Annotated in this window: 59 protein-coding genes, 1 tRNA gene and 3 pseudogenes (1 of these 63 only partly in view); 44 read left to right on the forward strand and 19 right to left on the reverse strand. The window is 48.3% G+C overall.

The window, feature by feature from the left end:
- Both GGR41_RS07120 and GGR41_RS07125 read left to right on the forward strand, forming a co-directional pair.
- The coding region (locus tag GGR41_RS07120) for an RNA-guided endonuclease InsQ/TnpB family protein (protein WP_167661285.1) at nt 1-384 on the forward strand (384 nt) is incomplete at its 5' end.
- Between the two features lie 146 nt (nt 385-530).
- Nucleotides 531-3,815 carry a DEAD/DEAH box helicase gene (locus tag GGR41_RS07125; RefSeq protein WP_167661286.1) on the forward strand — a complete coding sequence of 1,095 codons (3,285 nt, stop codon included), beginning with the start codon at nt 531-533 and terminating at the stop codon, nt 3,813-3,815.
- 132 nt (nt 3,816-3,947) lie between these two features.
- Here the strand turns inward: GGR41_RS07125 and GGR41_RS07130 are convergent, their stop codons facing one another.
- Entirely contained in the window at nt 3,948-4,889 is a 942-nt protein-coding gene (locus tag GGR41_RS07130; RefSeq protein ID WP_167661287.1) for an AraC family transcriptional regulator, read from the reverse strand.
- A gap of 265 nt (nt 4,890-5,154) precedes the next feature.
- Here GGR41_RS07130 and GGR41_RS07135 point away from each other — a divergent pair, with 265 nt between their 5' ends.
- The 4 genes from GGR41_RS07135 to GGR41_RS07150 are packed head-to-tail and all read left to right on the forward strand — an operon-like array spanning nt 5,155 to nt 8,858.
- On the forward strand, nt 5,155-6,417 hold the full coding sequence (locus tag GGR41_RS07135; RefSeq protein ID WP_167661288.1) for an MFS transporter: 1,263 nt from the start codon (nt 5,155-5,157) through the stop codon (nt 6,415-6,417).
- A 49-nt stretch (nt 6,418-6,466) separates the two neighbouring features.
- On the forward strand, nt 6,467-7,015 hold the full coding sequence (locus GGR41_RS07140) for a 2,4'-dihydroxyacetophenone dioxygenase family protein (RefSeq protein WP_167661289.1): 549 nt from the start codon (nt 6,467-6,469) through the stop codon (nt 7,013-7,015).
- 23 nt (nt 7,016-7,038) lie between these two features.
- On the forward strand, nt 7,039-7,848 hold the full coding sequence (locus tag GGR41_RS07145) for an SDR family NAD(P)-dependent oxidoreductase (RefSeq protein ID WP_244951451.1): 810 nt from the start codon (nt 7,039-7,041) through the stop codon (nt 7,846-7,848).
- Nucleotides 7,845-8,858, forward strand: a complete 1,014-nt coding sequence (locus GGR41_RS07150) for a zinc-dependent alcohol dehydrogenase (RefSeq protein ID WP_209279779.1) — start codon at nt 7,845-7,847, stop codon at nt 8,856-8,858. The genes GGR41_RS07145 and GGR41_RS07150 overlap by 4 nt, the downstream gene beginning before the upstream one ends.
- 163 nt (nt 8,859-9,021) lie before the next feature.
- Here GGR41_RS07150 and GGR41_RS07155 read toward each other — a convergent pair whose 3' ends face one another.
- Together GGR41_RS07155 and GGR41_RS07160 are read right to left on the reverse strand one after the other, a co-directional pair.
- Complete coding sequence (locus GGR41_RS07155; RefSeq protein WP_167661291.1) at nt 9,022-11,460, reverse strand: restriction endonuclease-like protein; 2,439 nt, start codon at nt 11,458-11,460, stop codon at nt 9,022-9,024.
- A gap of 45 nt (nt 11,461-11,505) precedes the next feature.
- The gene (locus tag GGR41_RS07160) at nt 11,506-13,407 is read right to left on the reverse strand and encodes an MrcB family domain-containing protein (protein WP_167661292.1); all 1,902 of its coding nucleotides are present in this window, start codon (nt 13,405-13,407) and stop codon (nt 11,506-11,508) included.
- Nucleotides 13,408-13,523: 116 nt separating this feature from the next.
- Here GGR41_RS07160 and GGR41_RS13260 point away from each other — a divergent pair, with 116 nt between their 5' ends.
- Both GGR41_RS13260 and GGR41_RS13180 read left to right on the forward strand, forming a co-directional pair.
- Nucleotides 13,524-13,646, forward strand: a complete 123-nt coding sequence (locus tag GGR41_RS13260) for a YdhR family protein (RefSeq protein WP_268235111.1) — start codon at nt 13,524-13,526, stop codon at nt 13,644-13,646.
- Between the two features lie 43 nt (nt 13,647-13,689).
- Nucleotides 13,690-13,797, forward strand: a complete 108-nt coding sequence (locus tag GGR41_RS13180) for a hypothetical protein (protein WP_268235112.1) — start codon at nt 13,690-13,692, stop codon at nt 13,795-13,797.
- Between the two features lie 356 nt (nt 13,798-14,153).
- Here the strand turns inward: GGR41_RS13180 and GGR41_RS07170 are convergent, their stop codons facing one another.
- The 6 genes from GGR41_RS07170 to GGR41_RS07195 form a co-directional block, all read right to left on the reverse strand.
- Nucleotides 14,154-14,465, reverse strand: coding sequence for an ArsR/SmtB family transcription factor (locus tag GGR41_RS07170; RefSeq protein ID WP_167661293.1), 312 nt, complete (start codon nt 14,463-14,465; stop codon nt 14,154-14,156).
- A gap of 52 nt (nt 14,466-14,517) precedes the next feature.
- Entirely contained in the window at nt 14,518-15,252 is a 735-nt protein-coding gene (arsH, locus tag GGR41_RS07175; protein ID WP_167661294.1) for an arsenical resistance protein ArsH, read from the reverse strand.
- Between the two features lie 23 nt (nt 15,253-15,275).
- The gene (locus tag GGR41_RS07180; RefSeq protein ID WP_167661295.1) at nt 15,276-16,565 is read right to left on the reverse strand and encodes an arsenic transporter; all 1,290 of its coding nucleotides are present in this window, start codon (nt 16,563-16,565) and stop codon (nt 15,276-15,278) included.
- A gap of 62 nt (nt 16,566-16,627) precedes the next feature.
- Nucleotides 16,628-17,137: an arsenate reductase ArsC gene (locus tag GGR41_RS07185; RefSeq protein WP_167661296.1), complete on the reverse strand. Its 510-nt coding sequence runs from the start codon at nt 17,135-17,137 to the stop codon at nt 16,628-16,630.
- A 127-nt stretch (nt 17,138-17,264) separates the two neighbouring features.
- On the reverse strand, nt 17,265-18,731 hold the full coding sequence (locus GGR41_RS07190; RefSeq protein WP_167661297.1) for a SulP family inorganic anion transporter: 1,467 nt from the start codon (nt 18,729-18,731) through the stop codon (nt 17,265-17,267).
- Nucleotides 18,732-18,886: 155 nt separating this feature from the next.
- Nucleotides 18,887-19,924 carry an RNA-guided endonuclease InsQ/TnpB family protein gene (locus GGR41_RS07195; protein WP_167661298.1) on the reverse strand — a complete coding sequence of 346 codons (1,038 nt, stop codon included), beginning with the start codon at nt 19,922-19,924 and terminating at the stop codon, nt 18,887-18,889.
- 69 nt (nt 19,925-19,993) lie between these two features.
- Here GGR41_RS07195 and GGR41_RS13340 point away from each other — a divergent pair.
- Together GGR41_RS13340 and GGR41_RS13345 are read left to right on the forward strand one after the other, a co-directional pair.
- Nucleotides 19,994-20,054 (forward strand): annotated as a pseudogene (locus GGR41_RS13340) (IS200/IS605 family transposase); the annotation flags it as partial.
- A 57-nt stretch (nt 20,055-20,111) separates the two neighbouring features.
- Nucleotides 20,112-20,246, forward strand: a pseudogene (locus GGR41_RS13345) (transposase); the annotation flags it as partial.
- Nucleotides 20,247-20,686: 440 nt separating this feature from the next.
- Here GGR41_RS13345 and glmS read toward each other — a convergent pair.
- The 6 genes from glmS to GGR41_RS07230 form a co-directional block, all read right to left on the reverse strand.
- On the reverse strand, nt 20,687-22,510 hold the full coding sequence (glmS, locus tag GGR41_RS07205) for a glutamine--fructose-6-phosphate transaminase (isomerizing) (protein ID WP_167661299.1): 1,824 nt from the start codon (nt 22,508-22,510) through the stop codon (nt 20,687-20,689).
- A gap of 218 nt (nt 22,511-22,728) precedes the next feature.
- Complete coding sequence (locus GGR41_RS07210; RefSeq protein ID WP_167661300.1) at nt 22,729-23,949, reverse strand: glycosyltransferase family 4 protein; 1,221 nt, start codon at nt 23,947-23,949, stop codon at nt 22,729-22,731.
- 8 nt (nt 23,950-23,957) lie between these two features.
- Nucleotides 23,958-25,349 carry an MFS transporter gene (locus GGR41_RS07215; protein WP_308633748.1) on the reverse strand — a complete coding sequence of 464 codons (1,392 nt, stop codon included), beginning with the start codon at nt 25,347-25,349 and terminating at the stop codon, nt 23,958-23,960.
- Nucleotides 25,350-25,351: 2 nt separating this feature from the next.
- Complete coding sequence (glmU, locus tag GGR41_RS07220; RefSeq protein WP_167661301.1) at nt 25,352-26,725, reverse strand: bifunctional UDP-N-acetylglucosamine diphosphorylase/glucosamine-1-phosphate N-acetyltransferase GlmU; 1,374 nt, start codon at nt 26,723-26,725, stop codon at nt 25,352-25,354.
- A 24-nt stretch (nt 26,726-26,749) separates the two neighbouring features.
- On the reverse strand, nt 26,750-27,445 hold the full coding sequence (locus GGR41_RS07225) for a PhaM family polyhydroxyalkanoate granule multifunctional regulatory protein (protein ID WP_167661302.1): 696 nt from the start codon (nt 27,443-27,445) through the stop codon (nt 26,750-26,752).
- A gap of 44 nt (nt 27,446-27,489) precedes the next feature.
- Nucleotides 27,490-28,314, reverse strand: coding sequence for an NUDIX hydrolase (locus GGR41_RS07230; protein WP_167661303.1), 825 nt, complete (start codon nt 28,312-28,314; stop codon nt 27,490-27,492).
- Nucleotides 28,315-28,497: 183 nt separating this feature from the next.
- On the opposite strand from GGR41_RS07230, the gene GGR41_RS07235 reads away from it, so the two are divergent.
- The 23 genes from GGR41_RS07235 to sorU all read left to right on the forward strand — a co-directional run bounded on the left by GGR41_RS07235 (nt 28,498) and on the right by sorU (nt 44,787).
- Complete coding sequence (locus GGR41_RS07235) at nt 28,498-29,379, forward strand: DMT family transporter (protein ID WP_167661304.1); 882 nt, start codon at nt 28,498-28,500, stop codon at nt 29,377-29,379.
- 32 nt (nt 29,380-29,411) lie between these two features.
- Nucleotides 29,412-30,236, forward strand: a complete 825-nt coding sequence (locus GGR41_RS07240) for an ABC transporter ATP-binding protein (RefSeq protein WP_077734229.1) — start codon at nt 29,412-29,414, stop codon at nt 30,234-30,236.
- The gene (gene mlaE / locus GGR41_RS07245; RefSeq protein WP_077734228.1) at nt 30,233-31,021 is read left to right on the forward strand and encodes a lipid asymmetry maintenance ABC transporter permease subunit MlaE; all 789 of its coding nucleotides are present in this window, start codon (nt 30,233-30,235) and stop codon (nt 31,019-31,021) included. Before GGR41_RS07240 ends, mlaE begins: the two co-directional genes overlap by 4 nt.
- 15 nt (nt 31,022-31,036) lie before the next feature.
- Nucleotides 31,037-31,492, forward strand: coding sequence for an outer membrane lipid asymmetry maintenance protein MlaD (mlaD, locus tag GGR41_RS07250; protein ID WP_077734227.1), 456 nt, complete (start codon nt 31,037-31,039; stop codon nt 31,490-31,492).
- A gap of 45 nt (nt 31,493-31,537) precedes the next feature.
- A complete protein-coding gene (locus tag GGR41_RS07255) occupies nt 31,538-32,356 on the forward strand; it encodes an MlaA family lipoprotein (RefSeq protein WP_167661305.1) in 819 nt (272 codons plus the stop codon).
- A 21-nt stretch (nt 32,357-32,377) separates the two neighbouring features.
- The gene (locus tag GGR41_RS07260) at nt 32,378-33,019 is read left to right on the forward strand and encodes an MlaC/ttg2D family ABC transporter substrate-binding protein (protein ID WP_167661306.1); all 642 of its coding nucleotides are present in this window, start codon (nt 32,378-32,380) and stop codon (nt 33,017-33,019) included.
- An 87-nt stretch (nt 33,020-33,106) separates the two neighbouring features.
- The gene (locus tag GGR41_RS07265) at nt 33,107-33,874 is read left to right on the forward strand and encodes an ABC transporter ATP-binding protein (protein WP_167661307.1); all 768 of its coding nucleotides are present in this window, start codon (nt 33,107-33,109) and stop codon (nt 33,872-33,874) included.
- 89 nt (nt 33,875-33,963) lie between these two features.
- Entirely contained in the window at nt 33,964-34,722 is a 759-nt protein-coding gene (locus GGR41_RS07270; RefSeq protein ID WP_229711233.1) for an ABC transporter permease, read from the forward strand.
- Between the two features lie 4 nt (nt 34,723-34,726).
- Nucleotides 34,727-34,963 (forward strand): BolA family protein, encoded by a 237-nt coding sequence (locus GGR41_RS07275; protein WP_077734224.1) that lies wholly within the window; start codon nt 34,727-34,729, stop codon nt 34,961-34,963.
- Between the two features lie 3 nt (nt 34,964-34,966).
- Nucleotides 34,967-36,223 (forward strand): UDP-N-acetylglucosamine 1-carboxyvinyltransferase, encoded by a 1,257-nt coding sequence (murA, locus tag GGR41_RS07280; RefSeq protein ID WP_167661308.1) that lies wholly within the window; start codon nt 34,967-34,969, stop codon nt 36,221-36,223.
- Nucleotides 36,224-36,227: 4 nt separating this feature from the next.
- Nucleotides 36,228-36,914 carry an ATP phosphoribosyltransferase gene (gene hisG / locus GGR41_RS07285; RefSeq protein ID WP_167661309.1) on the forward strand — a complete coding sequence of 229 codons (687 nt, stop codon included), beginning with the start codon at nt 36,228-36,230 and terminating at the stop codon, nt 36,912-36,914.
- A gap of 53 nt (nt 36,915-36,967) precedes the next feature.
- Nucleotides 36,968-38,272: a histidinol dehydrogenase gene (hisD, locus tag GGR41_RS07290; protein ID WP_167661310.1), complete on the forward strand. Its 1,305-nt coding sequence runs from the start codon at nt 36,968-36,970 to the stop codon at nt 38,270-38,272.
- A 14-nt stretch (nt 38,273-38,286) separates the two neighbouring features.
- Nucleotides 38,287-38,874, forward strand: coding sequence for an imidazoleglycerol-phosphate dehydratase HisB (gene hisB, locus GGR41_RS07295; RefSeq protein WP_077734221.1), 588 nt, complete (start codon nt 38,287-38,289; stop codon nt 38,872-38,874).
- 42 nt (nt 38,875-38,916) lie between these two features.
- Entirely contained in the window at nt 38,917-39,657 is a 741-nt protein-coding gene (gene hisA / locus GGR41_RS07300) for a 1-(5-phosphoribosyl)-5-[(5-phosphoribosylamino)methylideneamino]imidazole-4-carboxamide isomerase (RefSeq protein ID WP_167661311.1), read from the forward strand.
- The gene (gene hisF, locus GGR41_RS07305; RefSeq protein WP_167661312.1) at nt 39,654-40,430 is read left to right on the forward strand and encodes an imidazole glycerol phosphate synthase subunit HisF; all 777 of its coding nucleotides are present in this window, start codon (nt 39,654-39,656) and stop codon (nt 40,428-40,430) included. Before hisA ends, hisF begins: the two co-directional genes overlap by 4 nt.
- The gene (gene hisI, locus GGR41_RS07310; protein WP_167661313.1) at nt 40,427-40,825 is read left to right on the forward strand and encodes a phosphoribosyl-AMP cyclohydrolase; all 399 of its coding nucleotides are present in this window, start codon (nt 40,427-40,429) and stop codon (nt 40,823-40,825) included. Before hisF ends, hisI begins: the two co-directional genes overlap by 4 nt.
- Entirely contained in the window at nt 40,822-41,151 is a 330-nt protein-coding gene (locus GGR41_RS07315; protein ID WP_167661314.1) for a phosphoribosyl-ATP diphosphatase, read from the forward strand. Before hisI ends, GGR41_RS07315 begins: the two co-directional genes overlap by 4 nt.
- Before the next feature lie 81 nt (nt 41,152-41,232).
- Entirely contained in the window at nt 41,233-41,601 is a 369-nt protein-coding gene (locus GGR41_RS07320; protein ID WP_167661315.1) for a histidine triad nucleotide-binding protein, read from the forward strand.
- Between the two features lie 13 nt (nt 41,602-41,614).
- A complete protein-coding gene (gene tatA, locus GGR41_RS07325; protein ID WP_077734215.1) occupies nt 41,615-41,845 on the forward strand; it encodes a Sec-independent protein translocase subunit TatA in 231 nt (76 codons plus the stop codon).
- Between the two features lie 18 nt (nt 41,846-41,863).
- Nucleotides 41,864-42,259, forward strand: a complete 396-nt coding sequence (gene tatB, locus GGR41_RS07330) for a Sec-independent protein translocase protein TatB (RefSeq protein WP_167661316.1) — start codon at nt 41,864-41,866, stop codon at nt 42,257-42,259.
- On the forward strand, nt 42,256-43,014 hold the full coding sequence (gene tatC, locus GGR41_RS07335; protein ID WP_167661317.1) for a twin-arginine translocase subunit TatC: 759 nt from the start codon (nt 42,256-42,258) through the stop codon (nt 43,012-43,014). Before tatB ends, tatC begins: the two co-directional genes overlap by 4 nt.
- 148 nt (nt 43,015-43,162) lie before the next feature.
- The gene (gene sorT, locus GGR41_RS07340) at nt 43,163-44,389 is read left to right on the forward strand and encodes a SorT family sulfite dehydrogenase catalytic subunit (protein ID WP_167661318.1); all 1,227 of its coding nucleotides are present in this window, start codon (nt 43,163-43,165) and stop codon (nt 44,387-44,389) included.
- 71 nt (nt 44,390-44,460) lie between these two features.
- Complete coding sequence (gene sorU / locus GGR41_RS07345; RefSeq protein ID WP_077734211.1) at nt 44,461-44,787, forward strand: SorU family sulfite dehydrogenase c-type cytochrome subunit; 327 nt, start codon at nt 44,461-44,463, stop codon at nt 44,785-44,787.
- A gap of 77 nt (nt 44,788-44,864) precedes the next feature.
- Here the strand turns inward: sorU and GGR41_RS07350 are convergent, their stop codons facing one another.
- The gene (locus GGR41_RS07350) at nt 44,865-45,581 is read right to left on the reverse strand and encodes an alpha/beta hydrolase family protein (RefSeq protein ID WP_167661319.1); all 717 of its coding nucleotides are present in this window, start codon (nt 45,579-45,581) and stop codon (nt 44,865-44,867) included.
- An 88-nt stretch (nt 45,582-45,669) separates the two neighbouring features.
- Here GGR41_RS07350 and GGR41_RS07355 point away from each other — a divergent pair, with 88 nt between their 5' ends.
- On the forward strand, nt 45,670-46,449 hold the full coding sequence (locus tag GGR41_RS07355) for a Nif3-like dinuclear metal center hexameric protein (RefSeq protein ID WP_276509343.1): 780 nt from the start codon (nt 45,670-45,672) through the stop codon (nt 46,447-46,449).
- A 56-nt stretch (nt 46,450-46,505) separates the two neighbouring features.
- Here the strand turns inward: GGR41_RS07355 and mscL are convergent, their stop codons facing one another.
- On the reverse strand, nt 46,506-46,973 hold the full coding sequence (gene mscL / locus GGR41_RS07360) for a large conductance mechanosensitive channel protein MscL (RefSeq protein WP_167661320.1): 468 nt from the start codon (nt 46,971-46,973) through the stop codon (nt 46,506-46,508).
- Between the two features lie 124 nt (nt 46,974-47,097).
- On the opposite strand from mscL, the gene petA reads away from it, so the two are divergent.
- From petA to GGR41_RS07400, 8 genes are all read left to right on the forward strand, one after another.
- Complete coding sequence (petA, locus tag GGR41_RS07365) at nt 47,098-47,745, forward strand: ubiquinol-cytochrome c reductase iron-sulfur subunit (protein ID WP_167661321.1); 648 nt, start codon at nt 47,098-47,100, stop codon at nt 47,743-47,745.
- A gap of 44 nt (nt 47,746-47,789) precedes the next feature.
- The gene (locus GGR41_RS07370; protein ID WP_167661322.1) at nt 47,790-49,175 is read left to right on the forward strand and encodes a cytochrome b; all 1,386 of its coding nucleotides are present in this window, start codon (nt 47,790-47,792) and stop codon (nt 49,173-49,175) included.
- 20 nt (nt 49,176-49,195) lie between these two features.
- On the forward strand, nt 49,196-50,044 hold the full coding sequence (locus tag GGR41_RS07375) for a cytochrome c1 (RefSeq protein WP_167661323.1): 849 nt from the start codon (nt 49,196-49,198) through the stop codon (nt 50,042-50,044).
- A gap of 110 nt (nt 50,045-50,154) precedes the next feature.
- A complete protein-coding gene (locus GGR41_RS07380) occupies nt 50,155-50,763 on the forward strand; it encodes a glutathione S-transferase N-terminal domain-containing protein (protein WP_077734205.1) in 609 nt (202 codons plus the stop codon).
- Nucleotide 50,764: 1 nt separating this feature from the next.
- The gene (locus tag GGR41_RS07385; protein WP_167661324.1) at nt 50,765-51,187 is read left to right on the forward strand and encodes a ClpXP protease specificity-enhancing factor; all 423 of its coding nucleotides are present in this window, start codon (nt 50,765-50,767) and stop codon (nt 51,185-51,187) included.
- 187 nt (nt 51,188-51,374) lie between these two features.
- Nucleotides 51,375-53,378 carry a BCCT family transporter gene (locus GGR41_RS07390; protein WP_167661684.1) on the forward strand — a complete coding sequence of 668 codons (2,004 nt, stop codon included), beginning with the start codon at nt 51,375-51,377 and terminating at the stop codon, nt 53,376-53,378.
- A 127-nt stretch (nt 53,379-53,505) separates the two neighbouring features.
- Nucleotides 53,506-53,581, forward strand: a tRNA-Thr gene (locus GGR41_RS07395).
- An 80-nt stretch (nt 53,582-53,661) separates the two neighbouring features.
- Nucleotides 53,662-54,414, forward strand: a complete 753-nt coding sequence (locus tag GGR41_RS07400) for a sulfite exporter TauE/SafE family protein (protein WP_167661325.1) — start codon at nt 53,662-53,664, stop codon at nt 54,412-54,414.
- 39 nt (nt 54,415-54,453) lie between these two features.
- On the opposite strand, the gene GGR41_RS13315 is transcribed toward GGR41_RS07400, so the two are convergent.
- Both GGR41_RS13315 and GGR41_RS13320 read right to left on the reverse strand, forming a co-directional pair.
- Nucleotides 54,454-54,852, reverse strand: coding sequence for an RNA-guided endonuclease InsQ/TnpB family protein (locus GGR41_RS13315; RefSeq protein WP_373868048.1), 399 nt, complete (start codon nt 54,850-54,852; stop codon nt 54,454-54,456).
- A complete protein-coding gene (locus GGR41_RS13320; RefSeq protein WP_373868049.1) occupies nt 54,782-55,228 on the reverse strand; it encodes a helix-turn-helix domain-containing protein in 447 nt (148 codons plus the stop codon). The genes GGR41_RS13315 and GGR41_RS13320 overlap by 71 nt, the downstream gene beginning before the upstream one ends.
- A gap of 25 nt (nt 55,229-55,253) precedes the next feature.
- On the opposite strand from GGR41_RS13320, the pseudogene tnpA reads away from it, so the two are divergent.
- Both tnpA and GGR41_RS07415 read left to right on the forward strand, forming a co-directional pair.
- Nucleotides 55,254-55,700, forward strand: a pseudogene (tnpA, locus tag GGR41_RS07410) (IS200/IS605 family transposase); the annotation flags it as partial.
- 158 nt (nt 55,701-55,858) lie between these two features.
- Nucleotides 55,859-56,235, forward strand: partial view of a TetR/AcrR family transcriptional regulator gene (locus GGR41_RS07415; protein ID WP_167661326.1) — the 5' portion only. The gene runs 211 nt beyond the window's last position; the window shows 377 of its 588 coding nt (coding positions 1-377); the start codon lies at nt 55,859-55,861; its stop codon lies off the right edge, out of view.

Below are 56,235 nucleotides of genomic sequence, written 5' to 3' on the forward strand. Positions count from 1 at the left end.
GCAGGCACAACCGAGCAACCGGGGCGAAACGTTCGGGCCAAGTCCGGTCTGAATAAAGCCATCTTGGATCAAGGCTGGTTCGAGTTCCGCCGTCAACTAGAGTACAAACTGGCGTGGACAGGGGGTTGGCTTGTCGCTGTACCCCCGCACTACACCAGCCAGACCTGCCCTGAATGTGGGCATTGCAGTCAAGAAAATCGCCCTACGCAAGCGCAATTTGTGTGCGTAGCATGTGGCGTTAAGGAAAACGCCGATGTGGTCGGTGCGATCAATGTATTAAGGGCGGGGCACGCCCGGTTCGCCTGTGAAGTGAGTGGTGCAGTCATGCCGCCAGCAGCAGGAACCCACCGAAGCGACTCTGGGACGGCTCAATGCCTCCCTTGAGCGCTGTAGGAATCCCCGGCCTTTAGGCGGGGGAGGATGTCAACACAACGATTGGCGTAGCAGTGCCACGGCAACTGTCTTAATTAGGTAAAGCCTTAGCACTCACCGACTGCATACAAAGTGAAAATAAAAACGAAAAAGGCCCCATGAAAGGACTAGTTAAATCCCTATTACATCGGCTATTTGATCGCCAATCGGCCATTAGCACAGTCGAACCCAAGCCAACCTCTCCAACAAATGCTACGGTTACTCTGCCACACGCGTCGAATAATGTTGCGCCGCTAAGCGCAGCTGACTGTGAGCGCGTTCTCAATTACTGGCTTGATACCGAACTGTTCGACTTACCCGAATGCCCATTTGATACCCGAAAAGGCATTATTAGTCAGCCTGCGGACGAGTTTAAGGCAACCTGGGGCCAAACCGCCATTGAACAAATAGCAGCACAACAGATACCCATCACGGATAAAAGCCGTTTGCTCATCATGTTTCAGTGTCATCGAGCCGGTTATTTAGCGCGTGATCACGAAAAGCATCCTAACTATATCGTGCCTCGTACCTATTTGGTTGCACAAGCCATGATTCCCCAATGGGACCCGGCAGAAAAAACGTTAACGTGGTTGCGTTCCGATGAGGATGAAGACATTACCCTTAATCTGGCTACCATGCGTACCCTCTACCGACGTTGTCGTAGCTCGGTACCCGCCCATATGAGCCTTCCTCAGTGGGTTGAGGCCAGAATCGCTAGTATTGAAACCAAGCTCCATAGCCACTTAGGCGGCCCAGATAGCCCACCACTAAGCAGCGAAGAGCTACAAACTCGTATTATCGAGATTAACCGAGAGCTAGCCGACGAATTTTGGCCCGACGAGCAAGCGCGCGACTATATGCTCCAACATTGCCAGCCACTTGAAAGCGGCTACATGGCCGAGCAAGATAAACCCCATCAACTATCGAGTGGTGCGATCACTTTCCGTTGGCGCTTTTGTTATTACCCTGATGAAATAGAAAGCAAACAATTAGGCCCTTTCTTTGTTAAAGACCTTGAGCACGCTATCAATTTGCTTTCATCTAACGGCTTTGACGGCTTGTCTCAGCCTTTAAGCCATTACTTAGCAGGGCAGCCTGAACAAGTTAAAGTGACTGCGGCAGTCAATCAGGGCGATTTTTTTGTACCGCATACGCGGGCTTTATTGCCCGGGCGTTGGCCCGAGAACCCGCGCTATGGGCTTAGCTTATTACAGGCATTTGCCGTGAACGTGGCGCGTCATAGCGACCACCCACCCCCCATCGTTGCAGTCAATGGCCCACCGGGTACAGGTAAAACTACGCTATTAAAAGATATTATTGCCGATCATTTCGTTGCGCGCACGCATGCATTAAGCCAAGTCTGTGACCAACCGGATTGGTTCAGCAACGCGACTCATCTTAACGTCATCATGCAACACAGCCTGTTAGTCGCGTCCAGCAACAATAAAGCCGTTGAAAATATTTCTAAAGAGCTGCCCGCTTTAGGTCAACTTGACGAACTCTTTGCCCAGCAAACGACTCATTTCCGTCACTTGACGCCCGATAGTGATTGGGGTTTATTTTGCGCAGTACTAGGCAACTCTAGTAATCGCAATGCATTTAAAGCCTTACTTAAAAAAGTCAGCGACCATATCAAATTCATCAACGATAGGTACAAGCTGAATCTTTTTTATAGCGAGCTTCAAAAAGCGGGTGCACAGAAAGCCCCACAAATCGTGACGCAATTTGTTCGTCAATGGCAGGAAAGAAATCAACTGCTTGATCTGACATCAGACATTCAACTGTGCCCTGCCTATCAGAAATACAATACATTTTTTGTGGCGTTCACTGACCACTTACAACAGATCGAAGCCCATAAGTTGACCCTTGAGTCATTTGCTTCCTCTTTTACCGATCTGGATGAAACACAGTGGGAGGAATCCCTCGCCGCTTTAGATGCTTTCAAACGGCAATGGTTTGCAAAAAAACTGTACCAACCTCATAGTGATAAAAAACTAAATACAGCAAAACACGACTTTCTCTCTCGCTATCAAGTTTTTAACGATCCTCAGGCGGAATCGGCTGCTTTTTGGGAGATGCATCCAGAACAAAACCTTATCTCTGCCCGCAGTTACGCCCCAAACCCTGACGAATCACCTGAAGCCGCCGAGCAGCGTTTACAGAAGAGCTCCCCTTTTGCCAGTGAAAAACTTAACCGGCACCGCAGCGAGATGTTTGCAAGCGCTTTACGTCTCAATGAAGCATTGTTAGAGCACAGCAGCACACAATTTTCTGCGCATTGGGAAAACTTGAATCAGCTGATTGATGGTCGTCTAGAAACCAACGAGACCGTGCCCCATCATCAACAGCTATGGGCGCTGTTATTCTTATTTTTTCCTGTTATCAGCAGCTCACTGTCCTCTATTGAAAACCAATTCAAATTAATGCAAAAAACCGGCGGTTTCGGCTTAGCCATGATTGATGAGGCAGGACAAGCCGTTAACTATCACGTAGTGGGCCTACTGCAGCGCTGTCGCCAGGCCATTTTTGTAGGTGACCCTATCCAACTCGAGCCAGTGGTAACCCTGCCGCCCTCTTTAGACCGCGCCATTGCGCGCGATTTTATTGCCGTCTCGGCTCAAGACGGCGTTCAAGAATGGGGCGACCCTTATTTAGTGAGCGCAAGCTCAGCCCAAAGCTTAGCCGACCGCGCCGGACGCTTTATGGCGCAAATTGGTGAACGCAACGTTGGGATCCCTTTGCTAGTGCACAGACGTTGCACAAACCCAATGTTCTCTATTGCTAACAAAATTGCCTACGACAACACCATGGTGATGGCTAGCCAGTCATTTAGCTGGCCTGCTCTACCCAGCGGCTGGATCCATGTAGAAGAATCCCCCGCCTCCATTAGCAAACCTGGCTACTCAAACACAGCTGAAGCCACCACCGCCTTAAAAATAGTAGAGTTTTTGGTTAAATCACACCCAAACATGGTCGCAGGCGGCGTATATGTGATTACCCCTTTTTCCAAAATGCGTACCGAGCTACAGACCCATGCCGAGAAGCTTTTACGCCAGCCAGAACATCAGCTCTGGATGCAGCAAGCACTAGGAACAGAACGCGCTGCAACAGCAGAGGCCAAGCATTTTGTACACGAAAACATAGGCACTGTGCATACTTTTCAAGGCAAAGAAGCCTCCACCGTCATTTTATGTCTGGCTGCGTCCAGCGTTCGTAAAAACACAGGGGGAATCAGCTGGGTAAATAGCAAACCCAACTTATTAAATGTGGCGGTCACACGCGCCAAACATCACTTGTTTGTAGTAGGTAATTATACAGACTGGGCTCAAGGCCCTTTATCTTCAGAACTACAAAATACTGGAATGCGGTACTTTGATGGCGTAGAAAAACTTATACAGCAGTAAGCAATATCGCTTTTACAGACCAAGCGGGATGCGATTACTACAACCATTGATGGCTTTGGGTATTGGTGTGGAGAAGGGTTTAGCGTATAAAGAGGTAGCTGGCCGCGGAGCAAAAATCTGTCTAGCCAAAACTCATGCTCCCTTACGCCAATCTCGGGGCGTTAAACCAAACTGACGGCGAAAGCATCGGCTAAAATAAGCACTGTCCTGAAAACCCATTTCGTAAGCAATTTGGGTTACGCTCAATGTAGGCTCGGTTTTTAATCGATCAGCAGCGCGACTTAAACGACTTTCTAAAATATAAGCAGAGGGCGTCGTCGACTCTAAAGAAAAAAGATGTTGCACTGTTCTTACAGAAACATGTAAATACTCGGCAATGCGTTGTGTGTTCAGTGCAGGATCAGTAAAGTTATTGGCCACAAATGTTTTTGCACGACGTAAGCTTTGTCGCTGTGTGTCCTGAGATAGCGTTGCAGCAGCACCATCAGAATACCGCATGGCCATCGCTAACAGGTCAAAAAACACCTCTGTCACTTCCTCGGCCCAGCCTGGTAAGTTTTCTGCGTACTCCCCATGTCGCCACATAGACAATAAAAACTCTTGCAAGATTTTTGCGCTTATTGCACTAGGAATTGGTTTCTCTAAGACCTCTTCCAGATCGGCTAGACGATGCCGTAGTGGTTCTAAAGGCATCTCAACCACCAGTAACTCGTGATCTTGCGACAACGACAAGTCATAGCCTATGTAAGGTGAGCTTATAACAAAATTGCCTGTATTTAACATGGCCTCGCCCCCCTTATGCTTAATCCCCCCCATACCTCGATTTAAAAAATGCAAGATTAGCCGCTGTGATGATTGAGCACAATTTTGTTTACGTTGAACTCGGGACGCATCCGAACGCGGCCTAAGCAATACCAAAGGCCCCACATTCCAACGCAGCATTTCTGCCCTAAACCCTGCCGAAGCACTGTCAATTCGAGTTCCAGACAACGTGCTATCACACAGAGAATTCCAAAAAGCTAACCGTTTTTGGGGCTGGATTTGAAATGTAGAGAATTGCTCAATTTGCTGCATCAAGGTCTCCTTGTCATTCCCCTATTTTTCTAGACTGTTATAGGCAGGAATAAGGGGGGCTCTGCCTGTTTATGCTTAGGATCGCCTCCCTAACACACTCAGTCGTTGATACGTAAAACAGCTTACCGAAAGAACGCCTTCCGCACACTCCGTCAAGACCCTATATGTTTTGCGCTCCTATCCCTATAGATCTCGTTTTTATCCAAGAAACAAAATAAAACACTCAATAGAATCGGAGTAATAATCAAAAAAGTAGGAGACTTGTATGACAACCGTATCGGATACACCCTCAGCATTAGCTGAGACCGCACCCCGCTCTTTTGGGCGCTATCAGTACACACTCATTGCCTTACTTAGCTTAAATTTCGGTATTGTTTTCTTCGACCGAAATGCGGTTAGCTTTTTAATGCCATTCATCCAACCTGAATTAGGAATTAGTCATACACAGGTCGGGATTCTAGTTAGTGCACTCTCTTTTAGCTGGGCTATTTCAGCCCTAGTAATAGGCAAGCTTTCTGACAGTCTAGGCAAAAGAAAACTACTACTCGTTCTTTCGACCATTGCTTTTTCGTTATGCTCTTTTCTCAGTGGTTTAGCCAGTTCTTTTGCCTTTCTGTTAGCAACACGACTGCTCATGGGTGTCGCGGAGGGTGGCGTTCTACCAATTAGCCATGCCATGGTGGCCTCTGAAGTACCAGCAGAGCGTCGAGGCTTAGCCCAAGGCATTACGCAAAACTTTGGTTCAAACCTACTGGGGTCTTTTGTCGCTCCTGTACTACTCGTCTCTTTTGCTAGCTACTTTGGTTGGCGTGAAGCCTTTTTTCTTGCTGGTATCCCAGGCCTAGTGTGTGCCGCACTCATGTGGTTTTACTTGGACGAGCCAGCCTCTCTAGCAAAATCACAAAAAGAAACCGCTTCTGTTAGCGTATTTAGCGTTTTAAAAGACCGTAACGTACAAATATGCGTTGCTCTTAGCATCTTGCTTGTGTCCTACCTCGTCGTTTGCTGGGTGTTTATGCCTCTCTACCTAACCCAAGTAAAAGGGGTGTCTCCAACCAGCATGGGGTGGTTAATGGGCACTCTAGGGGTCTCTGCCACATTGGGTAGTTTTATCATCACGGGCCTATCAGATCGCTTTGGACGACGCCCTCTTTTAATTCTCATGCCCTTAATTGGCGTGATCTTGCCACTCGGGGCTCTCTACTTTACTGGTTCTGTTTGGGTACTAGCCATTATTTTCTTCTTTGGCTGGGGCTTTAACGGCACACTGCCACTCTTTATGGCCACCGTTCCCTCTGAAAGTGTAGACCCTCGATTAGTAGCAACCGCCTTAGGACTGAGTATGGGGGCAGGTGAGCTAATAGGTGGCGTGCTCTCACCCTTTTTAACGGGCATGTTAGCCGACCAATTTGGTTTGCAATCCGCGCTTTGGCTAATGTTTGCCTTAGCTCTTCTCGCTAGCCTCTGTGCATGTGGTCTACGGGAAACCGCACCATCTCGCCTCAAGACCCTCACGCAAACTGCTTAAACACAGACTTACTTTTAACTACACAACAATGACTAAACTGGAGCAAATCATGAGTAAAGCTGCTACTGCAACAACCAAAAAAGACAAAGATAATGACTACCGTATCGTGCAAGTCCCCGAGTCCTTACCACACCGTATCGCTGAATGGGGCGTAGAAGGCAGTTACATCAACCGATCAGAAGAAGAAAGCCCTTGGATTCCTTTTGGCGACAATGCTGCCATCCGCCACTTGGCCTTTGATGTACGCAACAACGTGTACTGTAATATCTTGTGGATTAAGTCCCCGGGCATGATTGGTACCCATAAGCACCGTGGTATGGTTTGGGCAATTGGTCTAGAGGGTAGTTTCCGCTACCTAGAATACGACTGGGTCTGTGAACCAGGCGACTTCATCACGGAATTACCGGGTACAGCTCATACTTTAGTTACTGACCACCCCGATGGCATGAAAGCCTTATTTTGGATGCAGGGTGCCAATGAATTTTATGACTCTGAAGGTAATTTTTTAGAAACACTGGATGTGTTTTGGTTCATTGATCACTACCAAAGTTATTGCGAAAAACACGGCCTTCCTATCAATAAAAAACTATGGATTTAAGCACTCCTATGTCTTTTCTAGATATGTTTTCTATTAAAGGTCGTACAGCACTTGTGACCGGTGCAGCCTCGGGGCTGGGGCTGGCCTATGCGGAAGCACTCGCTGAGGCAGGTGCTAGCGTAACCTTAACTGACATTAACGAAGCAGCGTTGGTCCAAGAAAGCCAAAGGCTCTTACAAAACGGTTGGCAAGTGCGCTGGGCAGTACTCGATATCACTGATCGCCATCAAACACAGCAAGTTTTTGATGACCATCTACACCGCTATGGCGGACTAGATATTGTGTTTGCTAATGCTGGAATTGATACCGGACAGGGTTTCTGGAACCCCGAAGGCTATAGGAACGAGCAAGGACAAGTCGACACCTACGACCCAGAAACATGGGATAAAAGCATTCAGGTCAATTTAACTGGCCCCTATAACACCATACGTCAGGCCGTGCGCTGCATGAAAAGCACGGGTAAAGGTGGCTCGATTATAGTGACCTCCTCGAACGCAGCCGTAATGTGTGGGCCCATTGTCGGTCTACCCTATATGCCAGCCAAAGCCGGCCTAGCTCATATGGTACGTCAATTGGCCCTAGAGCTTGCCGAGTTCAATATTCGGGTCAATGCTATTGCCCCTGGTCCTTTTGTCACAAACATTGGGGGCGGTTGGCTTAAGAGCAATCCCCAAGCCCGCGAAGCCTGGGACTCTAAGGTCCCCTTAGGTCGTGTGGCAGAGCCTAAGCAAATTAAACCACTTGCGCTGTATCTTGCCTCTGATGCCTCTGATTACATGACAGGGGCTCACTTGGTCATTGATGGCGGCATGTCTTTGGGGAGTATTCTATGATGCAAGCAGCTATTTTTGAAGGCTTCGGCAAGCCATTGCGGGTAGAGAAAATCCCTGCCCCCACTCCTGCTAGCGATGAAGTCATTCTAGCCGTCAAACGCTGCGGTATCTGTGGCTCGGATTTACACATGACCGAAGACCCCACCTTTAACCTGCAGCCCGGTAGCGTATTAGGCCACGAGTTTGCAGGAGAGATCATCGCTCTAGGTAAAGACGTCACCCATCTAAAAATAGGGCAACAGGTGGCGGTTATGCCTTATCACAGTTGCGGCCACTGTGCTCAATGCCTGGCCCGTAATCCCGCCTGGTGCTCGGAAATGGCGCTAATGGGCGGCGGTTATGGCGAATTTGCCGCCGTCGCAGCCCGCCTTTGCATCCCCTTGCCCGCTGAGACCGACTTTGAGACGGGAGCTTTGGTGGAACCTCTGGCTATTGCTTTGCACGGCGTTAGAAAATCAGGCCTTCAGCCGGGGCAAGACATTATTGTCTACGGTGCTGGGCCAATCGGTTTAGCCGTCGTATTTTGGGCTCGCCGCTTTGGTGCCAGAAAAATCATCGTAGAAGACATCAAACCAGAGCGCGCAAACCAAGCGTTGGAACTAGGCGCCAACCATTTCGTTTGTGCCCCGCAATTGCCTACAGAAACCACTGCTGCCAAGCTTGGCAACCAAGGGGCTGATATTGTGTTTGACTGCGCTGGCGTCCCCGGCCTCATTGCACAAGCCATCCCCCTATTACGCCCCCAAGGCACCTTGCTTATTCTAGGCCTATGCACAAAACCTGACAGCTTTATCCCTTTTGAGGCCCTATCCAAAGAACTGCGCATTCAAACCGCCGTCTTTTTTAACCAGCAAGAATATGAATCAACATTAGATATGCTAACCGCTATGCCCGTTTTAATAGACATTTTTATTAATAAACGCACCTCTTTACACACCTTGCCCGCATTATTTGAAACACTTAAATCGAACTCCCCCTACTGCAAAGTCATGATTTGTCATGAGCATTAAATGGGGTGGGAGCGCCCCATAGGGGTGCTCCTACATCAGGAGCCCTTTTTCTGATCTTAATTACAAAATAATTCTTAAAGATGGTGACTACACACCGGTCTAGATTTATTTGTAGAAGAAGACCAAGCCTTCGACAATCCTTTGCCGCGAGCATCGCTCAACCCTACAAGGAAGCATAATCTGCTCCTATATATACCGTCTCTACCTTGCTAAAGCAGCTCACATTTTCTATCCTAGACAATGTCGTTAGAATCATAGAGCTCGTCATTGGGCTCACAGTAACATTACAAATAGGCTGTGATAAAGCTAGCGGCTTACCTAATTTAAACAGATAATAAAGCTCATCGTGAGTAGACTCTTTTCCTGACTGCAGTACGCTAATTTCATGACGAGCGACCAACTTAACCTGTTTAACAGGCCAAACTTTTGTGATTTGCTTATCATCTGAATTTTTATTCTCTGCAAATGCCAAGCCTAAATAACGAATCTCAGTCACTACGCCATGCTTGAATCTGTCATTAAACGTCTTCTTGGGCATGTGATACCATTGTGCTAGCCCTTGTCTAAACTTATCGAAATAAGCGGGATCACGATCCTCTTCTTTCCCTAAAGCTGCCATCATAAGCAAATCAGGATATAAACTTTGCTTCATGCCATAGGCAGGAATACGAGCGGCTTCCTGCACGTAAATGCGCTCAGCAATTTCCGGTGACTCATACAACCCCCCATCCTTCTTCCTGCCCATCTGCTCATCTAAAAACCGTGCTAGCCATAATCGACCCGTGTGTTTATCGCTTCCCGCTTCATTTTTTTGCAAACTGGGCAATAACGCAAAAGCACCTATACCTACCTCGGCAATATCAGCTTGATAAGGATTCTCACTAGCCTCTTGATCAAAAAATCCTGGGTACAAAACAAAAGCTCCAAAGATAGGACGGCTTTTTTGCTTGCTCTTCTCGGTTTCCAAGTGTATTAAAGCATCTCGATAGCGATGCATTTGATTCAAAGCATCTTCGGGAGCCAAATCTACTTTTGAGCTATTAGGGCTCTTTCGTCCTTCCTCCATCCTATATTTGGCATCAAACAACCAAATAAACTGTTTGGCCTCCTGTAAACCAGTAGGTGGCAAAGTGACCTCTAAAACAATATCAGGTTTTTGATTCACCAAATAACTGCGAATCGGCTTACTCTGTTTACTAAAAACTGGCTCATGCACTAGCCTAGCCTTCACGCCATCAGCGCGCTCAAACTCAAAGGCACCCGCAAACCCATCTTCAAGCTGATACTCAAACAAACTATTTAACGACAGCTTCGCCATTTGACTGAGAATTATGCTAAAGCCTAGCTCGTATTCTAAAAGCTGCTTAATTTCTAAAAAACACCAAATTTCATAAATTTCGGCTACCGATTTCATCGAAATAGTCGACAGACCACCTAACGCATCCAAATAAAACTTCAGCTCCTGCCAAACTCTATAGACCGCGCTATAACCTGTTTTTTGCTGCAGCACCAAGGACTCTCGATTTGACCCTGTATAGGACCCTACCTCTGTTAAAAAGCTTTGACGTAGTAATTTTTGCAAAGGTTGCTGCCAAGCATGCAGCTCACTCAAAAATGCTTGTGAAAAACGTTGATTTTGGGGTGCCTCGTTATGACTGCGCAATTTTGCTTCAAATTTAGCAAGTTGATTTTTACTTTGTGTCACCACCATCTTAATAAAACGGTTTTCTGGTGTATTCACACTTAGACGTTTTTGCTCTACCGCATAGTGGCGTTCATGTAGCCCATTGGCCAAGTCCAATAAAACCCGCTCACTGAGCTTAGGCGATAAACGTCCTTTAAGCCTTGCCGCCTTAGTAGAAGTTGTAAAAGACACTAAGCGATTGTGTGGCGCAACACAAATCACCTTTAAGCCCTGCTCAAAACGTTGACGTAATGCAGTGAAATTAGCTAGCCACATTAAGGGAAAAGAGCCTTGCAGTCGACCTCGCTGTGCCTCTTGCGCTGTTTTTTGTATGAGACTAAAACGCCACAAAGGAAAGCTCTGATCAATAGTTTCATACATCGCCGGTAAATCTTGATGCAGTGCCATCTTAATAGGCAAAACCTCAAAAGCTAAGCTCTGGGTTTGAGCTTGACCCTTCAGCTCATAACATAAAGGTAAACTGAGCCAACCTACGTCATTTGCTGTCTGAATGGTCCCCATTAAACGTGCCGGTGTGTCACCACGTTTAGGAACAAACCTAAACGCCTCGTTAATCGCCCGGCTACGATGCGTTAAATAGGCATGGCTAACTGGTTGCAAAAACACCCATTCAAACTGATATAAGGTATTTTCAAAAAAAAGAGGCTGTGTCAGTAAAACATGAGAAGCCTCCTTCAAAGTCACCTTTTCCGCATCTCCCTTTTCTAGTGATAAAGGAGGAGTGCTTACCCAAAAAACCCCCTCCGCCAAAGGTGGATTAAATCGCAATACATGCTGGGGCGCCTCTATACCTCGCTTATTTAGTGTGGATTGATAACCTTCTGTTTGTTTAGTAATGTCATTAGCCCACACCGACAACTCAAAATCAGGTGTGTGTAACCGCAACAGCTCTGGCATCGTACCTCCTTGTTTGCTTTAAGCTCTCACAATTAATGGGCAAAGCTAGGGCCAAAAACTCGTAAATCCAGAGCTCTCTAGGCGCTTGCGCATCCACCCTAGCTTAGCTCGAGTACGACATGCTATGAGCACTTCAGACGAGGTCATCACAGAATCAGAGTCTGTGACTTTATATTCACGATATAAATCAGGACGTGTTGCTGACTCAGTAGAAGGACTCCATATGGAGTCTAGCTCTACAGGGAGCACCTCTTCTAGTTGTTCTAATAAGGAATGAGCGCCACCGAGCTTATCTATATCCCCTTCCAGACGAGGCAAGACTTTGCACATTAAAAAATCATCCCACACTGCTTGCAATGTGGCCTCATCCTTGGGTTGAGCACTCATCACAGCCAAAAGCAATTCATTGAGGGCTCTATATGCCAACTCAAATGGCGTCCCTTTTAGTACCTCATTCACTTTGCCTAAAAACTGAATACTAAGAGCGCCATCACTGTCTATGGTTGTACTTAAAGTAGAACGGTCGGCGTGCGATTGAGTCGGATACGTTAAAATTTTATTGAAAACAGCAGGTTCAAAAAACTGCTCAAAATTATTAGGAAAAAAATCGCCAAAATCAAAACTTAATGCTCGATCAATGACCTTACGGGAGAACCCATGCGTGGTCTCATCCATATTCACCGTACCTGCTACGATAAGATTAAATGGAATACCAATGCCCTCTTGCAAGAACAAATCCCATATATCCTTATCCAAAGGCAGCTCAAGATTTAAGCCTAAATCTTGAGCCAACAAATCAGAAGGCTTCAAGTCGTCATCAGTCATACCTACATCCAATGAACTGAAGACCGAACCTTTAATTAAAGGATCACAACTATAGCTATACGATGTGGCCTCAGACGGCTCAGCATAGGTCCAACTCCGTGTTTCCAATACAGATAAATAATCAGCAAAATACTGCTCTACCGGAGCCAGGTTCATTTCGTCTAAACACAACCAAAAAGGCCGAATCTGATCTAGATCTCGGCCTAGCCAACGCACTGGCCGTCCTTGATCATCTCGCTTCACAGACTCAATCACCTCTTGCCAAGCCCGCACCATAAAACGCAACACATCGGTAGCCACATACTGCGGTCGTTGGCCTAACCTAGACACGTACCCCATTAAATCGCTAGGTTCATGCCAATCAGGTCTCACTGACACCAGACAATAAGTTTCTAAACTAGCGTCCCATGCTTTAGCTTGTTCCCGGACAAAACGACTTTTACCTGTGCCAGAGATACCGGCTAGGAGGAGGAAGGGTTTAGGTAAAGTTATCTTATTGCTCACTATGTTCTTTTTCCTAACCAATTTTTCTGGATTTTTATTAAGAATAGATTCTTTGACCTTTTTATATAAATCTACCATTTCAACTAAATCGTAGATTAGTTCCTCATTAGAAGGAATAGAGTGTAAGCTATAAAACTTAGCAGCAATATTAAATTTCTCGTAAGATCTACTTAAATCTGTATTAGGTTTTAAATCTATTATTCTTTCAGGCCAAAAATTAATCTCAGGAATATCCCGTAAAATACGATCTTGAATAGCTTGTGCTCGTTTTTCAGCTTGCTGCTTTCCATAGGTTTTAGTAGGAATTGTAGTCCCTTGATTTAATGACAAATAAAATCCAGAGCCATCCGAGCAAAATAAGTAAACGGGATAGAGACCATCTTGAGTTGTTTCAGTAACAGCTGGGTCTAAAATCGAAATCCAAGCCACATCTGCCCATAGCCCAGCACCAACGCTTGCTTTTACCTGTAAAGCAGAGTTTTTCTCATGAACAAAATTTTCCAGATCATTCTTTAAATTATTTCTAAAAAAAATTGCAATTTTATTTTCTTTATATGACTTTTTTTTAGCGTCTACCCAGTTATTTAAAAAGTAAACAAACTTTGCTCTCAGATCCATATCATTTTCAAATTATTAATATAAAATATAATCTTAACAGAAATTGAAATCGGTCCATCCCTCCTCCTTCTACTGCTCTTATAATAAAACCCTCTATACACCGTAAAGAGTGTGCTGTGAGCTATATTCTTTACGTCGATTTTCCCTACTCAGACCATTGGGGCGATGCAATGACGCCTGCTATGCAAGAACTCGCTCAGTCTATTAGCCACGAACCATGTCTAATTTGGAAGATTTGAACAGAAAATTCAGAGGTAAATGAAGCGGGAAGCGTACTTGTTCATGCATAGTGCTCGTCTTAAACAATTTGGCCTCCCCCATGTCAACGTCAAACTCTTAGCTACTCAGGCACCACTCTCTCGTATTAACCACGGGCCTGTAGACAACTAAAACCCTAAAGCATTTTCCCTCTAGAAAGGTTGGGTGAATCCGCCACACCTTCTTTTGTCACTGGAGGGCTCAATTAACGGTGTAATTTATGCGACATGGATACAATATATGACTCCGCATGTACACAAATGACTAGCTGTGCACCTGCGGCAAGATCAGCCAGGGACGGAGGCATTCTTGGGTGAGCGGCTCAGCACGCAGCGTAACGAAGTGAAGCGAGCACTGCCTAGCGAGCCCATGAATGGTGCCGCCTCTAAAAGCAGACTGCGAACCATCCCTTGTAGACGGACAAAATAGTTCGGAACTCTATTTTTTTCTATTATCGACTAGTTAATTAGCTAGTCTATTTTCAATAACTAACATAATTCGGTTTTTGGTTTAGTTTGCTTGTCGCAGCACTTCTCCATTAAATATCCCACTAAACTCATCAATGCCGAAGTATTAGCACGATAGCGCTGAAACCGCCCTTCTTGCTCTACATAGACAAGACCAGCGTGTGTCAGAGTTTTTAGGTGAAAAGATAGATTAGTCGGAGGAATAGCCAACTGTAGGCTGATTTCTCCGGCCACTAAACCATCGTCACCAAACTGCACCAATAGCTTCACAATATCAAGCCTCAGCTCGGAAGCTAAGGCATCAAATTTACTGACCGCCTCTTTTTGATTCATACCTACCTAATCCATTCAATTTCAGGAAAAACGCTCTCGAAGCGAATAGAAGCTAAATACTACGCTGATTCACCCGCTTGGACAGCTCCTCGGCGCTTTCCTTTCTTTCACTATAGCGATCAACTAAATAGTCAGAGCATTCACGAGTCAGTAACGTAAATTTCATAAGCTCTTCCATCACATCCACAATGCGATCATAGTACGAGGACGGTTTCATCCGGCCATCTTCTTCAAACTCCAAATACGCTTTAGCCACAGAGGACTGATTAGGAATGGTAATCATCCGCATCCAACGTCCTAAAACCCGCATTTGGTTGACGGCGTTAAAGGACTGTGAGCCACCCGACACTTGCATCACCGCTAAAGTTTTACCTTGAGTAGGCCGTACAGCGCCTATTGACAAAGGAATCCAGTCAATTTGTGCCTTTAAAATACTCGTCATCGCCCCGTGGCGCTCTGGGGAAGTCCACACCATTCCCTCTGCCCAAAGCACTAAATCTCGTAACTCTTTCACCTTGGGGTGATCTTCCGTCGCCCCATCGGGCTGCGGTAAACCTCGAGGATCAAAAACTCGAGTCTCAGCGCCTAGCTTATTTAATATCTTAGCAGCTTCTTCCGTTACAAAACGGCTGTATGAACGCTCTCGAACAGACCCGTAAAGCAACACAATACGAGGTGAATGTAATGTGTGTTTTTTGGGAAATAGCCGATTTAAATCAGGGGTTTCTAATTGCTTTACATCAATATTCGGTAATTCATCTTTTAACAATTTTGCATCCTCTTTCATAAATGTCTAAGCGATTTTTTGCTTCAAGAAAAAGCACCTAAACGTAGAGCTAGTGCCACCAAAGTAATTAATAAGACAGGTGTGGTCAAAACCACCCCCACTCTAAAGTAATACCCCCAACTAATTGTGGTTCCTTTTTTTGCTAGCACATGCAACCACAACAAAGTAGCCAGACTGCCAATAGGGGTAAATTTCGGCCCTAGATCACTGCCAATCACATTCGCATACACCATGGCCTCTTTCACTGAACCACTCGCAGTCGAAGCATCTATAGAAAGCGCAGTTGTTAACACAGTAGGCATATTATTCATAACGGAAGACAACAAAGCAGACAGCACACCTGTACCGATAGCGGCTCCCCATATACCGCCTTCTGCAAATTTATTTAATAACAACGCAATGTAATCCGTTAAGCCGGCATTGCGTAAGCCATACACAACCAAGTACATACCTAGTGAAAAAACAACAATGTGCCAAGGTGCGCCTCGCAAAACTTTATTTAGACTAATCACCTTTCCACGGGCAGCGACCGCCAGTAACAATGCCGCCGCCATCGCTGCCACGGCACTAACAGGCACACCTAAAGGCTCTACCCCAAAAAAACCGATCAGCAATAGCACCAACACGACCCAACCGGCTTTAAAGGTTAACGGGTCTTTAATCGCCTTAGCCGGCTGTGGTAAATGTGCCGAGCTATAACTAATAGGTATATCGCGCTTGAAAAATACAATCAGCACACACAGACTGGCTAAGACAGACACCAAATTAACAGGCACCATAATTGCCGCATAGTCTGTAAAGCCAATAGAAAAGTAGTCCGCAGAGACTATATTGACCAAGTTAGACACCACCAATGGCAAACTAGCCGTATCTGCAATAAAACCTGCGGCCATGACAAAAGCCAACGTTGCTGCCGCAGAAAAGCCCATTGCCATCAACATCGCCATCACAATAGGCGTCAAAATTAAAGCGGCTCCATCATTAGCAAATAAAGCAGAAACGGCGGCACCTAACAAAACAGTTAACGCAAACAGTTTAATGCCACACCCCTTTCCCCAGCGCGCAACATGAAGTGCTGCCCATTCAAAAAAACCGGCCTCATCCAAGAGCAAACTAATAATAATGACAGCGATAAACGTTGCGGTGGCGTTCCAAACAATTCCCCAAACCACGGGAATATCCGTCCATTGCACCACCCCAAAAGCAAGAGCTACCGCTGCCCCGATTAACGCGCTCCAGCCAATACCCAAGCCACGGGGCTGCCAGATTACTAAGGTCAAGGTCAAAACAAAAATCAAAATAGCAACTAACACAACATATTCCTAAGGCATAGACTTTTAGGGGAAAAAAACACCATGGACAGAAAAAGAGCCAACTATAGCTCTGACAGTTCTCTTGCACTTTGCTGTAAATACGTGTGCTCTAGCTTTTCCTTAGGAAAGCTGCTGAGCAGCTCTAACCGACGTCGAATCATCAGCATCGTTTGGTTAAACGCCGCTAGTTTTTCCTCTTCTGAGTCGCCGAGATTAGAAGGATCGGAATAACCCCAATGCGCTGTAGCGGGATGACCCGGCCAAATAGGGCACACTTCACCGGCTGCGTTATCGCACACAGTAATAATCAAATCCATTGTTGGCGCCTCTGGACCAGAGAATGCATCCCAACTTTTACTGTATAACCCCTCGGTAGACACCCCCGCATGCTGCAATACACGTAACGCAAAAGGATTCGGTTGTTGATTTTCGCTAGGATTACTGCCAGCCGAGTATGCTTTGAAGCGCCCACGCCCAATGTCATTAAGCAAGGCCTCAGCCAAAATACTGCGGGCAGAATTGTGTGTACATAAAAACAAAACAGTCAAAGGGGATACCTGGGGCTCATTCATAAGAACTCCGTTAGTCAGTGGTTAACGATACCAGTTATTTTAATAGTACAAATATAGTTGAAATGATGTCAATGGGCACAAAAAAGCCTGATCTATAAAACCAGGCTCTTTCTTTAAAATAAGTGAGTTAACGAGATGCCGCCAATATTTTTTTAGGCTCGTTTGCCAGCTGTAGAATAATACGACGGGACGGCTTATTCAGGCCAATGAAGTGAATCCTCACCCCTTTGCGACTAAACTTAGTGTGTACCCTCTCTAACGCCTCAACTGCTGTTAAATCCCAAATATGCGCCTCAGAAAAATCAATGTGTACTGACTTGATAGGTTCATTTAAATCCAGGCTATCAACAAACTGCCCTGCTGACGCAAAAAACAGCTGCCCTTTAGCTTTATAAATACGACACGTCCCATCCTCGGAAAGATAATTATGCACACGCAAAATATCTACCACTTTGTGAGCAAAAAAGATTGCTGATAACAACACGCCCACAAGCACGCCTTTTGCTAGGTCATGCGTCCAAACAGTCACCACTACCGTAGCGATCATTACTACACTAGAGCTTCTGGGGTGAACCACCAAATTTTTAACCGATTGCCAATCAAACGTACTGATCGAAACCATAATCATCACTGCAACCAATGCAGCCATAGGAATCTGGCTAACCCAATCTCCTAAAAACACAATCAAAATCAGTAGAAAAATACCAGCACATAAGGTCGATAAACGACCTCGGCCACCCGCTTTCACATTAATCACCGACTGCCCAATCATGGCACAGCCTGCCATCCCACCCAAAAAACCTGTAGCCACGTTTGCTACACCTTGCCCCATACTTTCGCGGTTTTTATTACTAGGGGTATCGGTCATGTCATCAACGATGGAAGCCGTCATCAACGACTCCAATAAACCCACTACCGCTAAGGTCAAGGAGTAAGGAAGAATAATCTGTAAGGTTTCTAAATTAAAAGGGATATCGGGAATGAGAAAAATAGGTAGCGTATCTGGTAACTCCCCCATATCCCCTACTGTGCGCACGTCAATGCCAAACCACATCGTTATAGCCGTTAACACCACAATCGTCACCAAAGGCGAAGGAAGCACAGTTGTGATGCGCGGTAGTAGATAGATAATAGCCAAACCGGACGCAGTCAATGCATACACATGCCAAGTCACATTCGCTAACTCAGGCAGCTGGGCTAAGAAGATAAGAATAGCCAAAGCATTAACAAAACCCGTGACTACTGACTTAGACACAAAGCGCATCAAACCACCCAGTTTAATCATACCTGCTACGATTTGAATTAAGCCTGCCAAAATGGTAGCCGCTAACAGATACTGGAGACCATGGTCTTTAACTAAAGACACAATTACCAAAGCCATGGCTCCAGTCGCAGCCGAAATCATGCCTGGACGGCCACCTACAAACGCAATAATGGTGGCGATACTAAAAGAGGCATACAAGCCCACTTTAGGATCTACACCAGCAATAAGAGAAAAAGCAATCGCCTCGGGAATGAGTGCCAAGGCAACTAAGAGCCCCGAGATCATGTCTCGGCGCGTATTAAAAAACCATGTGGAATGTAAATGAAACATGCAGAAATCCAATTCTGCACAGCAGGCAGCTAGAGCCAACAACAAGGGACAAAATAGACGCCATGAGCCACCCACTGTGCTTTATTAAACAACAGAAAAACAAAGTGAAGAAAAGGGGGTAGCGATAAGTTACATGGGTTTGACATCCTCCCCGCCTAAAGGCCGGGGACTCCTACGGCGCTCAAGGGGGGCATTGAGCCGCCCCCAGAGTCGCTTCGGTGGGTTCCTGCTGCTGGCGGCCTGACTGCACCACTCACTTCACAGGCGAACTGGGCGTGTCCCGCCCTTAATATATTGATCGCACCCACCACCTCGGCATGCGCCTCGAAACGGCATTGCACACAGGCGAAGGCCGCTTGCGTAGGACGATTTGCGTTATGGCAATGCCCACATTCAGGGCAGGTCTGACTGGTGTAGTGCGGTGGTACAGCGACAAGCCAACCTCCTACCCACGCCAGTTTGTACTCTAGCTGACGGCGGAACTCGAACCAGCCTTGATCCAAGATGGCTTTATTCAGACCGGACTTGGCCCGAACGTTTCGCCCCGGTTGCTCGGTGGTGCCTGCTGCCGACTGGCTCATGTGGCTTACCTTTAAATCCTCGATACACACCATCGCGTGGTTTTGGCTGATTGTGGTCGTGGCTTTATGCAGGTAGTCGCGGCGGGCGTTGCCGATGCGGGAGTGAATACGCTGGACGCGGGTTTTTGCCTTTTTCCAGTTGTGGCTGAATTTGATCTTGCGGCTTAATGCCTGCTGCGCTTTACGCAGGGCGGCTTCGTGCCGCTTGAAACGGTTGAGCGGTGCATAGTACGTGCCGTCCGAGAGCGTAGCAAAACGCGCCACACCCATATCGACGCCAACCGCTGACGTGCCTTGTGGAACCGGTGGCTCGACGTCGCGTTCAGTCTGGATGCTGATGAACCACTTGCCTGCCTTATGACTTACGGTGACGTTTTTCACCGTGCCCAATACCTCGCGGCTGTTGCGGTAGCGTACCCAGCCCAGTTTGGGCAGAAAGATACGGCTGTTTTCCTGATCGAGTTGGCAGCCTTGCGGGTAGCGGAAACGGTCTTTTTGCCATGCCAACGCCCTATTGAACACGAAACGACACGCACCGGCAAAGCGGCGCATATCGCGTCGCTGAGCACCGTTAGGCTTGAGTTCGTATTGATAGGCTTGCAATCGTTTCATACTAACAATGATACGTGGCCTAGGGAGAAAAACAACGGCATTAGACGCGGTAGACACTGTGTTTTTAACATGCACGTTCACTTGGTCTTTGTGACAAAGTACCGCCGTGGTGTGTTCACAAAAGACGTGCTGGATGATTCGCAAAAAGAAGCATCCGAGTATTCACAACAAACTATGGGGCGGTGCTCTCTGGTCGCCGAGCTACTTTGCCGGAAGTTGTGGCGGTGCGCCTATCGAGATCGTCCGACAATACATTGAGCAACAACAGACGCCAAGGGGATACGAAAACGCTAGCGCGTCCGCACTATTATCTGCGCCCTGAACGGCGGGGTTTTCCGCGCGATTTGATAAAGAGAAAAGCATTTACTATTAATTGGGCTAAACTATAACATCTCTCAGCTCACCCCTCTAATAGTACAAATTCACCACCCCATCAGCCTCATGAATGGCTTTATTTGGTTATTCATTACTGCTTTTGCCTCCAAGAAAAGCAATCCACCCTCTACTCTTATTTATTATTACTGTCTGGGTTCAACAATCTGCCAATGAGCAGCGAGTTAACGAGTGAACGGTTCAGCGCGGAATGAGCGCAGCGAATGAGCACTGCCTAGTGAACGCGTTAACTCGCTGCGACTGACTCACTTTTTCTCGACCATAAACCATTTCCCCAGATGAAATTTAGATCGCAACAGCAGCAAATTATTTCGTCTGGGTGCAATCTATTTTGTCACTCTACAATCAGCAGCAAAAGCCCCCAAACCCCTACTCCACCGTCACGCTCTTTGCCAAGTTGCGGGGTTTATCGACATCGGTGCCGCGCGCTAGTGCGGTGTGATACGACAACAGCTGCAAGGTGATGGTGTGCAAGATGGGGGATAAGGCGCCGTAGTGTTCAGGCATGCGGATGACGTGGATGTGGTCCTCAGAGCGAATCAAGGTGTCGGCATCAGCGAATACATACAACTCGCCACCTCGGGCGTGCACCTCTTGGATATTGGATTTTAATTTTTCTAATAAGTCGTCTTTGGGGGCGATGGTAACCACAGGCATGTGCTCGGTGACCAATGCTAACGGGCCGTGTTTTAGTTCGCCGGCGGGGTAGCCTTCGGCGTGAATGTAGCTGATCTCTTTTAGCTTTAATGCGCCTTCAAGGGCGATGGGGTAATGCATGCCGCGGCCCAAAAACAAGGCGTTTTCTTTTCGGGAAAAGTGATCGGCCCAGTCCATAATTTGAGGCTCTAAAGCCAGCACAGCCCCAATGGCTACCGGTAAATGGCGTAATTTATTTAAGTAGTGGCTTTCTTGGGCGGCATCTAGCAATCCGTTGACTTTAGCTAGGCTTAATGCCAATAAAAATAAAGCGGTTAATTGGGTGGTAAAGGCTTTGGTCGAGGCCACCCCTATTTCCACTCCGGCACGCGTAATAAAATGCAGGGCGCATTCGCGTACCATGGCGCTGGTCGCTACATTACATACGGTCAGGGTGTGGTGCATGCCTAGGGATTGCGCATGTTTTAACGCCGCAAGGGTATCAGCGGTCTCACCAGACTGGGAAATGGTGACCACCAGCGTACTGTTAAAAGGTACGCTATCGCGATAGCGGTATTCACTGGCGATTTCTACGGCGACTGGTACCTGTGCGAACGACTCTATCCAGTACTTGGCCGTTAAGCCCGCATAAAAGCTAGTGCCACAGGCCAAAATCAACACACGATCAATAGACTGAAAAATAGCGGCCGCGTCAGCACCGAATAACTCGGGGCCTATGGACTCAATGTCTTGTAAGGTATCGGCAACGGCGCGTGGTTGCTCGAAAATTTCTTTTTGCATGTAATGCTGGTAGGGGCCTAAATCGGCCGCCGCCATCTGCGCTTGAACGGTGTGAATCGCTCGGTGTGTGGTTGTGCCACTTTTATCCACTATGCGCAGGTGGTCGCAACCCAAATCCACCAAATCACCGTCTTCGAGGTAGATGATTTGATCGGTTACCCCTGCAATTGCTAAGGCATCGGAGGCCAGAAAATTTTCTTGTTGGCCGACGCCAACCACCAAGGGCGAGCCAGAGCGGGCACCAACTAAACGTGTAGGTTCAGCTGTACACATTACCGCTAGCGCATAGGCACCTTGCAAGCGCTGACACACCTGCTGCAGCGTTGAAAACATATCGCCGTCATACAGATGGTCTAGCAAGTGAGCAATGGCTTCGGTATCGGTTTGGCTCTCGAACACATAACCGGCCTCGATCAGCTCTGCGCGTAATGACTCGTAGTTTTCAATGATGCCATTGTGAACCACCGCTATACGAGCCGGCTGCCCAGAGAAATGTGGGTGGGCATTCTGTGTGGCGGGCGCACCATGGGTTGCCCAGCGCGTATGTGAAATGCCCAACTGGCCGGCCAAGCCGTCTTGCTCGACGGCAGCAGCTAATTCAGCCACTCGTTGCGTGCTACGCGCTCGCACCAATTGCTGTTCCTTGAACACGGCTAAACCGCAGGAATCATACCCGCGATACTCTAAACGCTTGAGGCCCTCAAGCAAAAGAGGAACTATATTTCTTTGCGCTACCGCACCCACAATGCCGCACATAGCTTTAACCTTTATAAAAGAAAGTTAGTTTTCTATTTTGCAAAAAAAATGAAAAAAGAAAAAGTTAATTTTCGTAGTAAGACAGCATGCAGTATCGTGTGCACCACAGCAACAGGGTTGGAGCACGGCTCGCCCTAAACCGCACGGCTTTGCGTATTCGCTAAGTGAAAAAGCATCGTCACACCTAACGCGTCTAATTCGTCGTTAGGCGTGGTTCATCACGTATGTTTAGGTGCGCTTTCCTCTACCTCACTGACGGTGAACACCGGCTCAGATGCCAGTACAGGTTCAAGTGCTGGTTCAACCGCAGGCGGGTCTAGAGGCTCTGCGGATAAGTCCGTGCTTGGCTCGGGAGCTGCACGTAGACGTCCGTGGTATAGGTCGATATAGCTCTGGACCATGGTATCAACGCCATGCTCTTTTTGTACCCAGCGTAACGCCGTTAAAATTTGTTGGTTTCTGAACGCTTCGTCCTCAAGGATACGATCACAGGCGGCGGCAATGGCATTGAAATCGCCCACTTCGCAGGCAATGCCTCGCTCATCAGCCAATAACTCGGCTAAGCCCCCCGTCTGGGTTGCAACCACCGGGGCGGCGTACAAAAACGCATCCAAAACACTACTGCCTAACGCCTCAAAACGCGAGCTTAGTACAAACACATGCATTAACCGATACATGTCCTCTATACGACGCTCAAATCCCATCAATTTGTAGACATTCTCTAAGCCTAATTCGCTAATTAAGGCTCGCGCCGCCGGCGCCGCATCGCCCTCGGCACCAAAATGCAAGAACACAAAGTCTTGACGTTGTTGCCATAAGGCATGCACCGCTCGGATTGTGGTTTCTGGGTCTTTTTCTGAGGTTAAGGCTGCGACGGTGCCTAACACATAGCGTCCTCCGAGGTCATGCTGTTCGGTGAACGCAATAATATGATCGGTATCAGCAGGTACAAATTCGACAGCACTAGGGATAATGATAGGCTTAAAGCCAAGTTCCTGAGGGTCATGGGCCGCCGCTGCACTGATAGCAACGAACTCATCGACTTTGGACCACTTCCAACGCAATTTTTTTATGCGTTGTTGATAGTGCGTTTCGGTCTGCCCCTCACGACGCAAGGGAAACGCAGTACGCCGCGTAAACACGACTTTACCTTTTAACAAAAATTTTAAGCTAGCGAGCCAGGTTAAAGCGGCCGAGGTTTGCGCATGGTAGATGTCGTAGTGATCGCGTTGGCGTAGCAAATACCACAGCGCTTGGCGTGGCGATTTGCATTCAATCACAGGGATACCAAGAACAGCCAGACGTTGCGCCAGCGGCTCGCCTTGACGTGCTAACACGGTGGGTAGCAGCCCTTGTTCACTAAGACCTAGCGCAGTCAGCAGGGTTTGTCGTTCGCCCCCACGCCAACCTCGTTCAAAATTAATTAATAAAACACGCATAACAACACTTAAAAGTCAGGGTCCGAAGCGGGGTTTAAATGACGGGCAATATTAATGCCCAATGACATCAGTGCACAGCCAGTTGCCACCAATACACCTAGTATAGGGCCTTGAGCTGCCCCATACGCAAACGCGAGGGCGACCAAGGCTGTGCCAAAGCTTTGTCCGTAAACACGGGTAGTGGCCTGCATGCCCCCCGCAGCCGCGCTGCGGTGACGAGGAATACCGGCCAACATGGCACGGTTATTGGGTGTTTGAAACAAACCAAATCCAATGCCACCTAATAGCATGGAAGCCCATACCCAATAACTGGCAGATTGAGCGTCTAAAAACACCAGTAATAAGGTCGCGCTGGCCATGGTAGCGGCCCCTGTTGCGCAAAGCAGCGCAATGGGGACACGACTTGATAGCCAAGCCGCCATCGGTGCCATCGTACCGACACCCAGTGACCATATCCCTAACATTACACCGATTTCACTGTAGCTATAACCCATAATGCGCTGAAAATAAAACGGCAGCGCAACGACGGATGCCATTTGTGCAGCAAAAGAAAACGCAGAGGCAGCAACAGCATAAGCCACTGGCGTAACGCGCAAGAGATCAATGGGCACCAGTGGCTCATGCTGCCGTAAAGAATGTCGGATCAGCACCCAAGCACACAACGCCGCCACGGCTAAGCAGACCGACGCCCACACATACTGCGTCGCAATTAAGTCCAGCCCTAAAATTGAGAGTCCGAAAACCGGAAAACTCATGGCCGCTGCAAACCAGTCAAACCGACGCTGATTACGTGGCACTCTAGGCAAAAACCGCACCCCAAACCAAGCCGCAATACAAAAAGGAATATTCAAAAAGAAAATCCACCGCCATGAGCCCCAGTCTAAAATAAAAGCCCCTAAAGACGGCCCTAGCACCGCTGTTAATGAAACGGTCATGGCGTTGAGACTTAAGCCCATGGCTAAGCGACGCAGCGGATAAATATTACGTACTAGACCCCCAAATAAACACATCAGCATGGATGACCCAATACCTTGAGCAATGCGTGCCATGATGAGGGTGGCAAAATCATACGAAAACACCGCGGCAATAGAGGCGCTTAAAAAAACCCCTACTCCTAAGGTAAACAACCGCCCTAAGCCGATACGCTCTGCTAAGGCTGAGAACGGCAGTAGTGTCATGACAATGGTCAAGCTGTAGGCAATGGCCACCCACACCACGACCGCTGCATCAATGCCTAGCTCAAGCGCAATGACGGGTAAGGCCACATTAGACATACTGGCATCAAGCACCGTAATAACTAACGAAACCAAAAGCGTAAGCGCCGCATAAATGCGACGCGGCATAGGCAACCCATCAGGCAAATCTGCATGGGCAGTATAAGAATGGCTTGAGCTTGCCAATGTTATTTCACTTTTTTAGGACGCTGCCACTCTGCTTTGTAGTGTTGAGGTGTACGGGATAAAACCAAACCGTTGTCTTCAGTATCGCGTGTTACGGTAGTACCGGCTGCTACAGTGGTGTTTTTACCGATGACAACCGGAGCTACTAACTGCGAATCGGAGCCAATAAATGCATCGTCCCCAATAACCGTTTTAAATTTATTGGCGCCATCGTAGTTACACGTAATAACCCCTGCGCCAATATTAACGCGCTGGCCAACTTGCGCATCGCCGATATAGCTGAGATGACTGGCTTTAGCGTCTGTGTCGAATTGGCTGTTTTTGACTTCGACAAAATTACCGATATGTGCGCGCTCGCCTAACTGCGTGCCTGGACGTAACCGAGCAAAGGGGCCAATGGATGTGTGGGCGGCCGCGTGACTCTGGTCTAGGTGGCTAAATGGATGCACCACTGTACCTGCACCAAGATGGGTGTCTTTGATCACGCTGTGTGCTCCGATTTGTACCCCGTCTTTGAGCACCACATGGCCTTCGAACACACACCCCACATCAATAAACACGTCCCGTCCACACTCTAAAGTGCCGCGAATATCAATACGCTCTGGATCAGCCAACGTAACTCCGGCGTGCATTAAGCGCAAGGCTTGCTCGCGTTGCCAAGCTCGTTCTAATTGGGCTTGCTGCACACGACTATTTACCCCTAGTGTTTCCCAATCGTGTTCAGGATGCGCAGCGTTCACCTCGACGCCGTCTTCTACGGCAAAGCCAATGATGTCCGTCAAGTAAAACTCTTGTTGTGCGTTGTCGTTTTTTAACCGAGCCAGCCAGTCTTTAAGTTGGGCCGTAGGCGCGGCAATAATACCGGTATTCACTTCGGTAATGGCGCGCTCGGTCTCGGTGGCGTCTTTGTGTTCCACAATACGTTGGATACGCCCTTCGGCGTCGCGTACGATGCGGCCATAGCCAGTGGGGTCAGATAAAAACTCGGTTAAAACGGCCATGCCTTGACCTCGGGCCGCAATTAACGCCTGCATGGTCTGTGGCTGCACCATTGGTACATCCCCATACAGAATTAAAGTGGTGTCTTGTGGATCGGTGCCACCCTGCAAGGCTGGCACGGCTTGTTGCACGGCATGGCCGGTTCCCAATTGGGGCTGCTGCAAGACAAATTGCATTGCAGTATCGTGGTTAAATGTATTTTTTACTTGCTCTGCACCATGCCCCGTCACCACAATGACGGCATCAGGCTGCAGGGTTTGCGCACTTTGCATGACGTGTGCCAGCATGCTTTGACCCGCAATACGGTGTAGCACTTTAGGTAAATTTGATTGCATACGAGTGCCTTTACCCGCTGCAAGAATCACTACATTTAACATATACATCCCGTTCTTAGGTTAGGGCTAAGAGGTTTTTTTCGCCGCCTTAGCTGTCTTTTTGGCTGCTTTTTTAGCAGCGCTTTTAGACGTGGTTTTTGTGGTTTTGGTGGCGCTGGTCGTGTGGCCTGTTTTTTTGGCTGCCGCCGTTTGCGCCGCCTGTTTGGATTTAAAGGTGCTGTCAGCCGAAGGAGACGCCACACCAGCAGATAGGTTGTCTGCGACGCTTTGCGCTTGCTGCATCGACTGTGCCGTTGCTGTGGCTAGGGTTTCAAATTGATTTTGTAATAGATCCCACCAGGCTTGACCCGCTTGGCGCAGGCTGTCGTCGGCAGTGTCTTCAGTTTGCTCAGTGGTGTCTGGGTTTGCGTCGGTCGCTTTTTCATCGCTCTGAGCCATCATGCTGCTTAGTTCAGACATAGCCCCTAGGCCGCTTTTTGCCATGGCTTGCAAGGTAGTCAATGTACTGCGCTGAATTTCTAAGCCTTGAATGGTGCTAGATAACATAGACAAGTTAAGGCGTAACCAACTTTCCACTGCTTGCAATTCCTCGATACGCTTAGTGAGCTCTTCGATAGTGGGAATGGCACTGGTCGGCGTGGCCAAATCAAGGGGGTTTTTTGCCATATTGCCCCAAATTTGCTGCATCATATTTAAACTAGCTAGCAGCGGGTTGTCTTGGTTAACAGCAAAACCTGGAATATCAAATGGATTGTTTTTCATGATCAAGCGTCTCCTTTACGTCTAGTTACGTCTACCTAGATCTATTATGCCTGCATGAGCCGTAAACGCACACTATCTATAAGCACCATCTCGGCCTCAAGCGTAAATACACCGGTTTGCATCATTTCCCACCAGTCTGAAATAGTGAGCAACCGCGTTTCACTGACCTCGCCATCTTGGTTCTGAGGAATCACACCTGCCTCAAGCACACAATCACTAATAATAACGTCTTCGACCTGATAGCCCTCGGGCAACTGACGGTACATACGTAATAAGTGACGTAAAGGCTCACGCTGCCCTAAATGCTGTGGCAGCAGCCCGGCCTCTTCTTCGCTTTCACGCAACAACGAGGTGTCTAAATCCTCGAAAGCGACAGCTAACCCGCCCACCATCGTGTCCCATTTATTTGGATCCGTGGGTTTGGTGGCAGCGCGTTTTGCTACCCACAGCTTGCCGTCGTGGCTCCATGCGTTTAAATGCACAGCCTGTGTGACCAAACCGAGAGGACGCACAGCACCGCGTTCTATGGCTCCAACCACCTCGGTATTTGCCAACACATGCAAGAGTTCATCACGCCAAGCTTTGACTAAACCGGCTTGATCCAATTGCACAGCAATCTCTGCTAAGAGGGTATTCACAGCAGGACTGGGTGTTTGAGCCCAAGCAATATGCACCCCTGTTTCATTGACTTGAACGCCAGGTAATGCCGCAAGTACGGCAGTGGCCTCCGCTGTTGCCCACCCGCATAATCGATTGCACACCGTCACAGGACGACTCTGTGCTGTTGGCAAGTCATACGCCTGTTGAAGTAATTGTTGGTAGCGCTGATCTAAGTCAGCCAATGAGGGAAGTGTTTGAATAAGGGTCATGATTAAATTGTAATGGAATTACCTTTAAATCGGGCAGCCTCTAAGCTTAGCAGATAGTAACTGGTATTTACGTAGCCCCTACCCTCTTTGCTCCCTTTGTGAAGTCAGCGAAAAGCAGCGAGACGCCGATCAAACGGATACAATTACTGCTTTCTCTCCTTTTTCAGCCAAGGCCGCTTGCCTATGAAAGCCCACGACCTGCAGCAACTTTTTCTTCTCGCCGCTATCTGGGGCAGCTCGTTTCTTTTTATGCGTTTAGCCGTCGTAGACTTTGGTACGTGGCCCCTCATGTTGGTCCGCGTAGGTGTGGCGGCTATCACCATGCTCAGCGTCGTAGCGTGGCAAAGAAAATGGCACGCTCTGCGTCAATACCGTTGGGCTATTGCCTTTGTGGGGGTGGTCAATGCCGCGATCCCATTTAGTTTTTTTGTTTATGCTACTCAGTATTTACCTACGGGCACCATTGCCGTCATTAACGCCATGACCCCTTTATTTGGTGCCCTCATTGCGCGGCTCTGGCTTGGCGAACACCTAAGTGGGTCACGGCTTATTGGTCTTATTGTGGGCTTTAGTGGCATCGTTTTTCTCGTGTATGACAAGCTGTTCTTCCACGATCACCACCAAAGCTTAGCGGTGCTAGCCTCATTGGGTGCCACTATCAGTTATGGGATTGCCGCAAGCTTCAGCACTAAATACTTAAAGGGCGCAGACCCCATTGCCGTGACGGCGGGTAGCTTTAGTTCAGCTACCTTGTGTGTGTTGCCCTTAGCCATTTGGTTTTGGCCCCAACATCCCGTTTCTATGACCGCTTGGGGCTCCGCCCTCAGTTTAGCGTTACTGTGTACAGCGGTAGCCTACATTATCTTTTATCGTCTGGTTGCGTCCATCGGTGGGGCACGCAGTGTAACCGTTACCTTTTTAGTGCCACCATTTGGTATTATTTGGGGCGTCTTACTTTTAAATGAGCCTTTTGGTTTAAACGAGCTTTTTAGTACCGCTCTTGTTTTAGTTGGCACATTATTAGCCACGGGCTTTTTACGTCTACGCTTGAAAAGTACGCTATAAAGACTACACGCTGCCTTTTTTATTTTGTATTTATGACCTCTATGACCGACTCCGCCACCGTTTTGCACTTTGATGATGTCGCTTTAGGCTATGGGGACTTTACCGTCCTAAAACATATCAGTCTTAAGGTTCAAAAGGGCCAAGTGGTCGCGTTAATGGGCGGCTCTGGCTCGGGAAAGACCACCTTACTTCGCGCCGCAACAGGTCAAATCGTGGCGCAGACTGGCACCATCACGGCGTTTTCAAAAAATATTGCCCACCTTAACTCCCATGAACTGCAAGCCTTACGCAAGCGCATGGGGGTGCTTTTTCAGCACGGTGCCTTATTTACCGACCTCAACGTATTTGAAAACGTGGCTTTTCCACTACGCGAGCAAACAAATAAAACTGAGACCGAAATCACTCAAATTGTGCTCGACAAGCTCGAGGCCGTCGGTCTTAAAGCCGCGGCCCATTTATATATTTCTGAAATTTCCGGCGGCATGGCGCGCCGCGTTGCGCTGGCTCGTGCCATTGTGCTTGAACCCGAGCTGATTCTTTACGACGAGCCTTTTGCTGGACTGGACCCGATTTCATTAGGCATCACAGCGCAATTAATTCGTCGTTTATCTGATCAGCTCCATTGCGCCTCGGTGATTATCACCCACGACGTTCCCGAATCCTTTAAAATTGCCGACCATGTCTACATCGTGGGTCAAGGGAAACTCATTACCAGTGGCACGCCAGATCAGTTACTGGAATCCAACGATGAATACGTACAGCAGTTTTTAAACGGCAAGCCAGACGGCCCCATTGCCTTTAATTACCCTGTTACGCCGGCATTTGAAAATTGGCTCCAACAACGTAATAAATCATGACTTTTCTTACGACTCCGATTTCCGCTTTAGGCAGGCACGTGCGTCACAGTATTGTGGCTCTCGGTGCTTTCACACGCCTCTTTTTTGCTTTGTTGGCTCGTAGCAGTGTCATTTTTACGCGTCCACGCTTAGTCATCCAACAAATTCATTTTATTGGAAATTACTCGTTTTTAATTATTAGTGTCTCCGGGCTGTTTGTTGGTTTTGTACTAGGTCTACAAGGGTATTACACCTTGACACGGTACGGCTCCGAAGAAGCCATTGGCTTGCTGGTGGCGCTTTCTCTGACACGCGAATTAGGGCCGGTGGTCACCGCCTTACTGTTTGCTGGGCGCGCAGGCACTTCGTTAACCGCTGAAATTGGCTTGATGAAAGCCGGCGAACAAATTGCCGCCATGGAGGTCATGGCCGTCGATCCTATGCGTCGTATCTTAGTGCCGCGCCTTTGGGCTGGGATCATTGCGATGCCTGTGCTCGCTGCTGTGTTTTCTATGGTGGGGATTATCGGCGGTTGGGTCGTTGGCGTCTTAATGATTGGCATTGACCCAGGCGTGTTCTGGTCTCAAATGCAAGGGGGTGTCGATGTGATCAATGACGTCCTCAATGGGGTCATTAAAAGCGTGGTATTTGGGGTGGTGGTCACCATGATTGCTCTCTATACCGGTTGGACGACTAAGGCCACACCCGAAGGCGTGGCTCGTGCCACAACGCGCACCGTAATTAGCGGCTCTTTGGCCGTGCTCGGGCTGGATTTCTTGCTCACAGCTCTTATGTTTAGCAACTAATTTTGGAATAGGTTTATGTCAAACAACAAAAGCGATTTTTGGGTAGGACTCTTTGTCTTAATTGGCCTTCTCGCTCTGGTTTTTTTATCGCTACGAGCAGGCAATCTCAGTACGTTTTCTTTTGCGCCTACTTACAAACTGCATGCTTCTTTTGATAATATTGGAGGGCTTAAAGTACGAGCCCCAATTAAAAGTAGTGGCGTAGTGGTGGGGCGCGTGGTTGATATTGGGTTTGATACCACGGAATACCGTGCAACGGCTACCTTGGAAATCGACCAAAAGTTTCTCTTCCCCGATGACAGCTCAGCCTCCATATTGACCTCGGGCTTACTCGGAGAGCAATACATTGGGCTAACTCCTGGCGGCAGCGAGGACGACTTCAAAGACGGCAACAAAATCACTTATACCCAAAGTGCAGTTGTGCTTGAAGACCTCATCAGCAAGTTCCTCTACAGCAAAGCCAGCGATTAACGTTGGCCTTGTCTGAGCCCTCTCTTTCTTTTCGAGTTTGATCTTATGCCTACTACACCTGAGAGCCTTTCCAAAAACTCCCCCGCCTGGGGTCGTCTGGGTTTAGCCGCCACGTCTTTACTCGTCATTACAGGATGCGCCACCGTAGAGCATCCCAACCCCAATGACCCATGGGAAAGCTACAACCGCACCATGGACAAAATCAACTACAACGTTGATAACGCGTTGGTAAAACCCATTGCAAACACTTACAAAACGCTCACCCCGCAGCCCGTACAATCTTGTATACATAATATGTTCCGTAACGTAGGGGATGTCTGGTCAGCAGCCAACAGCTTCTTGCAGGGTCGGCCACATGATTTCTTTAACACCTTGGGGCGTGTTTTGTTTAACACCACGATGGGTGTAGGCGGTTGTTTTGATGTGGCCTCTAAAAACGGTGCGCAACGTATTCCTAATGATTTTGGAACAACCTTAGGGGTATGGGGCATTGGCTCTGGGCCTTATGTCGTGCTACCACTGATTGGCCCCAGCACAGTACGAGACAGCGCAGCCCTAGCAGGCGGTGTAGCCGTTGGCTTTAGCGAGTCTTCTCCTATTGTGGCAATTAAAAACGTGCCCGTTAGGAACTCGATCTTAGGTTTGTACTTTGTCGATTTACGTACAGGCTTATTGGATGCGGATGCGATGGTGAATGACATTGCATTAGATCGCTATAGCTTTATACGCGATGCGTATTTGCAACGTCGTCAATCACTCGTTAACCGAAAACTTCGTAGCCCAACGGATGATAGCTACGGCGATGATCTTCCTAACTACGAAGACTTTGACGATAACGAAGACACCACATCCACCACAAACTAATCCCTCAAAAAAGGATGTTTTATGTTGTTAGCCAAACACTATTTTTCTGCACTGTTAACGGCGCTTGCTTTGGTCTTAGGCATGTCTCACGCCCATGCACAAAATGTCGACCGCAAACAACCACCGGCCGAATTCGTCGATAAAATTGCAACTCAAGCCCTTGAGGCCGTAAAAGACGACGCTGCCGCACAAAAGGGTGATCGTGCTGCCATTAACTCGTTAGTGAATCAGTACGTACTGCCCTATGTGAATTTTGAGAAAACTACTCGTTTAGCTACCGGGCGCTATTGGCGACAAGCCAGCCCTGAGCAACGCAATGCGTTGGTCGAGGCCTTTAAAAACACCTTGATCCGTACCTATAGTGGTGCGTTGGCAAATGTCAACAAACTGTCTTCCATTCAAGTCGGCCCGTTCCGTGGCGACGCGAATGCGGATGACGTGGTCGTGCGCACCACTATTATCCAACGCGATGGCCCAGCAGTGGGTGTAGACTACCGCATGGAGCAATCCCCCGAGGGGTGGCTCATTTACGACCTTAACGTCGAAGGCATTTGGCTCATTCAAAACTACCGCAACCAGTTCGCTGAAGTCATTCAGCGCAATGGTATCGATGGCCTAATTGATAGCCTTAATAAACAAACCATGCCCGTGCAAAACCCTTAACACTTTAACGATACCGTTAGGGTTTTAACTCAGCTCCCTTATAATAGAAATCTGGCTCATGGTGGGCCAGATTTTTATTGTGTGCCTATGTCTGCAATCAAATTAGAAAACATCTCTAAAATTTTCCCCCCTGAAAAAAAGGGTCTGTTTAGTTTAGCAACAGGCTCAGGCTTTCAGGCGCTTCAAGACGTTAATCTCACGATTGAACAAGGTGAGTTCTTTGGTTTGCTCGGCCCCAATGGCGCGGGTAAAACCACCATGATTTCCATACTGGCTGGGCTTTCCAAGGCCACAACGGGCCGTGCTAGTATCTGTGGTTTTGATGTGGAAACCGATTACCGCAACTCGCGCCGCGCGTTGGGTGTAGTGCCGCAGGAAATCGTCTACGACCCGTTTTTTACTGTACGTGAAACCCTACAGCTGCAATCGGGATATTTTGGTTTACGCAACAATGACGACTGGATTGATGAAATTCTGCATCATCTTGGCCTCTCAGATAAAAGCCACACCAACATGCGTGCCTTGTCTGGCGGTATGAAACGACGCGTCTTGGTTGCTCAAGCCTTGGTGCACCGTCCGCCGGTCATTATCTTAGATGAGCCTACCGCTGGGGTAGACGTCGACTTGCGTCGTAGCTTATGGGAATTTATTTCCCGCTTGAACCGCGAAGGTCACACCATTCTCTTAACCACACACTACCTCGAGGAAGCCGAGGCGTTGTGTAGTCGTATTGCAATGCTTAAATCAGGTCAAATCGTCGCCCTAGACACCACTGCTGCGCTGCTTGAACGCGCTGGTACAGGCGATCTAGAAGAAGCCTTCGTTCGTATTATGCATTCTGAAAACAAACTATGACAGATTCCTCTACTACCAAGCATTGGGGCGTACCCAACTCTACTGAGCCCACGCCTGGTGCTACCCAACCACTTAAGCCCCAGCCTACTATGGGCTCAGGTTTTCCTACGCTATTTAAAAAAGAGCTTTTACGCTTTTACAAAGTGGCGTTTCAAACCGTGGCCGCGCCTGTTTTAACCGCACTTTTGTATCTGTTAATCTTCGCCCACGTGCTCGAGGATCGTGTTCGCGTATTCGATACCGTGCCTTATACCGCATTTCTGATCCCTGGCTTAATGATGATGAGCATGTTGCAAAACGCATTTGCTAACCCATCCTCATCATTAATTCAAAGCCGCATCACGGGGAATCTGGTGTTTATCCTTTTGCCGCCCCTGTCACACCGCGAAATTTTCTTTGCCTACATTTTAGCGGCGATTATCCGAGGGCTTACGGTAGGCGTCTGTATTTGGCTTGTTTCTTTATTTTTTGTGCGCTTGCCTGTTGCGAACCCGCTGTGGGTAATTAGCTTTGCCGTCTTATCTTGCGGTATTATGGCAACGTTAGGCGTTATTGCAGGGCTTTGGTCAGAAAAATTCGATCAACTCGCCGCTTTTCAAAACTTCTTAATCATGCCAGCTACTTTTTTATCTGGTGTGTTTTATTCCATTCACAGCTTGCCGCCTTTCTGGCAGGCCGTATCGCATTGGAACCCTATTTTCTACACCATTGACGGTTTTCGTTATGGGTTTTTTGCAGCCTCAGACGTTTCTCCGTGGCATAGTCTTGCCGTGGTTGGCACAGTCTTTGTAGTGCTTTGCTTTTTATCACTACGCCTGCTTGCTTCAGGCTACAAACTACGGAATTAATACTATGTTGCCCACCCCAGAACTTGTGCGTCAGTACATCAGTGACAACCTAGCGTGTGACCACATCGAGGTCCAAGGCGACGGCTCCCATTTCGAAGCCGTCATTGTTAGCTCTGCTTTTGAAGGCAAGAGCCGCATTCAACGTCACCAGATTGTCTACGCCGCGCTAGGCGATCGTATGAAAAGTGAAATTCACGCCCTTTCCATGCGCACTCTTACCCCCGACGAACACAAGGCTTAATCAATGGATAAACTACGCATCACCGGTGGCCAGAAACTGCACGGAGACATCACTATTTCTGGCGCCAAGAATGCGGCCTTACCTATTCTGTGCGCCAGTCTGTTGACTGCTGACGACTTAGTGCTCAGTAACGTACCGCGTTTACGTGACATCCGTACTGTATGTAACTTACTCGAGCAACTGGGCGCACGAGCGGCTGTCGATGGCGAACTCGTCACCCTTAATGCTGCCCAAATTACCAGTCTAGAGGCTCCTTACGAGCTGGTCAAAACCATGCGCGCTTCTATTTTGGTATTAGGCCCTTTACTAGCGCGTTTTGGCGAAGCCCGTGTTAGCTTGCCCGGCGGCTGCGCCATTGGTCAGCGTCCAGTAGACCAACATATTAAAGGCCTACGCGCCATGGGCGCTGACATTGAAATCGAACACGGTTTTGTGGTCGCCAAGGCCAAACGCCTAAAAGGCGCGTCAATTCGTACTGATATGGTTACGGTAACCGGTACGGAAAACCTGCTGATGGCAGCCACCCTTGCCCAGGGCGAAACCATACTGGAAAATGCCGCCCAAGAGCCTGAAATTGTTGATTTAGCCGAACTCTTAATCAAAATGGGCGCAAAAATCTCAGGGCACGGTACGGAACGTATTGTGATCCAAGGGGTAGAACGTTTACATGGTGCTGAACACGCCATCATGCCAGACCGCATTGAAACGGGTACGTTCTTGTGTGCTGTGGGCGCTACAGGTGGAGCTATCACCTTACACAATACGGCTCCGTACACCTTAGGTTCTACCTTGGAAAAACTCAAACAGGCCGGACTGGATATTCAGTGCGATGGCACACGTATTCATGGTCGTATGAATGCTCGCCCCTTGTCCGTCAGTTTTAGTACCGCAGAACACCCTGGTTTTCCTACCGACATGCAAGCCCAGCTGATGGCACTCAATGCCCTCGCCCAAGGCACGGCAGTTATTGTAGAAAATATTTTTGAAAATCGCTTTATGCATGTTCAAGAACTACAACGTCTAGGTGCTCACATTGAAACCGAAGGTCATACCGCTCATGTCAAAGGCGTAGAACGTCTACTCGGGGCACATGTGATGGCCACCGATTTACGTGCTTCAGCTAGTCTAGTTATTGCCGGCCTAGCAGCGGAAGGCGAAACCATCATTGATCGTATTTATCACTTAGATCGCGGCTACGACCGCATGGAAAACAAACTCGCCGCCGTAGGCGCTGTTATCGAACGCTTGCGTCAGGAATAATGCTATGAGCCCTGCTAATCCCAATCGCCCTTTAACCCTTGCTCTTTCCAAAGGGCGCATTTTCGACGAAACCATGCCTCTGTTAAATCAGGCTGGCATTGAAGTCCTTGAAAACCCAGAGACGTCACGCAAATTGATTTTGCCTACTAACTCGCCCGACATACAGATTATTATTGTGCGCGCTACCGACGTCCCCACTTATGTTCAATACGGTGCTGCTCATATTGGGATTGCAGGCAAAGATGTTTTGTACGAGCACATGGAAAGCCATCCTGGCGGTCTGTATCAACCGGTAGATTTAAATATCGCTCGTTGCCGCATGTCTGTTGCCGTGCCCGATGGCTTTGATTATCACAATGCCGTAAAGCAGGGTTCGCGCTTGCGGGTAGCCACCAAATACACACGTGCCGCACGCGAGCACTTTGCTAGCAAAGGCGTTTACATTGATCTCATTAAATTGTATGGGTCAATGGAGCTTGCACCGTTGGTGGGCCTAGCGGATGCTATCGTGGATTTAGTGTCTACTGGCGGCACACTACGGGCTAACCATCTGACTGAGGTCGAAGAAATCTCTCAGATTTCCTCGCGTCTTATTATTAATCAGGCCGCCATGAAAACGCGCCAAGCACAACTTCAGCCTTTAATTGATGCATTAATGCAAGCCGCTTTCGATCCAGCATCCCCAAACTAAGCGTTCCGATATACACTAAGCGTATAGATTATCGCTTTAGGAATATCTGGTTTATGTCTGTAATTCGTCGTTTGCAGTCCGATACTGCTCAGTTTAATGCTGAATTGCGTCAGCTATTAGCGTTTGAAGAAACGCAAGACGCTTCTATTGAAAATGCCTGTAGAGACATCCTGCATCACATCCGCCAACGCGGTGATGCAGCGCTCATCGAGTTCACCCATCGATTCGACGGGGTACAGGTTCAGCATGCTGCCGAACTTGAAATTCATCACGACGAACTTCATCATGCATTAACCACACTCGACCCCACCCAACGCGCTGCGTTAGAAACGGCTGCGCAACGGGTGCGTCAATATCACGAGCATCAACTAGGCAAAAGCTGGACCTACACCGAGGCCGACGGTACTCGCTTAGGACAACAAGTCACCCCGCTTGACCGCGTCGGCTTATACGTGCCAGGTGGCAAGGCCGCTTACCCGTCATCGGTGCTTATGAATGCCATTCCGGCCAAAGTCGCCGGGGTCAGCCAGCTCATCATGGTCACGCCCACCCCAAAAGGCGAGCGCAACCCCCTTGTGCTAGCGGCAGCAGCCCTTAGCGGCGTAGATAAAGTCTACGCCATCGGTGGTGCCCAAGCCGTTGGCGCACTTGCTTATGGTACCGATACCATCCAAGCCGTCGACAAAATTGTCGGCCCTGGCAATGCCTACGTGGCCGAAGCCAAACGTCGTGTTTTTGGTACAGTAGGTATCGATATGATCGCCGGCCCCAGCGAAATTTTAATTATTGCTGATGGCAGCGCACCAGCGGAATGGGTCGCTATGGACCTTTTCTCTCAGGCCGAGCACGACGAACTCGCTCAGTCCATCTTGCTGTGTCCCGATGCCGACTACTTACAGGCCGTCGAAAACGCCATCGAAAAATTGCTACCTACTATGCCACGTGCCGATATTATTCGCACAAGCCTAGCAGACCGAGGCGCCCTTATTTTGGTCAAAGACTTACACGAGGCCTGCGAAATTGCCAACTTTATTGCGCCCGAACACCTAGAGGTGTGTACCGATGCGCCTGAAACTTGGTTGCCTTATCTACGTCATGCCGGTGCGATCTTCCTTGGCCCTTATAGCTCCGAATCGCTTGGCGATTACTGCGCCGGCCCTAACCACGTTTTACCTACTTCTCGCACTGCGCGTTTTTCCTCGCCCCTAGGCGTGTATGATTTCCAAAAACGCAGCAGTATTATTCATGTCTCATCAACTGGCGCTCAATCGCTTGGGCCTATCGCCGCCACACTGGCCAAAGGCGAAGGGCTCTATGCCCATGCTGCCAGTGCCGAATACCGACTTAAAACTTCTTAATTTTTGTCATTACTATGCGTACTGCTGAAGTCACTCGTAACACCAGCGAAACCCGTATTCGCGTTTCTATTAATCTAGACGGTACAGGTCGCCAAAGCCTAAATAGCGGCGTGCCCTTCCTCGATCATATGCTCGACCAAATTGCTCGTCATGGCATGATCGATCTCGATGTTCACTGCGATGGCGATACTCATATTGATGATCACCACACCGTTGAAGACATTGGTATTGCGTTAGGCCAAGCCATCGCTAAAGCCATCGGCAATAAAGCCGGTATTCGTCGTTATGGTCATGCCTATGTTCCCATGGACGAGTCTCTATCGCGTGTCGCCATGGACTTCTCCGGCCGTCCGGGTTTGTTCTATTTTGTTGATTATTCACGCGCGCGCATTGGTAGTTTTGATGTAGACTTAGCGCGTGAGTTCTTTCAAGGCTTTGTGAACCATGCACAAGCCACCGTTCATATTGATAACTTACGTGGCGAAAATGCCCACCATCAATGTGAATCCATTTTTAAAGCTTTTGGGCGTGCCATGCGCATGGCGCTTGAAAAGGATCCACGTAGTGAAAACGTGATTCCTTCCACCAAAGGTGTCTTATAACCTTTTTGCCATTTTCCTTTACGCATTTATTGGTTCTACATCATGTTACTCATTCCTGCCATCGACCTTAAAGACGGACGTTGTGTGCGCTTGCGCCAAGGTGCTTTAGATGACGTTACCGTATTTTCTGATGACCCTGCCGCCATGGCCGAACAATGGCTAGAACAAGGCGCACGTCGTCTACATCTGGTTGATTTGAACGGTGCTTTTGCTGGAAAACCTCTAAACAAAGAGGCTATCGCTGCTATTTTAGAAACGGTGAGTGATGAAATTCCTGTCCAAATCGGCGGAGGCATCCGCGATTTAGATACCATCGAAACCTACTTAGACATGGGCATGCGCTATGTCATTATCGGTACAGCTGCAGTGAAAAGCCCAGGTTTTTTACGTGATGCATGCAGTGCCTTTCCAGGAAGCATCATTGTAGGCCTCGATGCACGTGATGGAAAAGTGGCAACCGATGGTTGGAGCAAAATCTCCCGTCACGATGTATTAGATTTAGCTAAAAAATTCGAAGACTACGGCTGTGAGTCCATTATCTACACGGATATTGGACGCGACGGCATGCTGTCCGGTGTCAATATCGAAGCCACAGTACGCCTTGCTCAGCACGTCAACATCCCCGTGATTGCATCGGGTGGAGTCACTGACCTGAAAGACATCGATGCACTGTGTGCTGTAGAAAACGAAGGGGTAGAGGGCGTTATCTTAGGTCGTAGTATTTACGAAGGCACCTTGGACTTCGCCAAGGCGCAAACCTTTGCTGACGAGTACGAAGCATGAAATCTGAACAAGCTTGCCGTATTATCCCCTGCCTTGATGTCACAGCCGGTCGGGTTGTAAAAGGCGTCAACTTTGTTGACCTAGTTGATGCAGGGGATCCTGTTGAAATTGCTCGTCGTTACGACGAGCAAGGCGCTGATGAGCTCACTTTGCTTGATATCACCGCCACCACTGAAAACCGCGACGTTATTCTATCTATCGTGACTGAGGTCGCAAAAAACATTTCGATTCCTCTTACCGTAGGCGGTGGTGTGCGCGATTTGTCTGACGTACAACGCCTAATGGATGCCGGAGCCACCCGTGTTTCCATTAATAGCGCTGCCATCAGCAATCCAGACTTAGTACGCTCTGCTAGCGACCAGTTCGGTAAAGACAGTATTATTGTTGCTATCGATGCCCGCCAAACTACCACGGACGCCGGTCAATCCAGTTGGGAAATCTACACCCATGGTGGTAAACGGGCCACTGGCATTGATGCCATCGAATGGGCTCAACGCATGCAGGAAATGGGTGCTGGCGCGCTATTAGTGACCAGCATGGATAAAGACGGCACCAAATCCGGCTTTGACCTCGCTCTCACGCGCGCTATTTCCGATGCGGTATCCATTCCCGTTATTGCCTCGGGTGGCGTTGGTTCCCTACAAGACCTCGCTGATGGCGTACTTAAAGGCGGTGCCGCAGCGGTATTAGCTGCCAGCATCTTCCACTATGGCGAATACACCATTGCCGAAGCCAAAACCTATTTAGCTCAGCAAGGCATCAAGGTGCTATGAGCAAAAACTGGTTAGATCAGGTTCATTTCGATACGCAGGGGCTTATCCCTGCTATCGCCCAAGATCTTCATACTGGCCGCGTTCTTATGGTGGCATGGATGAACGCCGACGCTCTAACAGAAACCGTGGCAACCCAACGAGCCGTGTATTGGTCACGCTCTCGTAAAAAGCTTTGGCGCAAGGGCGAAGAATCCGGCCATTACCAATCCGTTCATGACATCCGTTTAGACTGCGACGGCGATGTTATTTTGCTTACCGTGGAACAAAAGGGTGACATTGCGTGTCATACGGGTCGTAATAGCTGCTTTTACTCACGCTTAGACTGCTCTGGCCCCACACCGCAGTGGGAAACCACTGATCCTGTCCTCAAAGACCCTGACAGCATATACTCATGAATGCCGATCTCGTTTTAACTGAATTAATGGCTGTATTGGCGGCGCGCTTGCCTAGTGCTGGTGGTGACCCCGATAGCTCCTATGTCGCAAAACTTTACGCTAAAGGCCCCGACGCATTTCTTAAAAAAATTGGCGAGGAAGCCACCGAAGTGGTGTTAGCGGCCAAAGACCAAGACCATCAAGGCCTCATTAGTGAAACCGCCGATTTATGGTTTCATTGTTTGGTTGCCTTAAATTATTATGGTGTAGATCCGGCGCAAGTGTTTGCCGAGCTGGCAAAACGCCAAGGTATCTCTGGCTTAGTGGAAAAAGCCAATCGAACTTAGTTCCAACAACGGCCCACAATACACTACAATAGTTAAGCACACACTTTATTTAAAAACGGTACCTACTCACACTGAACAGACATGAGTCAAGATTGTTTATTTTGCAAAATTATCGACGGCACCATTCCCTCGACTAAGGTTTACGAAGACGACGACTTTCTTGCCTTCAAAGACATCAACCCAGTCGCACCGGTACACCTTTTACTTATCCCTAAACACCATATTGTGTCGATGCAGCACGTCGCAGACACAGATGCAGACTGGCTAGGTAAAATGATGACCCTCGTGCCTCAGATTGCTTCAGCTAATGGCTGCAGACCGGGTGCCGAAGGCGGATATCGCATCGTCATTAATAGTGGCGAAGACGGTGGCCAAGAAATCGACCACCTGCACTTACATATTATTGGGGGCGAACGCCCTTGGAAAAACACAGCAACAGCTGTTGCATAACCGGAGTCCTACCATGGGTAGTTTTAGTATTTGGCATTGGCTTGTCGTTCTAGTCATTGTTGCTTTAGTTTTTGGCACCAAAAAACTTCGTAATATTGGCGAAGACCTAGGTGGTGCCGTAAAAGGGTTCAAAAAAGGCATCAAAGAAGCCGAGTCCGAAGACGACCTGCCACCTAAACAGGTCGCAGACCAACATACCGTAGACGTTCAAGCCACAGAAAAACAAGACGTCTCTAAACACTAATACGTCTCGTTTATCACTATGTTTGACATTAGCTTCAGCGAACTTTTACTCATCGGTGTTGTAGCATTAGTCGTTCTCGGCCCTGAACGCCTGCCACGTGTTGCTCGTACCGTAGGCCACATGTTTGGGCGTGCGCAACGCTACATGAACGAGGTTAAAACCGATATTCAACGTGAAATTGACTTGGACGAGATCAGCTCCATTAAAAAACAAATGGAAGACGCCTCCTCCTCGATCAAGCAGTCCGTCAATCAGTTCGGTAACCAAATTAAAGACCCCCTTGAGGAAGCGCGCAAGGCCGTCAACGAACTTGAACACGATACCGAAACGATGGCCAAGTCTTTGGCTGACTCAACCAAAGACACCTCTCAACCAGCTGCTTCAGATAACAGCGCTGATGGTAAAAAAGAATGAGCACGACTCCTGCTAGTGACACCTTTATTTCTCACTTGGTCGAGTTACGTAGCCGTCTTATGAAAGCGGTAGTTAGCGTACTGGCTGTGTTTGTGGTGTTGTTTCTTTATCCTGGGCCTTCCGTCATTTACGACTTCTTAGCCCAACCTATGCTGGCGTCTCTACCACAAGGCACTCGCATGATTGCCACAGGGGTGATTACGCCTTTTATGGTGCCCGTAAAGGTCACCTTATTGACCTCTTTTGTGATTGCATTGCCCATTGTGCTGTATCAGGCATGGGCTTTTATTGCGCCCGGTTTATATTCCCACGAAAAGAAACTGGCTATCCCCCTTATTTTTTCTAGTACGTTGCTCTTTATTTTGGGGATGAGCTTTTGTTATTTCGTGGTGTTTAAAACGGTCTTTCATTTCATTGCGTCATTTGCTCCCGATTCCATTACTCCTGCGCCAGATATCGAGGCTTACCTTAACTTTGTCATGACGATGTTCATTGCTTTTGGTATTACCTTCGAGGTCCCTATTGCAGTGGTTTTATTGGTTAAAACTGGTCTCACGACCGTTAAAAAACTTCGTGAGATCCGAGGCTATGTCATTGTTGGGGCTTTTGTTATTGCCGCAGTCGTTACGCCGCCCGATGTCATTAGCCAATTCCTGTTGGCTGGGCCGCTTTGTTTGTTATATGAAATTGGTATTATTTTCGCTAACTTGGTCAAAAAACCTGATGTTATCGAATACGACGCCGACCTTCAATAACACGAAAAACGATGTATATATTAAAAAACGAGCCAAACTGGCTCGTTTTTAGCGTTATATACTAGGGTAAAATCTCCTATATCTAAATAACAATAAGATCTAAACTACCCCCTCATATAACAATCAACTACTACACACAAGGTGCGTTATGAATTCAATTAACCACTCTCGTCGCAGTCTGCTTACAACTACAGGTGGTGCTATTGGTTTAGCTTCCATCGGGGCGATTGGTAGCCTTACCCCTGCCGCTAAAGCCTTAGCCGCAGCTCAAGACGAAAAAAAGAAAATCGATTTACCCGCCTACGCCAGCTGGAAAAATGCTGACAGCCTCATTATTCACAGTGCTAACACCATGGAAACCAAACGCAATGCGTTTGGTAGCGGTGTGATTACTCCTTTAGATCGTCTCTTTGTACGTAACAACATCTCTCCACCCAGCGAAGACATCGTTGCAGACCCAGATGTTTGGCAGCTACAAATCGAAGGCGTTAAAAACCCAGTTACTATCAGCGTAGCCGAGCTAAAAACGCTAGGTGTCACCACCGTCGCTATGGTGTTGCAGTGTTCCGGTAACGGTCGCGCTTACTTCCCAAGCAAACCTAGCGGTACACAGTGGACAGTCGGCGCTGCTGGTTGCGTTATGTTTACAGGTGTGCCTGTAAAAGCCGTACTTGAACACGTAGGCGGCATGAATGCCGACGCTAAATACATGACCGGTACCGGTGGCGAGCCCATCCCCGAGGGTCTAGATCCTAATACCATCCAAGTCGAACGCTCTGTTCCCCTCGAAGGCATTGAAAATGCATTGTTAGCATGGGAAATCAACGGCGAGCCACTACCTTTAGCTCACGGTGGTCCTTTACGCTTGATCGTTCCTGGCTACACGGGTGTTAACAACGTTAAATACATTAAACGTTTGGCTTTCACTACCGAGCAGTCTGCAGCTAACATCCAACAAACCGGCTACCGCCTAGCGCCTCAGGGCGAAAAAGGCGCCCCAACGCAAAAATCCGTTTGGGAAATGCCCGTTAAATCCTGGATCACGCATCCAGGCGAGCCCGATGCAAAACTCAAAGCCGGCAACCTTCAAATTCAAGGTTTAGCCATGGGTGGTACCTCCGAGGTCACCGGCGTCGAAGTCTCAGTGGATGGCGGTAAAACATGGAAAAAAGCCGAGTTCACTGGTCCAGACTTAGGTCCATTCGCTTGGCGTCAATTTGTGTTGCCTGTAAACCTCAAAGCAGGGACTTACACCTTAGCAAGTCGTGCTACTAACAAGGCTGGCGATGAACAGCCTGCCGAGCGTCTAGAGAATAACCGTGGTTATTTAAACAACAGCTGGAACGATCACGCGCTCACAATTACTGTTGCTTAATTTGCTTATTACTTTATGCTATTAGGCTGAGCTTAGGCTCAGCCTTTTATCCTTTTTTGTACGAAAAAAATATGTTGAAAACTACACTCAGCGTACTTAGCTCAGTAACTTTAGCCTTATTAAGCTCTACAGCTATTGCTGCAGACGCAGCTCAACTTGAACAAGGCAAAACCTTGTTTGCAGGTAGTGCACAGCCTATCGCCTGTGCCGTGTGTCATACACTTAAAGATGCAGATGCAGCAGGCACCATTGGGCCTGACTTAGACGAACTCAAACCCGATGCAGATCGTATTCGTAAAACCATGATGGAAGGAATGGGTGCTATGCCTTCGTTCTCCGCTATGGACGAAGCCGATCGCGAAGCCATTATTGCTTATGTGGTTGATGCAACTAACTAAGTCCTAACGACATTAGTTACGCCATCTGAATGCGGCACTAGACTTTATCGTTTAGTGCCGCATTTGTATTTATGCGATCAGATAGTATGATCCAGATAACCCAGCACTTTTGGCCAGATATCGCAGTGCGGGTCAATAATATAAAAATGGTCCAAGTTTGGAATTGGCCAGAACTCTGCCTTTGGGTTTTTTTCCTTTAATGCTTGGATATAGTCAATGGAATGCTGTAGAGGAACACGCTGATCGTCTTCACCATGCACGACCAGTATGGAGCGCTGACTGGGCAACTGATGAATAGGCGAAGCGGCTCTGGCGACCTCATCCAGCCGTGCCCCAAAAAAAGCTTGTGCCGCCGATTCACCTAAGTCTTCCTGCGCAGTACGGCTTACGTCCGTGACAGGCGCTAATGCAATCACGTAATCTTGCTCTTGTGCTGCCAGCAAAACGAGCTGCCCGCCTACCGAATGCCCTATTCCCACCAGCGGGCCACGTAGTTGGCGTTGTTGCATTTGTTGACGTACTGACTGAAAGCCTTGGAGCACATCCTCTAGGATATGAGGCCAATCACCACCGCAATTACCACGACGGTACTCTAGGTTGGCTACGGCCCACCCTTGCTCTAAAAAGAAATCCGTTAATGGGTGCATTTGTACCAACGTATGCGGTTGCCGCCAAAACCCTCCGTGCACCAGCACAATTACCCCTTTGGGCGGTACCTCTGCCAATGGCTCGTACCATTCGTAATGTTGTTCGGAATGACTTCCATACGCGATTGATGTAGCTGTTGTTTGCATAGCCTACCTTTTTAATGATCACAATTAGACTGCCATATACGTTAGGACTAAACTAGGGGTGTTCTCCCTATTCATTTTTGCATTAGCTATGTCGACCTCTATGACTCGTAACGAACTGGTTTCATGGCTGGATTCTTATCTAGAAACCCAGCGCTTTAAAGACTACTGCCCAAACGGCCTTCAAGTTGAAGGGGCTGAAACAGTACAACATATCGTCACTGGGGTGACGGCCTCCTTAGCTCTGCTCGAGGCAGCAGTAGAACGCGGTGCGGACACTGTACTGGTTCACCATGGGTGGTTTTGGAAAAACGAAGACGAACGCATTCGTGGCATGAAAAGAAAACGTATTGCGTATGCACTGCAACACAACCTGAATCTTATCGCCTACCATTTGCCACTCGATGCACACCCCGAAGTCGGCAACAATACCCAACTTGCTCGGCAGCTAGGCTTTAAGCACGATCTGGATGCAGAAGGCTTACCTAAAGGCATCGGCCCTAGCAACCTTATACAAACTGGTTATTTAGATATACCTGAAACCCTAGAGTCTCTCTCTGCAAAAATTAGCGATATTTTACAAAGAGACGCATTAACTGTAGGTAATCCACAACAACTTATTCAGCGTTTGGCATGGTGTACCGGAGGAGCGCAAGGCTTCATGAGCGAGGCCATCGAAGCCGGCGTAGACCTTTATATCAGTGGTGAAGCCTCCGAGCCTACCTACCATTATGCCTGCGAGACCTCAACGGCTTACATTGGGGCAGGCCACCATGCCACCGAGCGGTATGGTGTGAAAGCATTAGGCGAAAAAGTAGCCGAACACTTTAAGGTTCAAGTGGAATTTATCGACCTCAACAACCCTATCTAAAACAATAAAGCCCGTATTTCCACGGGCTTTATTGTACAATTAGCGCGATTCACTCATTAAGCATTCTTGTTTTTTAAAGCATCGCGGATTTCACGCAACAACACCACGTCTTCGGGCGTAGGGGCGGGCTTGGCAGGTGCAGTAGCTTCTTCGTGATGAACAGCCTGGCGCATACGGTTAATCATCTTAACCATCACAAAGACCACAAAAGCCAACAACATGAAGTTGATAAATATGGTCAAAAAGTTGCCCCATGCTAATACGACGGCTCCTGCAGCATTAAGCTCCTCTAAGGTGTATGCGCCCGTGTAGCCTTCGGGCACGCGTAAAACGGTAAATTTATTGGCAAAATCAACTTCGCCACCGAGTATAAAGCTAATAACTGGCATGATTACATCTCGGACTAGCGAATCAATAATTTTTCCGAATGCGCCGCCAATGATCACCCCTACTGCTAGGTCGATCATGTTGCCTTTCACGGCAAATTCGCGGAACTCTTTAAAAAAACTAGTGGTTTTACTCATATAAGCCTCTTAATGACATCACAGAAAATTTGCAAACGCTATAATAGATGGTTGCAATAACTATACCCAGACCAAGTCCATAATTTGTGCTAAGCCCAACTTGGGCAGGAATAAGGATACTAGAATGAGTCAGATTACGACACAGCCCAATGACAACGGAGCGGAAGAAAACGCCATTCTCCCGTCCGACCCTGCGCGCCGTTTTTGGGTCACTACCGCCTGTGCGGTCGGTGGTGTCGCCGGTGTGGCTACCGCTGTCCCTTTTGTGGGCTCGTTTGCCCCTTCGGCTAAAGCCCGTGCTGCGGGTGCTCCAGTAGAGGTAGATATTTCCACTCTCGCGCCCGGCGAAATGCGTACTGTCGAATGGCGTGGCAATCCAATTTGGATTCTACACCGTACCGAAAGTCAATTGGCCGCTTTAGCCTCAAATGACAGTGAGCTCGCTGATCCTAATTCAAACCGCCCTGGCTTCACGCCTGAGTATGCCCAAAACGAATACCGCTCACGTCGTCCTGAAATCTTCGTATGTATCGGCATTTGTACGCATTTAGGTTGTTCACCTACCCCTCGTCTCGAGAACGGTGCCCAGCCCGGGTTACCATCCAGCTGGAACGGAGGCTTCCTCTGCCCCTGCCATGGTTCTACCTTCGATCTTGCAGGTCGTGTCTTCAGCAACAAGCCTGCTCCCGATAACCTTGAAATTCCGCCTTACGAGTTCTCCGCCGATGGCACGCGTGTCATTATCGGTGTAGATGAAAACAACAAGGCTTAAGGTCATTACAGTCTCATTAAATATAAGATTAAAGGAGCCGTTTCATGGCTGACGACAAAACTGTTGAAACAACAGGTCTCTTAGGATGGGTCGATAAGCGCTTCCCGCTTACGAAACTCTACAAAGAGCACATGTCTGAATACTACGCCCCGAAGAATTTCAACTTTTGGTATTTCTTCGGTTCACTTGCCATGCTGGTGTTGGTTATTCAGATTGTTTCTGGGATTTTCCTCGTAATGAACTACAAACCGGATGCAGAGCTTGCTTTTGCTTCGGTCGAATACATCATGCGCGAGGTACCTGGGGGCTGGTTTATCCGCTACATGCACTCAACCGGTGCGTCCATGTTCTTCGTGGTGGTGTATTTACACATGCTACGTGGGTTGTTTTATGGCTCTTACCGCAAACCACGCGAACTCGTCTGGATTTTCGGGGTAGCTATTTTCCTCTGTCTTATGGCCGAAGCCTTCCTAGGCTATCTCTTGCCTTGGGGTCAAATGTCTTACTGGGGTGCTCAGGTTATTGTTAACTTGTTTGCTGCCATTCCCTTTGTTGGTCCAGAGCTGGCCATTTGGATTCGTGGTGATTACGTGGTGTCAGATGCCACTCTAAACCGCTTCTTTGCATTGCACGTGGTTGCTATTCCATTGGTGTTAATTGGCTTAGTAGTTGCCCACTTAATCGCTCTGCACGAAGTCGGCTCTAACAACCCAGACGGCGTTGAAATTAAACAAGGCCCAAAAGACGCAAAAGGTCGCCCATTAGATGGCATTCCTTTCCACCCTTACTACTCCGTGCACGATATCGTTGGGGTGGCAGGGTTCATGATTGTCTTTGCCGCCATTTTGTTTTTTGCCCCAGAAATGGGCGGGTATTTCCTCGAGTTCAACAACTTTATTCCTGCTGACTCCATGAAGACCCCACCGCACATTGCGCCAGTGTGGTATTTCACTCCGTTTTACTCCATGCTCCGTGCCACCACCGATGACTTTACATGGCTTCTAGCGGGTGCTTCAGTGCTGGCTGCCATTGTGTTCCTCATCAAAGGCCTACCTGGAAAGATGCGCATTATCGTGCCCGCAATCCTGATTGCTGTCGCTATTGCACTTAAAGTGTTCGACGCGAAGTTCTGGGGTGTAGTGGCTATGGGCGGTACGGTTGTGATTCTTTTCTTCCTACCCTGGTTAGATCACAGCCCAGTGAAATCCATCCGCTATCGTCCGACGTGGCATAAAGTTCTGTATGCGATTTTTATCGTGAACTTCTTGATGTTGGGCTATTTAGGTACACAACCACCTAGCGATCTCTACAACTTGCTCAGTCAGGTTGGCACGGTTATTTACCTTGCTTTCTTCTTCCTGATGCCTGTCTGGAGCCGTCTAGGTACCTTCAAGCCAGTTCCCGAGCGCGTAACTTTCCGCGCCCACTAAGGACGTTTTAACAACACGGAATGACCATGATTAAAAAAATCCTTGGCGCTCTGGCATTAGCTCTTAGTCTAGGCAGCGTAGCTCACGCTGCCGACGGAGCAATCGAACGCGCCCCTAATCGCATCAATGATTTGCCCGCCTTACAAAATGGCGCTAAGCTATTTGTTAACTACTGTTTAAACTGCCATAGCGCCAATGCTATGCGTTACAACAAGCTCACCGAAATCGGTCTAACCGAAGAAGAAATCAAGAAAAACTTGCTTTTCACTACGGACAAAGTCGGTGACACCATGTCTATTGCTATGCGTCCAGCAGACAGTAGCAAGTGGTTTGGTACCACGCCTCCTGATCTCTCCGTTATTGCTCGCGCAAAATCGGTTAACTTAGGCCCTAGCGGTACCGATTACATTTACAGCTATTTACGTACTTTCTACCGTGACGCAGCCCGTCCTACAGGTTGGGATAACGTCGTTTTCCCAAGCGTAGGTATGCCTCATGCCATGTGGGAACTCCAAGGCCCCGTTACGGCACAACGTACAAAAGTCGGTTTGACCAATGTAGATGGCAAGGAACAATGGGTGCGCACCGTCACTGATATTGATCAGTTTGGTTTTCATACCCAAAGCTCCGAAGTCTTAACCAATTACAACGGCGATGACTCTGAAACTGTGGTGGTGACCCCTGTTGATCCCGATCGTCAGGCTCAGTTTGATAATGATGTCGCTGACCTTAGCAACTTTCTTGCTTGGATGGCTGAACCGGTACAAACACTACGCAAACAAATTGGTGCTGGTGTCATGGTATTTCTTTTCTTGTTCTTCTTCGTCGCATGGCGTCTGAACAAAGAATACTGGAAAGACATCAAATAAACGCTTTGCTTGCTATTCGTTACGCGCGCCTGCCTTTCTACAAGGCAGGCCGCCTTTCTGTTTAAAGCCCTCGGCTTTTTTGCTTTTTTTTCACGACTGGAATCCATACTATGATGGTGCTCTACTCTGGAACTACTTGTCCCTTTTCACAACGCTGTCGTTTTGTGTTGTTCGAGAAAGGCATGGACTTCGAGGTTCGCGATATCGACTTGTACAACAAACCTGAAGATATTTCGGTCATGAACCCGTACGGCCAGGTACCTATTCTGGTCGAGCGTGAACTCATTTTGTACGAATCCAATATCATCAATGAATACATCGATGAGCGCTTCCCTCATCCGCAGCTAATGCCTGCTGATCCCACGATGCGTGCTCGTACCCGTTTATTTTTGTTTAATTTTGAGCGCGAGCTGTTTACCCAAGTGTCTTTACTTGAAGACCGCAACGAAACTGACCCCAAAGCCCAAGAACAAGCGCGTCAAAAAATTCGTGACGGGTTGGCACAACTTGCTCCTATCCTCACTAAAAACAAATACATGCTCGGCGAAGAATTCTCTATGTTAGATGTGGCTATTGCTCCGTTACTTTGGCGCTTAGACCACTACGGTATTGAATTGCCTAAATCTGCTGCACCGATTCAAAAATACGGTGAGCGTGTGTTCTCACGCCCTGCCTTTATCGAAGCCTTAACCCCTTCTGAAAAAGTAATGCGTCGTTAATATGTCAGCTAACGAAACCTCTACCAAACCCTATTTGCTACGCGCCTTGCACGACTGGTGTACCGATAACGGTTACACCCCACATATCGTGGTTCAAGTCGATGAAAATACGGTGGTGCCTCTAGCCCATGTTCAAGAAGGTCAAATCACTTTAAACATCGGGCTACTTGCTACTAACCAGCTCATACTAGGCAACGATTACATCGAATTCCAAGCCCGTTTTAACGGGGTGACCGAAGACATCTTTGTTCCGGTAGCAGCCGTTTCCGCTATTTTTGCACGCGAAACAGGGGCTGGAATGGGGTTTGAAATAAGCCCATCCGCACCGTATACCGACGAGGGCGCGCCAACAGAACCGCCTCACGATGACCCCGATCCCAAAGGGCCCGCCCCAGATCGAGGTCATCTACGTATCGTTAAATAATGAAAAAATGCCAATCCCTTTGGGTTGGCATTTTGCTTTTTGGTCGCTATATTTAAACTAAGAAACTAAAACCCGTACTTTTAGCTTCTTAAATGAAAAAAGCGCCGCGTTGCTATCGCTTATTGTCCACACTACGACTTCTGCCACCGCAGCACAGCATAAAGTCAAACTACTGATCGGGTTTATTGTGAAAATATTCAAGCAAACCAGTCTTAACCCCCCCGTCTTTTACTCAGCGGCTCTGCTGATTTTTTTGCTCGTGGGTCTTGCTATTTTTGCTCCTAGTTTCACTCAGCAGCTATTCGAAAATACCCAAAACTGGATACTCGGCAATGTCAGTTGGTTTTATATACTGACCGTCGCCATTATTTTGCTGTCTACAATCTTTTTAGCGATTAGCCGTTATGGTGATATTAAGCTAGGTCCTGACCACTCTGCCCCCGATTTTAAAGACATGACCTGGTTTGCCATGTTGTTCTCTACGGGCATGGGCATTGGGCTCATGTTCTTTGGCGTGGCAGAGCCGGTTATGCATTTTCTCAGCCCTCCGGTGGGCGATGGAGGCACCATAGAGGCGGCACGTAATGCCATGAGCATCACGTTCTTTCATTGGGGCCTACATGCGTGGTCTATTTATGCCATTGTGGGGCTAATTTTAGCTTTCTTCTCGTATCGACATGGCTTGCCCCTAAAGCTAAGCTCCGCGCTTTACCCTCTAATCGGCGACCATATTCATGGCAAGCCCGGTCAAGCAGTGGATACCTTTGCGGTTCTTGGTACGGTGTTCGGGGTTGCTACTTCATTGGGTTTTGGTGTGGCGCAAATCAATAGTGGTCTTAGCTACTTATTTGATTTCCCCTTTACCATCTACAGCCAGATTACCCTTATTATTATTGCCTGTGGTTTAGCCACGGTTTCCGTAGCAAGTGGTTTAGATCGGGGCATTAAAATCCTCTCAGAGCTCAACCTGGGCTTTGCGTTTTTGTTATTACTTTTCGTACTTATCTTAGGGCCAACCGTCTTTTTGCTCCAGACCTTTGTGCAAAACACGGGCTCCTATTTATCCGATCTAATCACCTCCACTTTTAACCTATATGCTTACGAGCCCAACGACTGGATCGGCGGTTGGACGTTATTTTATTGGGGGTGGTGGCTTGCCTGGTCACCCTTTGTCGGTTTGTTTATTGCTCGTATTTCTCGGGGCCGTACCATCCGTCAATTTGTTTCAGGTGTCCTACTCGTTCCGGCTGGTTTCACATTGCTTTGGATGACCGTTTTTGGCGATACCGCTATTTATTATATTTTGGTTGAAGGCCTGACCGACTTTGGTGTCGTCGTACAAGCCGATACCTCGCAAGCCCTTTTTGTCTTCCTAGAGGAAATGCCGCTGACTAGCATTACCTCTATTCTGGCGTTGATGATGGTCATTGTTTTCTTTGTCACCTCGGCTGACTCAGGGGCGTTGGTCATCGACCTATTAGCCTCAAAGGAAAACATGCCTTCACCCGTTTGGCAACGTATTTTCTGGTCAGCTCTCACAGGTTTAGTAGCCATTGCCCTGCTCTTAGCTGATGGCTTGCAAGCGCTGCAAACCGCCACTATTGCTACCGCTTTTCCTTTTTCCATTATTTTGTTGCTGTCTATTTTTGGCTTGTTTAAAGCCTTGCGCACCGATGCCACCAAACGCCAAATCCGCTACCAAACGGTGGCACGCACGCAAACAGGGGTGCCTGGTCAGCCGTGGCAAAAACGTTTACGCAACTTAATTGTTATGCCGCAACAGGACCAAGTGGTGCGCTTTATTAACCTTACGGCTGCGCCTGCCATGAAAGCCGTCAGCGAGGAACTGAGTAAAGCTGGTTTTGATGTCCAAGTTCAACAACAGCTTTCCGATGCGGGCGATGCCGAAGGGTGGTCGCTATGTGTGGCGCATCATGGCGAATACCAAGACTTTCAATATACGGTGCGACCTATTGCAGAATCTCGGCCTACGCTTACTCCGGCGGATGCTAAGCGCCCTGAAAACCAGATCTATTACCGCGCCGAGGTCCATTTAGCCGAAGGCGGTCAAGACTACGATATTATGGGTTGGGCCGAGGACGAAGTGATCAACGATATTCTTGATCAGTACGAGCGTCATCGTCACTTCCTTCACATGGTCCACGACACTGACCCTCTAACCAGCGAATAAATATTCTGGCTTTGTTAAAAAAGCATAGACTACAGGCCTCACTAAAAAGTGAGGTCTTTCTCCTTTAGCTAACCTGATAGATTAAAAGTTGCTTTTTTAAAAATCCGCCTTTATAATATCTTTTTTAGCCGGCTTAGCTCAGTTGGTAGAGCAGCGCACTTGTAATGCGAAGGTCGAGGGTTCAACTCCTTTAGCCGGCACCAGATACAAACAAAACGCCAATCCTTCGGGGTTGGCGTTTTGTTTTTCTAACCCATCGTAACCACGCGCATTTCAAAGCATTATGGATCTCAGTACTATCACACTCATTATTGCTGGCGCTGTTATTGCTGGTTTTGTCCAAGGGCTATCCGGCTTTGCGTTTAGCATGGTGGCCATGTCTTTTTGGGCTTGGGCTGTAGACCCGAAAATTGCAGCGGTTTTGGCCGTATTTGGCGCGTTAACCGGGCAAGTGTTAGCCGTCTTTTCTGTACGTCGGGAATTTAATCCTTCGTTACTGGCTCCTTTTGTAGTGGGTGGGTTGTGTGGCATTCCTTTAGGTGTGTGGGTATTACCGTTATTAGACAGCAACTGGTTTAAAGTTTTTATTGGCGCGCTATTAATACTATGGTGTCCAATTATGCTTTTTTCCAAAACCATTCCCACCCCCAAGCCCACTTACCCCCTAGTCAACGGGTTTATTGGCATTTTAGGTGGGGTCATGAGCGGTTTAGGCGGCTTTGCTGGAGCTATTCCTACCTTATGGTGTTATGTGCGGGGGTACGACCGCCATACTCAGCGTGCTGTTATTCAAAATTTTAACTTGGCTATTCTCAGCGTTACCATGGTGACGTATTTAGCTACCGGCTTGGTCACCGCCTCGGTCTTGCCGCTGTTAGCCATCGTTTTACCTGCGATGTTGATTCCTACTCTATTAGGCACGCGAATTTACAAATACATTAGCGATGCTGTTTTTAGAAAGGTGGTGCTTAGCTTGCTTATTGGTTCTGGCCTAGCGCTCCTTAGCTCGGCCATTCCTCAGCTGCTTTTCTGTTGACATCCTCCCCCGCTTAAAGGCCGGGGATTCCTACGGCGCTCAAGGGAGGCGTTGAGCCGTCCCAGAGTCGCTTCGGTGGGTTCCTGCTGCTGGCGGCATGACTGCACCGCTCACTTCACAGGCGAACTGGGCGTGTCCCGCCCTTAATACATTGATCGCACCAACCTCATCGGCGTTTTCCTCGACACCACACTCAACACATCGGAACTGCGCTTGCGTAAGGCGATTTGCTTTGCTGCAATGCCCACATTCAGGGCAGGTCTGGCTGGTGTAGTGCGGAGGCACAGCGACAAGCCACCCCTCTGCCCACGCCATTTTGTAGTCTAGCTGACGGCGGAACTCGAACCAGCCTTGATCCAAGATGGTTTTATTCAGACCGGACTTGGCCCGAACGTTTCGCCCCGGTTGCTCGGTGGTGCCTGCTGCCGACTGGCTCATGTGGCTTACCTTTAAATCCTCGATACACACCATCGCGTGGTTTCGGCAGAAAGATACGACTGTTTTCCTGATCGAGTTTGCAGCCTTGCGGGTAGCGGAAACGGTCTGACTGGCCTTTTTTCTTGAAGCGGGGAAAAGCCGCATGCTTTTCAAAGAAGTTTTTGTAGGCACGCTCGAGGTCTTTAAGCGTTTGTTGCAAGCACTGGCTTGGTGAGTGTTTCAGCCATTCGGTTTCCTTATCCTTCTTCCAAACGGGCAGGAAATTAGCCAGAACGGTATAGCTGAATTTCGTCGTGCTGTCGGCGGCATAACGGTCTTTTTGCCATGCCAACGCCCTATTGAACACGAAACGACACGCACCGGCAAAGCGGCGCATATCGCGTCGCTGAGCACCGTTGGGCTTGACGTCGTTTCATACTAACAATGATACGTGGCCTAGGGAGAAAAACAACGGCATTAGACGCGGTAGACACTGTGTTTTTAACATGCACGCTCACTTGGTCTTTGTGACAAAGTACCGCCGTGGTGTGTTCACCAAAGAAATTCTTGACGACTTGCGTGACCTCTTTGCGGGCGTCTGTTCGGACTTTGAGGCAGAATTGGTAGAGTTCGACGGTGAGGACGACCATGTTCACTTGTTGGTCAACTATCCCCCCCAGGTCGCCGTGTCGGCACGGGTAAATAGTTTGAAAGGCGTATCAAGCCGGATGATTCGCGAAAAGACGTATCCGAGCCTTCACAACAAACTATGGGGTGGCGCCCTCTGGTCGCCGAGCTACTTTGCCGGAAGCTGGGGCGGTGCGCCTATCGAGATCGTCCGACAATACATTAAGCAACAACAGACGCCAAGCGGATACGAAGACGCTAGCGCGTCCGCGCTATTCATCTCCGCCCTGAACCGCGGGGTTTTCCGCGCGATTTGATAAGTCAGCGGGTTGGCCTGTATTTTTATAGGGGCTCAGTGTCATAATAGGACTTCTTAATTCCTGTTTATGCTTTACCGTTTATGACCACTACCCCTAAAACCCGTCGTCGAGACCAGCACCTAGAGGCCGCTATTCTTGAGGCCACGTGGCAAGAGCTATTGCGCTCGGGTTATGCTGGGTTAACTATGGAGTCGGTGGCGACTGAAGCCGCTACCAGTCGATCCGTATTAGCAAGGCGTTGGGACACCAAAGCCGCTTTGGTTGCCGCCGCAGTACGTGCTCAAATTGAACAGCGTCCATATACGCTTCCTAATTTCAATGCATTACGTCCCGAGCTAGAAGACTACCTAAATCGCGTTTGCGAATTGGCTCCTGTTATTACGATTATCTTTTCGTTGTTGTCCGACTCAAAGTTCAGGGAAACCTACCCTTCGCCCTCTATGTTGCGCGACGCACT

It is taken from the genome of Paenalcaligenes hominis, assembly GCF_011927625.1.
Classification (GTDB): domain Bacteria; phylum Pseudomonadota; class Gammaproteobacteria; order Burkholderiales; family Burkholderiaceae_B; genus Paenalcaligenes; species Paenalcaligenes hominis.

What these genes read in the sequence shown, in the direction of transcription:
- GGR41_RS07125 (WP_167661286.1), top strand. Translation starts at nt 531, where the DNA reads ATGAAAGGACTAGTTAAATCCCTATTACATCGGCTATTTGATCGCCAA.
- GGR41_RS07130 (WP_167661287.1), bottom strand. Translation starts at nt 4,889, where the DNA reads ATGCAGCAAATTGAGCAATTCTCTACATTTCAAATCCAGCCCCAAAAA.
- GGR41_RS07135 (WP_167661288.1), top strand. Translation starts at nt 5,155, where the DNA reads ATGACAACCGTATCGGATACACCCTCAGCATTAGCTGAGACCGCACCC.
- GGR41_RS07140 (WP_167661289.1), top strand. Translation starts at nt 6,467, where the DNA reads ATGAGTAAAGCTGCTACTGCAACAACCAAAAAAGACAAAGATAATGAC.
- GGR41_RS07145 (WP_244951451.1), top strand. Translation starts at nt 7,039, where the DNA reads ATGTTTTCTATTAAAGGTCGTACAGCACTTGTGACCGGTGCAGCCTCG.
- GGR41_RS07150 (WP_209279779.1), top strand. Translation starts at nt 7,845, where the DNA reads ATGATGCAAGCAGCTATTTTTGAAGGCTTCGGCAAGCCATTGCGGGTA.
- GGR41_RS07155 (WP_167661291.1), bottom strand. Translation starts at nt 11,460, where the DNA reads ATGCCAGAGCTGTTGCGGTTACACACACCTGATTTTGAGTTGTCGGTG.
- GGR41_RS07160 (WP_167661292.1), bottom strand. Translation starts at nt 13,407, where the DNA reads ATGGATCTGAGAGCAAAGTTTGTTTACTTTTTAAATAACTGGGTAGAC.
- GGR41_RS13180 (WP_268235112.1), top strand. Translation starts at nt 13,690, where the DNA reads ATGCATAGTGCTCGTCTTAAACAATTTGGCCTCCCCCATGTCAACGTC.
- GGR41_RS07170 (WP_167661293.1), bottom strand. Translation starts at nt 14,465, where the DNA reads ATGAATCAAAAAGAGGCGGTCAGTAAATTTGATGCCTTAGCTTCCGAG.
- arsH (WP_167661294.1), bottom strand. Translation starts at nt 15,252, where the DNA reads ATGAAAGAGGATGCAAAATTGTTAAAAGATGAATTACCGAATATTGAT.
- GGR41_RS07185 (WP_167661296.1), bottom strand. Translation starts at nt 17,137, where the DNA reads ATGAATGAGCCCCAGGTATCCCCTTTGACTGTTTTGTTTTTATGTACA.
- GGR41_RS07190 (WP_167661297.1), bottom strand. Translation starts at nt 18,731, where the DNA reads ATGTTTCATTTACATTCCACATGGTTTTTTAATACGCGCCGAGACATG.
- GGR41_RS07195 (WP_167661298.1), bottom strand. Translation starts at nt 19,924, where the DNA reads ATGAAACGATTGCAAGCCTATCAATACGAACTCAAGCCTAACGGTGCT.
- glmS (WP_167661299.1), bottom strand. Translation starts at nt 22,510, where the DNA reads ATGTGCGGCATTGTGGGTGCGGTAGCGCAAAGAAATATAGTTCCTCTT.
- GGR41_RS07210 (WP_167661300.1), bottom strand. Translation starts at nt 23,949, where the DNA reads ATGCGTGTTTTATTAATTAATTTTGAACGAGGTTGGCGTGGGGGCGAA.
- glmU (WP_167661301.1), bottom strand. Translation starts at nt 26,725, where the DNA reads ATGTTAAATGTAGTGATTCTTGCAGCGGGTAAAGGCACTCGTATGCAA.
- GGR41_RS07225 (WP_167661302.1), bottom strand. Translation starts at nt 27,445, where the DNA reads ATGAAAAACAATCCATTTGATATTCCAGGTTTTGCTGTTAACCAAGAC.
- GGR41_RS07230 (WP_167661303.1), bottom strand. Translation starts at nt 28,314, where the DNA reads ATGACCCTTATTCAAACACTTCCCTCATTGGCTGACTTAGATCAGCGC.
- GGR41_RS07235 (WP_167661304.1), top strand. Translation starts at nt 28,498, where the DNA reads ATGAAAGCCCACGACCTGCAGCAACTTTTTCTTCTCGCCGCTATCTGG.
- GGR41_RS07240 (WP_077734229.1), top strand. Translation starts at nt 29,412, where the DNA reads ATGACCTCTATGACCGACTCCGCCACCGTTTTGCACTTTGATGATGTC.
- mlaE (WP_077734228.1), top strand. Translation starts at nt 30,233, where the DNA reads ATGACTTTTCTTACGACTCCGATTTCCGCTTTAGGCAGGCACGTGCGT.
- mlaD (WP_077734227.1), top strand. Translation starts at nt 31,037, where the DNA reads ATGTCAAACAACAAAAGCGATTTTTGGGTAGGACTCTTTGTCTTAATT.
- GGR41_RS07255 (WP_167661305.1), top strand. Translation starts at nt 31,538, where the DNA reads ATGCCTACTACACCTGAGAGCCTTTCCAAAAACTCCCCCGCCTGGGGT.
- GGR41_RS07260 (WP_167661306.1), top strand. Translation starts at nt 32,378, where the DNA reads ATGTTGTTAGCCAAACACTATTTTTCTGCACTGTTAACGGCGCTTGCT.
- GGR41_RS07265 (WP_167661307.1), top strand. Translation starts at nt 33,107, where the DNA reads ATGTCTGCAATCAAATTAGAAAACATCTCTAAAATTTTCCCCCCTGAA.
- GGR41_RS07270 (WP_229711233.1), top strand. Translation starts at nt 33,964, where the DNA reads ATGGGCTCAGGTTTTCCTACGCTATTTAAAAAAGAGCTTTTACGCTTT.
- GGR41_RS07275 (WP_077734224.1), top strand. Translation starts at nt 34,727, where the DNA reads ATGTTGCCCACCCCAGAACTTGTGCGTCAGTACATCAGTGACAACCTA.
- murA (WP_167661308.1), top strand. Translation starts at nt 34,967, where the DNA reads ATGGATAAACTACGCATCACCGGTGGCCAGAAACTGCACGGAGACATC.
- hisG (WP_167661309.1), top strand. Translation starts at nt 36,228, where the DNA reads ATGAGCCCTGCTAATCCCAATCGCCCTTTAACCCTTGCTCTTTCCAAA.
- hisD (WP_167661310.1), top strand. Translation starts at nt 36,968, where the DNA reads ATGTCTGTAATTCGTCGTTTGCAGTCCGATACTGCTCAGTTTAATGCT.
- hisB (WP_077734221.1), top strand. Translation starts at nt 38,287, where the DNA reads ATGCGTACTGCTGAAGTCACTCGTAACACCAGCGAAACCCGTATTCGC.
- hisA (WP_167661311.1), top strand. Translation starts at nt 38,917, where the DNA reads ATGTTACTCATTCCTGCCATCGACCTTAAAGACGGACGTTGTGTGCGC.
- hisF (WP_167661312.1), top strand. Translation starts at nt 39,654, where the DNA reads ATGAAATCTGAACAAGCTTGCCGTATTATCCCCTGCCTTGATGTCACA.
- hisI (WP_167661313.1), top strand. Translation starts at nt 40,427, where the DNA reads ATGAGCAAAAACTGGTTAGATCAGGTTCATTTCGATACGCAGGGGCTT.
- GGR41_RS07315 (WP_167661314.1), top strand. Translation starts at nt 40,822, where the DNA reads ATGAATGCCGATCTCGTTTTAACTGAATTAATGGCTGTATTGGCGGCG.
- GGR41_RS07320 (WP_167661315.1), top strand. Translation starts at nt 41,233, where the DNA reads ATGAGTCAAGATTGTTTATTTTGCAAAATTATCGACGGCACCATTCCC.
- tatA (WP_077734215.1), top strand. Translation starts at nt 41,615, where the DNA reads ATGGGTAGTTTTAGTATTTGGCATTGGCTTGTCGTTCTAGTCATTGTT.
- tatB (WP_167661316.1), top strand. Translation starts at nt 41,864, where the DNA reads ATGTTTGACATTAGCTTCAGCGAACTTTTACTCATCGGTGTTGTAGCA.
- tatC (WP_167661317.1), top strand. Translation starts at nt 42,256, where the DNA reads ATGAGCACGACTCCTGCTAGTGACACCTTTATTTCTCACTTGGTCGAG.
- sorT (WP_167661318.1), top strand. Translation starts at nt 43,163, where the DNA reads ATGAATTCAATTAACCACTCTCGTCGCAGTCTGCTTACAACTACAGGT.
- sorU (WP_077734211.1), top strand. Translation starts at nt 44,461, where the DNA reads ATGTTGAAAACTACACTCAGCGTACTTAGCTCAGTAACTTTAGCCTTA.
- GGR41_RS07350 (WP_167661319.1), bottom strand. Translation starts at nt 45,581, where the DNA reads ATGCAAACAACAGCTACATCAATCGCGTATGGAAGTCATTCCGAACAA.
- GGR41_RS07355 (WP_276509343.1), top strand. Translation starts at nt 45,670, where the DNA reads ATGTCGACCTCTATGACTCGTAACGAACTGGTTTCATGGCTGGATTCT.
- mscL (WP_167661320.1), bottom strand. Translation starts at nt 46,973, where the DNA reads ATGAGTAAAACCACTAGTTTTTTTAAAGAGTTCCGCGAATTTGCCGTG.
- petA (WP_167661321.1), top strand. Translation starts at nt 47,098, where the DNA reads ATGAGTCAGATTACGACACAGCCCAATGACAACGGAGCGGAAGAAAAC.
- GGR41_RS07370 (WP_167661322.1), top strand. Translation starts at nt 47,790, where the DNA reads ATGGCTGACGACAAAACTGTTGAAACAACAGGTCTCTTAGGATGGGTC.
- GGR41_RS07375 (WP_167661323.1), top strand. Translation starts at nt 49,196, where the DNA reads ATGACCATGATTAAAAAAATCCTTGGCGCTCTGGCATTAGCTCTTAGT.
- GGR41_RS07380 (WP_077734205.1), top strand. Translation starts at nt 50,155, where the DNA reads ATGATGGTGCTCTACTCTGGAACTACTTGTCCCTTTTCACAACGCTGT.
- GGR41_RS07385 (WP_167661324.1), top strand. Translation starts at nt 50,765, where the DNA reads ATGTCAGCTAACGAAACCTCTACCAAACCCTATTTGCTACGCGCCTTG.
- GGR41_RS07400 (WP_167661325.1), top strand. Translation starts at nt 53,662, where the DNA reads ATGGATCTCAGTACTATCACACTCATTATTGCTGGCGCTGTTATTGCT.
- GGR41_RS13315 (WP_373868048.1), bottom strand. Translation starts at nt 54,852, where the DNA reads ATGAGCCAGTCGGCAGCAGGCACCACCGAGCAACCGGGGCGAAACGTT.
- GGR41_RS13320 (WP_373868049.1), bottom strand. Translation starts at nt 55,228, where the DNA reads ATGCGCCGCTTTGCCGGTGCGTGTCGTTTCGTGTTCAATAGGGCGTTG.